The 42,383-nt window shown below is 63.8% G+C and carries 47 protein-coding genes; 19 read left to right on the top strand and 28 right to left on the bottom strand.

Going from position 1 to position 42,383, the window contains the following annotated elements; all coding sequences use genetic code 11:
• Both VIM95_RS21870 and VIM95_RS21865 read left to right on the top strand, forming a co-directional pair.
• Positions 1-354 (top strand): HlyD family secretion protein (locus tag VIM95_RS21870; protein WP_349258190.1); only part of this gene is annotated, 354 nt, incomplete at its 5' end.
• A gap of 11 nt (positions 355-365) precedes the next feature.
• On the top strand, positions 366-1,907 hold the full coding sequence (locus VIM95_RS21865) for a DHA2 family efflux MFS transporter permease subunit (RefSeq protein ID WP_331989985.1): 1,542 nt from the start codon (positions 366-368) through the stop codon (positions 1,905-1,907).
• A gap of 12 nt (positions 1,908-1,919) precedes the next feature.
• Here the strand turns inward: VIM95_RS21865 and VIM95_RS21860 are convergent, their stop codons facing one another.
• Positions 1,920-2,348: a Fur family transcriptional regulator gene (locus tag VIM95_RS21860; protein WP_331989983.1), complete on the bottom strand. Its 429-nt coding sequence runs from the start codon at positions 2,346-2,348 to the stop codon at positions 1,920-1,922.
• A gap of 118 nt (positions 2,349-2,466) precedes the next feature.
• On the opposite strand from VIM95_RS21860, the gene VIM95_RS21855 reads away from it, so the two are divergent.
• Positions 2,467-2,850, top strand: a complete 384-nt coding sequence (locus tag VIM95_RS21855; protein WP_331989981.1) for a DUF4406 domain-containing protein — start codon at positions 2,467-2,469, stop codon at positions 2,848-2,850.
• Positions 2,851-2,878: 28 nt separating this feature from the next.
• Here VIM95_RS21855 and VIM95_RS21850 read toward each other — a convergent pair whose 3' ends face one another.
• The 3 genes from VIM95_RS21850 to VIM95_RS21840 form a co-directional block, all read right to left on the bottom strand.
• Entirely contained in the window at positions 2,879-3,376 is a 498-nt protein-coding gene (locus tag VIM95_RS21850; protein ID WP_331989979.1) for a hypothetical protein, read from the bottom strand.
• 128 nt (positions 3,377-3,504) lie between these two features.
• Complete coding sequence (locus VIM95_RS21845; RefSeq protein WP_331989977.1) at positions 3,505-4,146, bottom strand: VTT domain-containing protein; 642 nt, start codon at positions 4,144-4,146, stop codon at positions 3,505-3,507.
• A gap of 233 nt (positions 4,147-4,379) precedes the next feature.
• On the bottom strand, positions 4,380-5,264 hold the full coding sequence (locus VIM95_RS21840; RefSeq protein WP_331989975.1) for a ChbG/HpnK family deacetylase: 885 nt from the start codon (positions 5,262-5,264) through the stop codon (positions 4,380-4,382).
• 14 nt (positions 5,265-5,278) lie between these two features.
• Here VIM95_RS21840 and VIM95_RS21835 point away from each other — a divergent pair, with 14 nt between their 5' ends.
• Complete coding sequence (locus tag VIM95_RS21835; RefSeq protein WP_331989973.1) at positions 5,279-6,961, top strand: phospholipid carrier-dependent glycosyltransferase; 1,683 nt, start codon at positions 5,279-5,281, stop codon at positions 6,959-6,961.
• Positions 6,962-7,043: 82 nt separating this feature from the next.
• Here VIM95_RS21835 and VIM95_RS21830 read toward each other — a convergent pair whose 3' ends face one another.
• Both VIM95_RS21830 and VIM95_RS21825 read right to left on the bottom strand, forming a co-directional pair.
• The gene (locus VIM95_RS21830; protein WP_331989971.1) at positions 7,044-7,439 is read right to left on the bottom strand and encodes a GtrA family protein; all 396 of its coding nucleotides are present in this window, start codon (positions 7,437-7,439) and stop codon (positions 7,044-7,046) included.
• On the bottom strand, positions 7,426-8,376 hold the full coding sequence (locus VIM95_RS21825; RefSeq protein ID WP_331989969.1) for a glycosyltransferase family 2 protein: 951 nt from the start codon (positions 8,374-8,376) through the stop codon (positions 7,426-7,428). Before VIM95_RS21825 ends, VIM95_RS21830 begins: the two co-directional genes overlap by 14 nt.
• A 298-nt stretch (positions 8,377-8,674) precedes the next feature.
• Between VIM95_RS21825 and VIM95_RS21820 the strand changes: the two genes are divergently transcribed.
• Positions 8,675-10,327: a VRR-NUC domain-containing protein gene (locus VIM95_RS21820; RefSeq protein WP_331989967.1), complete on the top strand. Its 1,653-nt coding sequence runs from the start codon at positions 8,675-8,677 to the stop codon at positions 10,325-10,327.
• Complete coding sequence (locus tag VIM95_RS21815; RefSeq protein ID WP_331989965.1) at positions 10,324-12,588, top strand: ATP-dependent DNA helicase; 2,265 nt, start codon at positions 10,324-10,326, stop codon at positions 12,586-12,588. The genes VIM95_RS21820 and VIM95_RS21815 overlap by 4 nt, the downstream gene beginning before the upstream one ends.
• Positions 12,589-12,605: 17 nt before the next feature.
• Here VIM95_RS21815 and VIM95_RS21810 read toward each other — a convergent pair whose 3' ends face one another.
• Positions 12,606-13,475 carry an NmrA family NAD(P)-binding protein gene (locus VIM95_RS21810; RefSeq protein WP_331989963.1) on the bottom strand — a complete coding sequence of 290 codons (870 nt, stop codon included), beginning with the start codon at positions 13,473-13,475 and terminating at the stop codon, positions 12,606-12,608.
• Between the two features lie 116 nt (positions 13,476-13,591).
• On the opposite strand from VIM95_RS21810, the gene VIM95_RS21805 reads away from it, so the two are divergent.
• Complete coding sequence (locus tag VIM95_RS21805) at positions 13,592-14,503, top strand: LysR family transcriptional regulator (RefSeq protein ID WP_331989961.1); 912 nt, start codon at positions 13,592-13,594, stop codon at positions 14,501-14,503.
• On the opposite strand, the gene VIM95_RS21800 is transcribed toward VIM95_RS21805, so the two are convergent.
• Positions 14,500-15,396 carry an aldo/keto reductase gene (locus VIM95_RS21800; protein WP_331989959.1) on the bottom strand — a complete coding sequence of 299 codons (897 nt, stop codon included), beginning with the start codon at positions 15,394-15,396 and terminating at the stop codon, positions 14,500-14,502. The two genes, VIM95_RS21805 and VIM95_RS21800, sit on opposite strands and share 4 nt — an antisense overlap.
• A gap of 102 nt (positions 15,397-15,498) precedes the next feature.
• Between VIM95_RS21800 and VIM95_RS21795 the strand changes: the two genes are divergently transcribed.
• Together VIM95_RS21795 and VIM95_RS21790 are read left to right on the top strand one after the other, a co-directional pair.
• Positions 15,499-15,963 carry a metallophosphoesterase family protein gene (locus VIM95_RS21795; RefSeq protein ID WP_331989957.1) on the top strand — a complete coding sequence of 155 codons (465 nt, stop codon included), beginning with the start codon at positions 15,499-15,501 and terminating at the stop codon, positions 15,961-15,963.
• Positions 15,964-16,050: 87 nt separating this feature from the next.
• On the top strand, positions 16,051-16,833 hold the full coding sequence (locus VIM95_RS21790) for a peptidylprolyl isomerase (protein ID WP_331989955.1): 783 nt from the start codon (positions 16,051-16,053) through the stop codon (positions 16,831-16,833).
• Between the two features lie 272 nt (positions 16,834-17,105).
• Here VIM95_RS21790 and VIM95_RS21785 read toward each other — a convergent pair whose 3' ends face one another.
• The 3 genes from VIM95_RS21785 to VIM95_RS21775 all read right to left on the bottom strand — a co-directional run bounded on the left by VIM95_RS21785 (position 17,106) and on the right by VIM95_RS21775 (position 18,778).
• Complete coding sequence (locus VIM95_RS21785) at positions 17,106-17,273, bottom strand: hypothetical protein (RefSeq protein WP_331989953.1); 168 nt, start codon at positions 17,271-17,273, stop codon at positions 17,106-17,108.
• Between the two features lie 99 nt (positions 17,274-17,372).
• Complete coding sequence (locus VIM95_RS21780; RefSeq protein WP_331989951.1) at positions 17,373-18,176, bottom strand: ABC transporter permease; 804 nt, start codon at positions 18,174-18,176, stop codon at positions 17,373-17,375.
• Positions 18,173-18,778, bottom strand: coding sequence for an ABC transporter ATP-binding protein (locus tag VIM95_RS21775; protein WP_331989949.1), 606 nt, complete (start codon positions 18,776-18,778; stop codon positions 18,173-18,175). The genes VIM95_RS21780 and VIM95_RS21775 overlap by 4 nt, the downstream gene beginning before the upstream one ends.
• Before the next feature lie 120 nt (positions 18,779-18,898).
• On the opposite strand from VIM95_RS21775, the gene VIM95_RS21770 reads away from it, so the two are divergent.
• Complete coding sequence (locus VIM95_RS21770) at positions 18,899-19,729, top strand: alpha/beta hydrolase (protein WP_331989947.1); 831 nt, start codon at positions 18,899-18,901, stop codon at positions 19,727-19,729.
• Positions 19,730-19,733: 4 nt separating this feature from the next.
• On the opposite strand, the gene VIM95_RS21765 is transcribed toward VIM95_RS21770, so the two are convergent.
• From VIM95_RS21765 to VIM95_RS21745, 5 genes are all read right to left on the bottom strand, one after another.
• Complete coding sequence (locus VIM95_RS21765) at positions 19,734-20,108, bottom strand: VOC family protein (protein WP_331989945.1); 375 nt, start codon at positions 20,106-20,108, stop codon at positions 19,734-19,736.
• Positions 20,109-20,172: 64 nt separating this feature from the next.
• Positions 20,173-21,531, bottom strand: coding sequence for a chromate efflux transporter (gene chrA / locus VIM95_RS21760; protein ID WP_331989943.1), 1,359 nt, complete (start codon positions 21,529-21,531; stop codon positions 20,173-20,175).
• A 241-nt stretch (positions 21,532-21,772) separates the two neighbouring features.
• Positions 21,773-22,030: a hypothetical protein gene (locus VIM95_RS21755; RefSeq protein ID WP_331989941.1), complete on the bottom strand. Its 258-nt coding sequence runs from the start codon at positions 22,028-22,030 to the stop codon at positions 21,773-21,775.
• A 140-nt stretch (positions 22,031-22,170) separates the two neighbouring features.
• Entirely contained in the window at positions 22,171-22,401 is a 231-nt protein-coding gene (locus VIM95_RS21750) for a hypothetical protein (RefSeq protein ID WP_331989939.1), read from the bottom strand.
• A gap of 89 nt (positions 22,402-22,490) precedes the next feature.
• On the bottom strand, positions 22,491-22,970 hold the full coding sequence (locus tag VIM95_RS21745; RefSeq protein ID WP_331989937.1) for a hypothetical protein: 480 nt from the start codon (positions 22,968-22,970) through the stop codon (positions 22,491-22,493).
• A gap of 154 nt (positions 22,971-23,124) precedes the next feature.
• Between VIM95_RS21745 and VIM95_RS21740 the strand changes: the two genes are divergently transcribed.
• The gene (locus VIM95_RS21740) at positions 23,125-23,613 is read left to right on the top strand and encodes a hypothetical protein (protein WP_331989935.1); all 489 of its coding nucleotides are present in this window, start codon (positions 23,125-23,127) and stop codon (positions 23,611-23,613) included.
• Positions 23,610-24,947, top strand: a complete 1,338-nt coding sequence (locus tag VIM95_RS21735) for a pyridoxamine 5'-phosphate oxidase family protein (RefSeq protein WP_331989933.1) — start codon at positions 23,610-23,612, stop codon at positions 24,945-24,947. The genes VIM95_RS21740 and VIM95_RS21735 overlap by 4 nt, the downstream gene beginning before the upstream one ends.
• 23 nt (positions 24,948-24,970) lie before the next feature.
• Here VIM95_RS21735 and VIM95_RS21730 read toward each other — a convergent pair whose 3' ends face one another.
• The 4 genes from VIM95_RS21730 to VIM95_RS21715 form a co-directional block, all read right to left on the bottom strand.
• Complete coding sequence (locus tag VIM95_RS21730; protein WP_331989931.1) at positions 24,971-25,342, bottom strand: hypothetical protein; 372 nt, start codon at positions 25,340-25,342, stop codon at positions 24,971-24,973.
• An 80-nt stretch (positions 25,343-25,422) separates the two neighbouring features.
• Positions 25,423-26,145 (bottom strand): hemerythrin domain-containing protein, encoded by a 723-nt coding sequence (locus VIM95_RS21725; RefSeq protein WP_331989929.1) that lies wholly within the window; start codon positions 26,143-26,145, stop codon positions 25,423-25,425.
• A 378-nt stretch (positions 26,146-26,523) separates the two neighbouring features.
• Positions 26,524-26,715, bottom strand: a complete 192-nt coding sequence (locus VIM95_RS21720) for a hypothetical protein (RefSeq protein WP_331989927.1) — start codon at positions 26,713-26,715, stop codon at positions 26,524-26,526.
• A gap of 486 nt (positions 26,716-27,201) precedes the next feature.
• Positions 27,202-28,701 (bottom strand): OmpP1/FadL family transporter, encoded by a 1,500-nt coding sequence (locus VIM95_RS21715; RefSeq protein WP_331989925.1) that lies wholly within the window; start codon positions 28,699-28,701, stop codon positions 27,202-27,204.
• A 281-nt stretch (positions 28,702-28,982) separates the two neighbouring features.
• Between VIM95_RS21715 and VIM95_RS21710 the strand changes: the two genes are divergently transcribed.
• Positions 28,983-31,442, top strand: coding sequence for a penicillin acylase family protein (locus VIM95_RS21710; RefSeq protein WP_331989923.1), 2,460 nt, complete (start codon positions 28,983-28,985; stop codon positions 31,440-31,442).
• A 59-nt stretch (positions 31,443-31,501) separates the two neighbouring features.
• On the opposite strand, the gene VIM95_RS21705 is transcribed toward VIM95_RS21710, so the two are convergent.
• From VIM95_RS21705 to VIM95_RS21695, 3 genes are all read right to left on the bottom strand, one after another.
• A complete protein-coding gene (locus VIM95_RS21705; RefSeq protein ID WP_331989921.1) occupies positions 31,502-31,978 on the bottom strand; it encodes a DUF1203 domain-containing protein in 477 nt (158 codons plus the stop codon).
• A 70-nt stretch (positions 31,979-32,048) separates the two neighbouring features.
• Positions 32,049-32,561, bottom strand: coding sequence for a hypothetical protein (locus VIM95_RS21700; RefSeq protein ID WP_331989919.1), 513 nt, complete (start codon positions 32,559-32,561; stop codon positions 32,049-32,051).
• 2 nt (positions 32,562-32,563) lie between these two features.
• Positions 32,564-33,154, bottom strand: coding sequence for an isoprenylcysteine carboxylmethyltransferase family protein (locus tag VIM95_RS21695; protein WP_331989917.1), 591 nt, complete (start codon positions 33,152-33,154; stop codon positions 32,564-32,566).
• Between the two features lie 278 nt (positions 33,155-33,432).
• On the opposite strand from VIM95_RS21695, the gene VIM95_RS21690 reads away from it, so the two are divergent.
• Positions 33,433-34,521, top strand: a complete 1,089-nt coding sequence (locus VIM95_RS21690; protein WP_331989914.1) for a S1C family serine protease — start codon at positions 33,433-33,435, stop codon at positions 34,519-34,521.
• 32 nt (positions 34,522-34,553) lie between these two features.
• Here the strand turns inward: VIM95_RS21690 and map are convergent, their stop codons facing one another.
• From map to VIM95_RS21665, 5 genes are all read right to left on the bottom strand, one after another.
• Positions 34,554-35,333: a type I methionyl aminopeptidase gene (gene map / locus VIM95_RS21685; RefSeq protein ID WP_331989912.1), complete on the bottom strand. Its 780-nt coding sequence runs from the start codon at positions 35,331-35,333 to the stop codon at positions 34,554-34,556.
• Between the two features lie 94 nt (positions 35,334-35,427).
• Positions 35,428-36,255: an aspartyl protease family protein gene (locus tag VIM95_RS21680; protein ID WP_331989910.1), complete on the bottom strand. Its 828-nt coding sequence runs from the start codon at positions 36,253-36,255 to the stop codon at positions 35,428-35,430.
• 199 nt (positions 36,256-36,454) lie between these two features.
• Complete coding sequence (locus VIM95_RS21675; protein WP_331989908.1) at positions 36,455-36,934, bottom strand: hypothetical protein; 480 nt, start codon at positions 36,932-36,934, stop codon at positions 36,455-36,457.
• 162 nt (positions 36,935-37,096) lie between these two features.
• Positions 37,097-37,543, bottom strand: coding sequence for a GNAT family N-acetyltransferase (locus VIM95_RS21670; RefSeq protein WP_331989906.1), 447 nt, complete (start codon positions 37,541-37,543; stop codon positions 37,097-37,099).
• 17 nt (positions 37,544-37,560) lie between these two features.
• Positions 37,561-38,004 carry a hypothetical protein gene (locus tag VIM95_RS21665; protein WP_331989904.1) on the bottom strand — a complete coding sequence of 148 codons (444 nt, stop codon included), beginning with the start codon at positions 38,002-38,004 and terminating at the stop codon, positions 37,561-37,563.
• Positions 38,005-38,226: 222 nt separating this feature from the next.
• Between VIM95_RS21665 and VIM95_RS21660 the strand changes: the two genes are divergently transcribed.
• From VIM95_RS21660 to VIM95_RS21640, 5 genes are all read left to right on the top strand, one after another.
• Positions 38,227-38,772 carry a PEP-CTERM sorting domain-containing protein gene (locus VIM95_RS21660; RefSeq protein ID WP_331989902.1) on the top strand — a complete coding sequence of 182 codons (546 nt, stop codon included), beginning with the start codon at positions 38,227-38,229 and terminating at the stop codon, positions 38,770-38,772.
• 211 nt (positions 38,773-38,983) lie between these two features.
• A complete protein-coding gene (locus VIM95_RS21655) occupies positions 38,984-40,546 on the top strand; it encodes a sensor histidine kinase (protein WP_331989900.1) in 1,563 nt (520 codons plus the stop codon).
• Between the two features lie 2 nt (positions 40,547-40,548).
• Positions 40,549-41,319: a LytTR family DNA-binding domain-containing protein gene (locus VIM95_RS21650; protein ID WP_331989898.1), complete on the top strand. Its 771-nt coding sequence runs from the start codon at positions 40,549-40,551 to the stop codon at positions 41,317-41,319.
• Between the two features lie 100 nt (positions 41,320-41,419).
• Positions 41,420-41,908 carry a type II toxin-antitoxin system Xre/ParS family antitoxin gene (parS, locus tag VIM95_RS21645; RefSeq protein ID WP_331989896.1) on the top strand — a complete coding sequence of 163 codons (489 nt, stop codon included), beginning with the start codon at positions 41,420-41,422 and terminating at the stop codon, positions 41,906-41,908.
• Positions 41,905-42,383: RES family NAD+ phosphorylase (locus VIM95_RS21640; RefSeq protein WP_331989894.1), on the top strand; the 479-nt coding region annotated here is incomplete at its 3' end. The genes parS and VIM95_RS21640, both read left to right, overlap by 4 nt.

The following is a 42,383-nucleotide window of genomic DNA, read 5'->3' as shown; positions in this document are numbered from 1 at the left end:
CTACTGTCCATCGTGCCGCTGGACCAGCTGTGGGTGGACGCCAATTTCAAGGAATCGGAACTGCGCAATATCCGCGTCGGTCAGCCGGCCAAGGTGGAAGCCGATATGTACGGCGACAAGGTGAGCTTCCACGGCAAGGTGATGGGCCTGTCGGCCGGCACTGGCAGCGCCTTCTCGCTGCTGCCCGCGCAGAACGCCAGCGGCAACTGGATCAAGGTGGTGCAGCGCCTGCCGGTGCGGATCGCGGTCAACCCGGATGAGCTGCGCGCCCGCCCGCTGCAGGTCGGCCTGTCGATGGAGGTGGAAGTCGATACCCGCACCGAACCGTTGCAACAGACCGCATCGTTGTACTGAGGCAGACCATCATGTCCGCGACGCCTTCCAACGACATTCCGCTACCTGCCCTCAAGGGGGCGCAGCTGGTGGGGGCCGGCCTCCTGCTGGCAGCCGCCAACTTTATCGCGGTGCTTGATACCACCATCGCCAATGTATCGGTCCCCACCATCTCCGGCGCACTGGGTGCCTCAACCAGCCAGGGCACTTATGTGATCACCTCCTATGCGGTGGCCGAGGCGATCACCGTACCGCTGACCGGCTGGCTGGCCGGCCGCTTTGGCGCGGTACGGGTGTTCGTGACCTCCATGCTCATGTTCGGTCTCTTTTCGGCACTGTGCGGCATGGCCAACTCGCTAGAGATGCTGGTGCTGTTCCGGGTGCTGCAGGGCTTGGCCGGTGGCCCGCTCATGCCCATGTCGCAAACCCTCTTGCTGCGCATCTTCCCCAAGGAGAAGGCGGCCGCCGCAACCGGGTTATGGGCCATGACCACACTGATCGCACCCATCATGGGGCCGATCCTGGGGGGCGTGATCTGCGACAACATGCACTGGTCGTTTATCTTCCTGATCAACGTACCTGTGGCCGTGCTGTGCGCATGGCGTGGCTGGAGCCTGCTCAAGCAATATGAAACCAAGCTCGCCAAAGTCAGCATCGACGTGGTTGGCCTGGTGCTCCTGATCGTCTGGGTGGCGGCGCTGCAGCTGATGCTGGACGAGGGCAAGGACAAGGACTGGTTCAATTCGCCGGAGATCGTGGGGCTGGCCATCGTGGCGGCCATCGGCTTTGCTGCCTTCATGATCTGGGAACTGACCGAGAAGCACCCGGTGGTGAACCTGCGGGTGTTCCGGCACCGCGGTTATTCGGCCAGCGTACTGACCATCTGCCTCGCCTTTGGCGCCTTCTTCGGCGCGACGGTACTGACCCCGCTATGGCTGCAGAGTTATATGGGCTACACCTCGACCTGGGCGGGCTATACCACGGCGGTGTCGGGCATCCTGGCCGTGTTGGCGGCACCCTTGGCCGCCAATATGAGCGCGCGTTTTGACCCACGGCCCTTGGTGTTCTTCGGTGTGCTGTGGCTAGGCATGGTGACCTTGTTCCGTACCCAGTCCAACCTCGATATGACCCAGTGGCAGATTGCGTTGCCGCTGCTGTTCCAGGGTCTGGGCATGCCCTTCTTCTTCGTCCCCTTGACTGGCCTTGCACTAGCCAGCGTGGACGAGGAGGAGACCGCCTCAGCCGCTGGCCTGATGAGCTTCTGCCGTACCGTGTCTGGGGCTTTTGCCACCTCGCTGGTGAATACCTCCTGGGAGAGCAAGACCACCTATAACCGGGCGGAGCTGGCCGGCCTGACCGACCGTACCGGCGAGGTGAGTACCTTGCTCAGCCAAAACGGCTACGGTCTGGAACAGGCGCGGGGCACCATAGACCAGATGGTGCAGGCGCAGAGCGTGATGCTGGCGACCAACCAGATTTTCCTCATTGCTGGTTGTGCCTTTGTGCTGGCAGCCATCGCGATCTGGCTGGCCCCCAAGCCCACACGGGTTGCCGATACCAGCGCTGCGCACTGAACCCAAGCCCGGTCATCCCGGGCTTTTTCCTGGCTGGTTGCGGCAGACCTGGCACAGGCCATCGAGTGTCAGCCGGCAGTGCTGCAGTTGGTAACCGTGGCGCTGGGCGACGGCCTGTTGTTGGGTGCTGATGGCGCTGTCGGTGAATTCCACGATGCTGCCGCACTGGCGGCAGCGCATCAGCGCCGTCGGGTCCGCCTGGCGCAAGGTATAGAGCGCCCGCTGGCGGCCGATCAGGTGCCGCTCCAGGAGACCGATGCGGCACAGTTCGGCAAAGGTGCGGTAGACGGTGGCGAGGCTGAGGTCCCGCTCCTCATGCGCCCAGCGGTGGTAGACCGCCTCGGGCGAGAGGTGAGCCTCCTGCTCCAGCATCTGCAGGATGCGCACGCGTGGCGAGGTGGGGCGCAGATGATGACTGGCGAGCAGGGCGTAGGCATCCATGGTGCCCAGCCTAGGCGTGCTCACTTATTTGAAAGTTAAGATCGGTGCAGTGAACGGCTGGTCGATGTGTTGGTCGCAGGCTATACCGTTCGTAGACCGATCAACTGGAGGAGGCCTTATGTCGTCGCAAACCCCGCAAGCTCAGATGATCCTGGTCGCCGGCCCTTACCGCTCGGGTACGGGTGACGACCCGGTCAAGATCCAGCGCAATGTGAACGCGATGCTGGATGCCTCGCTGGCGCTTTTTCGCGCCGGCCATCTGCCGGTGATGGGCGAGTGGTATGCCTTGCCCCTGATCGAGCATGCCGGCTCCGAGCGGGTGGGCGACCCGGTATTCGACGAGATATTCCACCCCATTGCCCGCCGGCTGGTGGTGAAGTGCGACGCCTGCCTGCGTATAGGCGGTCCATCGACAGGGGCGGATGAGATGGTGGCGCTGGCACAACAGGCCGGTAAGGCGATCTACCGGGGTTTGGCAGAGGTGCCGAATCTCGTGGACTAGGCTTGCGGGTGGCGGCTGGTCTGCCGCCTTAAAGCATATTGTGCAGCCGCACGGTACTGCCGTCTGGCAATGCCTGGATCTGCTTGAGCACATGGGCGGTGGCCTCGAAGTGCTCGGCGAGGCTCAGCAGCTTGAAATTGCCGACCTCGTACTTCCCCTCGGCAAACACCGGCAGCACCTTGTAGCTGTAGCACTGGCCGGCACCGGGCTTGAGGTCGGCGGCCTGCAGGTCGGCGATCAGTGCGGGCAGGAACCATTCGTCGATGGCGTCACCGCCCAGCAATGTCTGGAAGGCTTCGACGGTATCGGCCACCTGCGTGACTTCGCCCGTGCCGGTATTGAGCCAGTACACCCCGCCGGACTGCTTTTCAAAAAACATATCCCCCAGGCTGCTGAACAAGAGCGGCGCAAAGGGCTCGTCGAGCAGCCAGCCCCAGGCGGCCAGCAGATGCTGGATGGCGTCGTCGTCGGGTTGGCGGGTCAGGTCGGACCAGGTTAGTGGCATGGTATTGGGACGGGGCTGCATGAGGGCCGGCAGCATACCGGCAAAACCGGCCAGCGGGGTGGCCGTTCGGCGAGGCGTTGTGTGACCTTGGGGCCTTGGCGGTCGTCGGCTCCCTTTTTGCAGCATCGCCAAATGACGCTTGGCGGTGCTTAGACCCCTTGCGCCTTGCGCTCCGCCCGCCAGGCCTGCCAGCCATGCAGCAGCAGCGGTAGTACCGAGAGGGCGACGATGCCGAGGCAGATCAGCGAGATATTGGCGCGCACCCAGGCGAAACTGCCCAGCCAGTAGCCGGCCAGGATGAGCCCCGCGCACCAGGTGATGCCACCGGTGATGTTGAACAGCAGAAAGCGCCCGGCCGCCATGCCCGAGAGGCCGGCCAGGAAGGGCGCCAGCGTGCGCACGATGGGTACGAAGCGACCGACAAAGATGGTGAAGCCGCCGTAGCGCTCGAAGTAGTCGTGGGTCTTGGCAATGTATTGCGGCTTGACCCAGCCGCGTTTGAGCAACTGCTGCCCCAGGCGCGAGCGGCCGATGGCGTAGTTGCAGGCGTCGCCCGCGATGGCGGCAGCGGTGATCAGCAACATGGGCAGTACCGGCGAGCCGCCCACGACGCCCATGAGTGCACCGGCGGTGAACAGCAGCGAATCGCCCGGCAGAAAGGGCATGACCACCACGCCGGTCTCGACAAAGATCACCAGGGCGATCAACAGGGTGCCGAGCAGCCAGTTGTCTTGCAGCAGCTGCAGGAGTTGCTGCTCGTTGGTGAGCAGGTGCCAGAGTTCGATCAGCATGGCTTGTTTCCCGGCTGGCCTTGCGGGGCACAGTGGCTTGCTTGCGCCAGCAGCAGCGGGGGCTGCGGTGCTGCCAGGGCGGCAAGGTCGCTGCTCAAACGGTGGGTCAGGTAGGCCATGGCGATAATGGAAAGGGAGATTGTGAGCGGTAGCAACACGGATCGACGCATGGGCGGAGCCCTCTCCTGGTGGCAATCTTTCCCGGAGCTTGCAGTGGCAGACTTAAGCCAGTGTTAGTGGGCGACACGCAATTCGATCCGGGCAGGGGGTACCGGTTCGCCATCCGGGGCGTCGACCAGTATGGCGTGCGCGGCCTTGAGTGCAGCGGGCAGGGCTTCGCTCTTGAACCAGGCATATTCCACCGCCCGGGCTGGGCCGATCGCGTCGCCCGGCGCGGCCGCGGTAGCCGGATGGCACATGATCAGCCCCTGGTTGGCGGTTTGCCGCAACCAGCCGGGCATCTGCTCGGCAAAGCCCGCGGCCGGCTGCAAGGCATAGAGCCCACCAAAGCCATGGTTGTAGCGCCACCCCTCGGCATGCAGGCGGGCTTCGGTGCGGGTGGCGCCCATCAGCCACAGTGCGGCGGCCTTGTCGGCCGGGTAGGGGCGGGAGAGCGGGCTCAGTACCCGTATCCATGGGCGCTCGCTGTAGCGGCGGGCCAGCTCGTCCAGCAGCATATCCCGTAGACCGCTGAACACATGCACGTGCTGGTGGCCGTCGACAAAGGCTGGCGGCGTCTGCATCACGTCCTCGTAGTCATCCAGCTGGCGCTGCAAGGCCGCCAGCGCGATGCGGGCATCCATCAGGCCACTGCGGCAAAGCAGCATCAGGCGGCCCAGCGGCACGCTGATCGAACCGGGGAAGGGCTCGGTCAGATTGAAGTGCAAGCCGGCACGGCCGGCCATGCCGGCGGCGCGCAGGCGCTCCCCGTGGGCGGGCCACAAGGGCGATCCGGTCATGCAGGAGGTGACGCTAATTCTGCCGTAAGCCAAAAGGGTCAGAATGGCATCGCTGACTGGCTCGTTGAGTGCGTAGTCGTCGGCGCAAAGCACCAATCGCTTGGCCGGGCCTCGTTGGCGGGTGTCCTGGATGCGGGTGTAGATGTCCGAATCACTCATGGAAAAATTGACCAATGCTGGAAAGAAGCCAATCTCTGCGGCGCGACCTGTTGCTGCTCTTGGTACTGCTCTTACCCTGGTTCCTGCTGTTGACCGGGGTACGCCCCTTGAGCGTACCGGATGAGGGCCGCTACCCGGAGATCGCGCGCGAGATGCTGTTGAGCGGCGACTTTATCACTCCGCGCATCAATGGCGCGGTCTTCCTCGACAAACCGGCGTTGTACTACTGGCTGCAGGCAGTCAGCATGCAGTTCTTTGGCGTTAGCGCCACCAGCATACGGCTGATGCCGGCACTCTTTGGCGTGGCCGGCTGCCTGGCGGTATTCGCTGCCGGCTGGCGCTGGTTCGGCCGGCGTGCTGCCTGGCTTTCGGCGCTGGTGCTGGCCAGCTCGCCGCTCTATTTCATGGCCAGCCAGTACGCCAATCTCGACCTGGAGGTGGCGACCTGGATCGCGCTCTCCTTGCTCGCCTTCATGGTCGGCCGGCAAGCCACCGACCCGGCGCGGCGGCGGGCCTGGTTGTGGGCGGCCTATCTGGCTGGCGGCCTGGGGGCGTTGACCAAGGGGCTGATCGGCTTTGTGCTGCCGGCGCTGGTGATCTTTGCCTGGATGTTGTGGCGCCGTCGCTGGCGCGAGCTGCCGAGCTGGCAGCTCTATTGGCTGCCGCTCGCAGTGCTGCTGGTCTGCCTGCCCTGGTATGCGGCGGTGCAGTGGTACAACCCGCAGTTCCTGCACTTCTTCTTCGTCTACCAGCAGTTCCAGCGCTATACCGGCGGGGGCTTCAACAATGCCTTCCCGGCCTGGTTCTACCTTGCCGTGTTGGCCCTGACCCTGCTGCCCTGGAGTTTCTGGCTGCCTGGTGCGCTGCGGCATGGCTGGCAGAACCGGCACGTCGGCAATGAAACCTACGCGCTGCTGTTTGCCTGGCCGCTGGCCATCCTGCTGTTTTTCTCGCTGCCGGCCTCCAAGATCGTCAGCTATATCCTGCCGGTAACCTTCCCCTTGGCCCTGCTGCTCGGGGCCCGGCTGGACGCACGCTGGCGCGAGGGCAAGCCGGGAGGCTGGCTGGCGCTGGCCAGCGGCATACTGCTTGCCGCTTTGGGCGTGGCGGCGCTGGTGGCCGCCGGGATGCACAAGCCCAAGCTGCCGCCCGGTTGGCTGCTGGCTGGCATGGGCGCGACCCTGCTACTGGCCGCTGCGCTTTGCGCCTGGGGCTGGCGACGCGGCATGGCTGCCACGGTGCTCGGCCTGGCGCTCGGTGGTGCCGGCCTGGCCGGTTGGCTGCTGCCCGCCATCCCCTATATGGAGCGCAATTCAGCGCAGGCAGCGGCCGAAGTGCTCAAGCCCATGCTGGGGCCGGATGCGGTGTTGGTGAGCTACCGCAACTACTTCCAGGACCTGCCGCTCTACCTCAACCGGCGCGAGCTGATCCGGGTGGTGGACGACTGGCAGGACCCGGAGATCGTCAAGACCGACAACTGGCGGCGCGAGTTCTACTTCGCCCTGCGTGACCAGCCAGAGGCACGTGAATGGCTGCTTGATGCGGCCGCTTTCAAGGCCTTGCTGGCCGGGCCGCGCTCGGTGTACGTGATTGCCCGCCGCGACAACGAGGCCGAACTCATGCAGCTAGGCTTGCAGCGCTACTGGCAGGAAGGCGATCTGCAGATCTACGTCAGGCCGGACCATGCGCTGAAGTGAAAGGGCCGGGGCGTTGCTGCAACGCCCTCGCCGCCAAAGTCCTGGATAAGGCCCGTACCGCCAGACGGTGCGCGGCAGGTACTCAGCGGCGCACGAAGACCCAGCCGCGGCTGAGCAGAAAGGTCGCTACGGCAACCAGACCAAGCACCAGGGCCAGGGCAATGGCGGGTGGGAGCGGGGTATAACGCAGCAGCAGGTAGAAGAGTGCCTCATTACCGGCAAAGCCACTGCAGGCGAGCAGGAAGTAGCGGGGCAGGGTGTGGCGGTGCGCCAGGTGGCCGGCTGTGAAGGTCCAGTGGCGCTGCCCCAGATAGCTGACCACAAAGGCCACTCCAAAGCCGCCGACATTGGCCAGCAGCGGTGCCATCTGGCCCAGCATCAAGAGGTTGGCGGTGCCCCAATGCACGGCGGCAGCCAGGCTGCCGACCACGATAAAGCGAGGCAGGCGGCGCGCGCCGACCGGGTCAGTCTGCGTCATCAAAGCCGATCTGGTCGGCAACCAGATAGGTGGGGCGCTGTTTGACCTCGTTGAACACGCCGGCCAGGTATTCGCCCAGTACGCCGATGGAGATCAACTGCACGCCGCCCAGGAACATCAGGGCCACGGCGAGGGTCGCCCAGCCGGGTACCGTATTGCCGAACACCAGGGTGTCGAACACGATCCACAAGGCATTGAGCAGGGAGATGGCGGAGATCAAAAAACCGATCACACCCCAGACCCGCAAGGGTACGTCGGAGAAGGCCACGATGCCGGTCTGCGCCAGCCGCACCAGGGCCCTGAGGCCAAAGCTGGTATGCCCGCCATGACGCACCTGCACCGCAAAGGGCACCGAGACGCTGCGAAAGCCGACCCAGGCATAGAGTCCCTTCATAAAGCGACCGCGCTCGGGCATGGCCTTGAGGGCGTCGATTACCTTACGGTCCAGCAGGCGGAAGTCGCCGGCATCCATGGGGATCTCGATGCTGGAGAGCCGGTTCAGCAGCCGGTAGAACAGCTGCGCACCCAGCCGCTTGAGCGGGGATTCATCGGCGCGCGATTCGCGCACGCCGTAGACCATGTCATAGCCCTCGCGCCAGCGATCCAGAAAGATGGCGATCAATTCGATCGGATGCTGGAAGTCGGCGTCGATCAGGATGGCCACGTCACCGCGCACATGGTCCAGCCCGGCGGTGAGCGCGGCTTCCTTACCGAAATTGCGCGACAGGTTGATCAGCCGGATATGGGAGTGACCCTGGCAAAGCGAGGCGACCAGGCTGGAGGTCTGGTCGCGGCTACCGTCGTTGACCACGATGATCTCGTAGCGCGGGCTGAGCCAGGCCAATGCCTTGGCCAGGCAGGGCAGGAAGTCAGTGATGCAGCGTGCCTCGTTATAGGCCGGGACGACGCAGGAGATGTAGGGGGGCTCGACGCGCACGCCTGAATTCCCAATAAACAGAGCCTGCAGTGTAAGGAAGAAGCCTTAAAGCAAAATTAGTGTGCCTCCGCTACGGGCCAAGGGCCGATGCGAGCTCTGATGGGCTCGCTGCATTGAGGCATGTGGCAGAAGGCCTTGTCATCGCCAATATAGGTGAACGCCGGGGGGAATTGCCTAGCAGGGTTGGGGAGCTGCGGCGGCGCCATGCATTGCAAAGTGAACGATCGTTCACCATAATCGCAGCATTGGACCGGGCTGGCTGGTGCGCCATGCGCGCGAGGCTGGCGGAGTGGCCTTGGTGAACCGCACGCTGGACGACCCACACTACTATCTGCTGAATTTCCGCCGTGTGCTGGCCTGGATAGCCGAGCGCTATGGCGATCTGCTGATTGATACCGAGCAAGCCTTTCTGGCCGACTTCGCCGCCTTGCCACAAGCCGCGCAAGCGCTCCTGGTGCGCATGGTCATGCGCAAGGGCGAGCTGTTCCGCGCCAGCAAGCTGCGCTATGCCGAGATAGGCGATACCGCCTTGGCGGTGGCACCCTTGATCGAGCTGGGCTGGGTACGGCTGGATGCAACGCTGAACCTGGCGCAACTGTTTGGCCTCTGCACCAAGGCTGAATTGCAGCTGGCCTTGGCCGAACCACTGGCCGAGCGGCGGCTGAGTCAGGCCGGCAAGGCCGAGATGCTGGCGGCGTTGGTGGATACGCTGAACGAGACTCAGCCCTTGCAGGCCTGGTACCCGGCTTGTGAGGATGCGCTCTACTGGCTGACCGTGATGCCGGTGTGCGAGCGCTTCCGCTTGATGTTCTTCGGCAATCTGCATCAGGACTGGTCTGAGTTCGTGTTGGCCGACCTGGGTATCTACGACTACGAGCCGGTGGTGCTGGCACCCACGGCGCGGGGCTTTCAGCAACGGGCGGATGTGGATACCTATCTGCAGCTCGCTGAGTACCAGCGCTTATTGGCGGAAGGCGAGACCGAAGCGGCCCTGGCCGGTGTGCGCGAGGTGCCCTGCGCCAATCCCTGGCTGGAAGGGCGTCGCCGCCGGCTGTTGCACCGCTTTGGCCAGCACTATGAGCGCCTGGGGGAGCTGGAGACGGCGCTGGTGCTCTACCAGGGCAACGATTACCCCGGCGCACGGGCGCGCTGCATACGGGTGCTGGAGCGGCTGGCGCGCCACGAGGAGGCCCACGCGCTGGCGCTACAGGCCGAGTCTGCACCGGAGAGCGAGGAAGAGGCGCAGCAAGTGAGCCGCATGCTACCGCGCTTGCGCCGCCTCTTGGGCCTGCCCCCTTTGCCACGACAGGCGGCCTTGGTGCTTGAGGAACTGGCGCTCTGTCTGCCCCAGCCGAAGGACGGCAGTACGGTGGAGTTTGCAGTACGCGACCACCTCAACGCAGAGGAAGCGCCGGTCCATTACGTTGAGAACGGCCTGATCAATTCCTTGTTTGGCCTTCTTTGCTGGGAGGCGGTGTTTGCGCCTTTGCCCGGCGCTTTCTTCCATCCTTTTCATCGTGGTCCGGCCGACTTGGCCAGCCCGGACTTCGTGAGCCGCCGAGCCGACCTGTTTGCCGCCTGCCTGGCGCAGTTGGACGATGGCCGCTACCTGGACACCATACGTCGCCACTACCGCGAAAAATGGAACCGCCAGTCGCCCTTTGTGTTCTGGGGCCTGATCGATGAGACCTTGCTGGAGCAGGCCCTCACCTGCCTGCCGGCCGCGCATCTGCGCCTATGGTTCCAGCGCTTGCTGGCCGATGTCAGTACCAACCGTTCCGGCCTGCCCGACTTGGTACAGTTCTGGCCGACGCAGGGGCGCTACCGTCTGATCGAGGTCAAGGGGCCGGGCGATCGATTGCAGGACAACCAGCTGCGCTGGCTGGACTACTGCCTGGCGCACGATATGCCGGTCTGCGTCTGCTATGTGCAGTGGGTGGGTGTGGCATGAGCTATGTGGTAGCGGTGCGGGCGCTGTGCGAGTTCGCTGCCAAGCGGGGCGACCTGGATCTGCGCTTTACCCCGGCGCCGACCGCGCTGGAGGGCATGGCCGGCCACCAGACGGTGGTGCAGCGCCGTTCGGCTGGCTATATCAGCGAGCTCAGCCTCAGCGGCGAGTTCGAGGACCTGACGGTACGGGGTCGGGCCGACGGTTACGACAGTACGCGCAACCAGCTGGAGGAGATCAAGACCTACCGCGGCGACCTCAAGCGCATGCCGGACAACCACCGTCAATTGCACTGGGCGCAGGCACGGGTCTATGGCCACCTCTTGTGCCAGACGCGAGGCCTCGCCACCACCACGGTGGCCCTGGTCTACTACAACGTGGTCAGCCAGAAGGAGACGGTACTCAGCGAGGAGTACAGCGCCGAGGCGCTGGCAGACTTCTTTGCGCGGTTATGCCATGTGTTCATGGCCTGGGCCGAGCAGGAACTGGCGCACCGGGCGGTGCGCAATGAGGCGCTCTCTGCACTGACTTTTCCGCACGCGGACTTCCGGCCCGGCCAGCGGGAGCTGGCGGAGGCGGTCTACAAGACCGCCAGCCTGGGCCGCTGCCTGATGGCCGAGGCGCCCACTGGCATAGGCAAGACCGTGGGTACGCTGTTTCCCTTGCTCAAGGCCTTGCCGACACAGCAATTGGACAAGGTGTTCTTTCTAGCCGCCAAGACCCCTGGTCGGCGGCTGGCACTGGATGCCCTGGGCTTGATACGCCGGCCGCAACCCACGCCACCGCTACGTGTGCTGGAGCTGGTGGCGCGGGACAAGGCCTGCGAACACCCGGACAAAGAGTGCCATGGCGAATCCTGCCCGCTGGCGCAGGGCTTTTACGACCGTCTGCCCATGGCGCGGCTGGCTGCGGTCGAGGTGGGGGGCATGCTGGACCAGGCGACCTTGCGAGAAGTGGCTTTGGCGCACCAGGTCTGCCCCTACTACCTGAGCCAGGAACTGGCGCGCTGGGCCGATGTGGTGGTGGGCGACTACAACTATTACTTCGATATCGGCGGTCTGCTCTACGGGCTGAGCCAGCTCAACCAATGGCGGGTCTGCGTGCTGGTGGACGAAGCCCACAACCTGGTGGAGCGGGCACGCAAGATGTACAGCGCCGAGCTGGATCTGCCGGCCCTCAAGGCGGCGCAGAAGGTGGCGCCGCCCAAGGTAAAGCGCGCCTTGGGCAAGGCCAGGCGGGCCTGGGAGCGGCTGGACCGCGACCAGGAGGTGCGCTACCAGGTCTACCCTGCCGTGCCGGAGGACCTGCTGCAGACCTTGCAGCAGGCCGGCAGCGCGATCACCGACCACCTGACCGAGCACCCCACCGGCATGGACCCGGTGCTGCAGCGCTTCTACTTCGATGCGCTGCACTTCTGCAGCCTGGCCGAACTATTGGACGTGCATTCGCTGTTCGACGCCAGCCAGATCGTGGCATCGGGCCGCGGCCAGCCGGGTTCGGTGCTGTGTTGCCGCAATGTGGTGCCGGCGCCGTTTCTGCGCCAGCGCTTCGAGGACGCACATGCCGCGGTGCTGTTCTCGGCTACCCTTAGCCCCTGGCACTACTACGCCGACCTTTTGGGGCTGCCCGAGGGCGTAGGCTGGATGGAAGCCACCTCGCCGTTCCGGCCCGAGCAGCTGCAAGTGCACCTGGCACGGCATATCTCCACCCGCTATGCAGATCGTTCAAGTTCGCTTGAGCCTATAGTCGAACTGATGGCGGCGCAGTACGCCAAGCAGCCCGGCAACTATCTGGCCTTCTTCAGCAGCTACGACTACCTGCAGCAGGTACTGTCGGTGTTCCGCGCCCGCCACCCAGCCGTGCCGGTACGTGAGCAAGCCAGGCAGATGGACGAGGCTGCGCGCGAGCAGTTCCTGGCCCACTTCGAGGTGGGGCGGCAGGGCATCGCCTTTGCGGTGCTGGGGGGGGCCTTCGGCGAGGGCATAGACCTGCCCGGCGAGCGGTTGATCGGCGCCTTTGTCGCCACCCTGGGCCTGCCACAGCTCAACCCGGTCAATGAGCAGATACGCCAGCGCATGCAGCAGTGCTTTGGTGCCGGCTACGACTACGCCTACCTCTACCCCGGCCTGCAGAAAGTCGTGCAGGCAGCAGGCCGGGTGATACGCACTACCGAGGACAGCGGTGTGGTCCATTTGATCGATGACCGCTTTACCCGACCCGAGGTCCAGGCCCTGCTGCCGCATTGGTGGCCGCCCGCGCGGTGAGCGGCCACCTAGTAAGCTCACACGGCTTGTGCGATCAATTGTCTAAGGACGGTGTCCAGCCCGGTCACCCCTTTGCGTGAGCGGCTGGCGCCGCCATCGAAGTCTATCCAGCCAGCATTGAAGCCATCCAACATCTGCATGCGCGGTAGCGGGTTCTGCATGCCCTGGGCACGGAACTGCGTTTCCCATTGCTCCCGCGGCACGGCCTCTGCCTTGACCTCACGGCCCAGGAGGCGGGCCAAAGCGGCGGCCAACTCGAGTGGCGAAATGCGCTGCTCCGCTTCCAATTCAACGATGCGCTGGCCTACCCAGCTTGTCAGCAGCAGCTCTGCTGCAACCTTGCCGACGTCGGCGGTCGCGACCATGGGTATAGGCCGGGCCAGGGGTTGCAAATAGCTGCGCAACACGCCCTCGTCGCGTGCGGCAGCCACATCCCAGGCGGCGTTCTCCATAAACCAGGCTGCCCGCAAAAAGGCAATGGGCATGGGTAGGGTGCCGAGCTGCTGTTCCATGATCTGCAGCTGGGTCAGCAGGTTGGGTTGGGTTGCCTGAGCGCCGACGGTGGAGAGGCAGACCACCTTGGCTGGCCGCGCCTGCAACAGTGCTTCGTACAATGCCGCGACATTGCGACGGGTCTCGGCAAAATCAGGCGAGGGGTCGAAGTGCGGCGGCAACAGTACGAATACGCCCTCGGCTCCATCAAAAGCATGGCTTAGCGCTTCGGCGTCGGCCATCTCTGCGATGGCAAGCTCGCAACCTTGTTGCAGCCAGGGGACCCCCTTGGCGGCACTACGTACCACGGCTCGCACGGGCTTCCCTGCCGCCAAGAGCTTGCGCGCCACCACGCCGCCCACCTGTCCGGTAATGCCGGTAATCGCATACATCATCGTTCTCCTTGTCTATCGAGGGCAGCCCCTGCTGCCTTGGGACGGATTCTGGGCAAGGCAGGGGTATTCCGCGATAACATGAATGTCATTTTATTGGTGACTAGGAAGCATGAATCATGGCATTCGATGAGCGTCTGATCGGTGGTGTGGGCGTGCTGGCGGCCATCGTGGAAAGCGGCAGCTTTGCTCGCGCGGGCGAGGTGCTGAACATGTCCCAGTCCGGGGTCAGCCGGGCGGTGGCGCGGCTGGAGGCGAGGCTGGGTACGCGGCTCTTTGATCGCACCACCCGTTCAGTTACTTTGACCGAGGAGGGAAGGCGATTCTATGAGCAGGTCGTACCGCTGATGGCGGGTCTGGAAGAAGCTGCCAGCTCAGCCGCCATGGGGGCAAAGGCGGTACGGGGTCGCCTGCGCATCAACGTCGATCCCTTCTTCTCGCGTTTGATCCTGGGGCCGCGATTGGGGGCTTTCCTGGCACTGCATCCTGACCTGCAACTCGATCTGGTGACCCGCGATCAGTTGGGCGACATGATTGCCGAGGGTTTTGATCTGGCGGTACGTTTTGGTTACCCGCAGTCGTCCAGCCTTGTGGCGCGCCGGCTCTTGGAGACGCGCATCCTGACGGTGGCGGCCCCCAGCTATTTGGCTCGGCATGGCTGGCCCAGCACGCCGGATGAACTGGTAGGCCACACCTGCATCCAGTTCCGAGAGGCGGACACTGGCCGGCCCTACGCCTGGGAGTTTCATCGCGGCGGCGAGCGCAAGGTGGTAGCCACGCGCGGCCAGCTGATGGTGAACGAGGCAGGCACCCTGCTCGGCGCCAGCCTCGCCGGTTACGGCATCAGCCAGATCATGGCCTGGGGCAGCGAGGAGCTGTTGGCGACTGGCCAGTTGATGGAGCTGTTCCCAGACTGGCCGGATGAGCGCTTCCCACTCTACGCACTGCACCCCTCGCGCCATTACCAACCGGCCAAGACACGGGCCTTTCTGGACTTTCTGGTCGGGTTGGCGGAGGAGGGGACGGCCTAGGCCTGATCCCAGACTGGGCCAAAGGCCGGGCTGACCAGTCGCAGATTCTTGGGCAAGGCGGCGATCTGGCTGCGGTCCTCGTCGCTCAACTGCAGCTTCAGCGCGTCAAGGTTGGCCTGCTGGCTCTCCCGTCGGCCGGCCTTGGGGATGGCGGCCACGCCGTCCTGATCCAGCAGCCAGCGCAGCGCCACCTGGGCCGGGGTGGCGTCATGCCGTGCGGCGATTTGCGCCAGTACCGGATGCTCGGCCAGCCTGCCCTGGGCCAGTGGACAGTAGGCGACGACCGGCACGCCATGCTGGGCAAGGTAACGCCTGACCGGCGTCTGATCGAGCAGCAGGTGGTACTCGATCTGGTTGCAGGCGATGGCCGCACCGATCTCCTCTATGCTTTGGCGCAGCAGCGGCACAGTGAAATTACATACGCCATAAGCGCGGATACGGCCGTCCTCGCGCATGCGTTCCAGCGTAGCGAAGATGGCGGGCAGGTCCATGCCGGGGCTGGGCCAGTGCACCAGATAGAGATCGACCTGTGCCAACCGCAGCTTGCGGAGGCTGGTCTCCAGCGCACGTTCCATATCGGCAGGCTTCAACTGGTCATGCCAGACTTTGGTGGTGATATGCAGGCTGTCACGCGGCAACGCGGCCTGCGCCAGGGCGGCACCGATCTCGGCCTCGTTCTCATACATCGTGGCGGTATCGATATGCCGATAGCCCAGTGCGAGGGCACTCTCTACGCCCGGTTGGCAGGCAGCACCCTCCATGCGGAAGGTACCGAGCCCGAGCTTGGGCAGGCGGATGCCTTGGGTGTGCAGGTAGTCAATATCATGCTCCTGTTCGCGCCACCGTGGCGGCTGTTGGGGGGGAGGCCCGGCCGGGCTTGGCGGGGCCGACAACCCGGTGGATCATAGACGTCCCCGGACGGCACCAGAAGCGACCCCAGCGCATGGGTCCCATGACGGCCCGGCATGGTTCCCCCGCCATCTCAAAGGACGCTGATGCAACGTATAGGCTTGATCTCGGATACCCATGGATTGCTGCGCCCCGAGGCATTGGCCGCCTTGCGCGGCTGTGATCATCTGATCCATGCCGGCGATATCGGCAAGCCGGAAATCCTGACCGAGCTGGCACGGCTTGCACCGCTGACGGCGGTACGCGGCAACAATGACACGGCACCCTGGGTGGCCGAGCTGCCGGAGCAGACCTGGCTGGAGCTGGATGGCGTACGCATCTATGTGCTGCATGACCTGGCTGAGCTGACACCGGATGGTCCGGCCGGTGCGGCGCGGGTGGTGGTCAGTGGCCATTCGCACCGGCCGCAGGTGGTATTGCGCGATGGCTTGCTGCTGGTGAACCCCGGCAGCGCCGGGCCCCGCCGCTTCAAGCTGCCGGTGAGCGTGGGCGAGCTTTGGTTGGCTGCGGGTGGGGTGAGTGCTCATATCCGTCCGCTGCTGCTGGCTTAGCAGCGCCGCCATGCGCTCGTGTCTATCGCCCGGCATGGGCATAATCGCCGAACACTGGCATGCCGCCTGATAATAAGAGGAGACAAGATGTCTAAGCGCCATGGACTAGCCTGGCTCGGGGCCGTATTGCTGTGCCTGATCTGTGTTACTGGCCCAGCCCAGGCGGCCGAACCCGGCCCGCAGGCCGCTCGCGAGTACCGTTTACGCCATATCGTGGCCAAAAGCCAGGGAGAGGCCCAGGCCATCATCGTGGCGCTCGAAGCCGGCAACGGCCCCTTTGCCACCTGGGCCAGCAAGCTCTCGCGCGACGCCAGCACGGCAAAAGAAGGAGGCGAGCTAGGCTGGCTGCAATTGGCCTTTCTGCCGCCGGCCATCTCGACCGCGCTCTTGACGCACACGGCGCCTGGTCTCTTGCCCGAACCGGTGGAAACGCCGCTGGGTTGGCATGTGATCGAGATCGAGGCGATCCGCGACGCAGCAGCGGACTGTGACTTCGATTGCACGGTACAGCGCCACCTGGCCGCCATCGACGCCCGTGACTGGCCGGCCTACGAGGCAACGCTGGCGCATGGCGAAACGCTCAGCCTGGTCATGCCCAACGGCCGCTTCAGCAGCGCTGGCGCCGCCTTCCGCAAACAGATGCAGGCCTGGTTCGCCGACAGCGACTGGCGCTGGCAACATGCCCCCCTCCACCGCCAGTTGGGCAAGGACTGGGGCATGGTGCTGCTGAAGGTGGCCTACGAAGACAAGGACGAACAAGGCAAACCCTACCAGCTGGACTACCTGCTGCAGCTCCTGTTCGAGCGCCAGCCGGATGGCTGGAAGCTGGTGCACGACCAGAACACGATGATGCCCCGGGCCGACAAATAGACGGACCGTAGGTTGACGCTTCGCTCAAGCAAAAGGGTAGGGTTGCGGCCCCGCCTAAAGTATCGCTGACCAAAATTCAGTAAGGCGCAACGCCAATTCCGTGCGCGCGAGCGCAGCGAGGTTCCCCCGCCGGCGGGCTGGGGCGGAGAGGGTAGGGATGCGATTAAGAGTGTGCCGCAGTGTCGGGGCGCACGAATGTTAAGCGCCCGGGTTTCCCGGGCGCCTGCGCCATATTTAGTTGCTGACATGCTGCGCGTAAGCCCAAATAGGCACTACGCGAAGGTGTCGATATTATTGCCCTTGCCCGGCTCCTTGACCGTTTGCCGCGCGGCTTGCTGCTGCTCCTCACGCTTGGGTGGCTCGGGTTGCACCTGGCGCTGTTGTTGGGCATTGCTGGCCTGCAGGGCCTGCCTGCTGGAATCGACGCTGCCGACATTCATGGTGGGCTCCTGTCTGCTTGTGGATGATAGGCAGTTTGGCACCTCACCCTAGGCCCGACGCTGAATCGGACAAGTTTGCCGATAAGCGGTCGCCTGCTTTCAATTGGCCGCCAGCAGCCTATCCAGGCGCAAGCGATCGCGCTCGTCGGTCAGCCGCCAGACTGCCAGATAGGCTGTACCGCAGGCCGCCAGAAAGCCGCCACCGGCCAAGAGGCAAAGCAGCAGGATCTGGTAGCGCGCGGCGGCGATCGGGTCCATGCCTGCCAGGATCTGGCCGGTCATGATGCCGGGCAGGGTGATGATGCCTGCGGCAGCCATCTGGTTGAGCAGGGGCAGGATGCCGGCGCGTACCGAGCGCCTTAGCAGGTCGTGGCAGGCCTGGTAGCGGTTGGCGCCGAGCGTGAGCCGGGCCTCGATGGCCTGCCGCTCGCGGCTGACTGTGCCATAGACATGGTTGAGCGTGACGCTGGCCGAATTCATGACCGTACCGAGCACGATGCCCACCAGCGGGATCAGGTGCCGTGCGTCGTACCAGGGCTGCGGCTTGAGCGAGGAGGTCAGCGCGAACAGGGTGATGCCCAGCGTCGCCAGGGTCACCGGCAGACCGCCCACCCCGTAGTGCCAGGCCTGTTTGAGCCGCCGCTCCTGGCGCGAGGCGACCTCATGGCAGGCCGCCAGCAGCATGACCGCGACCACCCCGGCGCTGAGCCAGCCGGACGACCAGGCGAACAGCTGGCGCAGGAATAGGCCGACCAGCAGCAGCTGTACCACCATACGGGTGGCTGCCAGCAGAAAGGTGCGCTGCAATCCCAGTACCAACAACAGCGATAGCAGCGCCGCCAGCAATACCAGCGTACCGCCTGCGGCCAGCTCCAGGCTACCCAGTTCGACGGGGCCGTTCATGCTGCCTCCAGCCCATGCTGCTGTACGCGCCAGTGCTGGCCGCCGAGCCGTTGCGCCTGGGCGGTGCTGTGGGTGACCAGCAAGAGGCCCTTGCCCTCCCGCCGGAGCTGTTCGAGTACCGCCTCCACGCGCAGGGTATTGGCTTCGTCCAACGCCGAGGTCGGCTCGTCCAGGAGCAGAAAGTCCGGCTGCTGCAGGATGGCCCGCACTAGCGCCAAGCGCTGCCGCTCGCCGCTGGAGAGTTGCGTCAGGGGTGCATCCAGCAGCCGCTCGGGCAGGCCCAGGGCGGCGAGCAAGGCCTGGGTCTGGTCGCTGTCTGGCAGATGCTCGCGCACCGTATCTGCCCACCAGCCCGCCTCTGCCGGCAGGTAGCAGACCTTGCGGCGCCACTGCGGTGCCGACATGGCGCGGCAGGCCGTAGCGCCCAGCCTGACTTCGCCGTTGCAGGGGTCGAGGTCGGCCACCATGCGTAACAAACGGCTCTTGCCCACGCCCGAGGGGCCGCTCAGGCTGACGCACTCGCCCGCCGCAACGGTCAAGGCATAAGGGCCATGATCGCCGCTACGCAGGTCGACGATGTGCAGGGAAGGGCGGTCGTGCATACGGGCTCCTCAAACTGGCCATTCATAGCCAGAAACAATTATGGCCAACGGAGACTTATATTGGACTGAAGACGCGCTGACTTTTAGCATCGGCGGCCTGCCTTTGTTTCCATGCCCATCATGCCCAGCCCCGCCGCCTCTCTGCCCAAACCCAAGGTCAAGCTCCTGCCTGAGCTACCTGCCATGGCCTATGTGGCCCAAGGCAAGGGCCCGCCGGTGGTGCTGGTGCACGGTTCGCTCTGCGATTACCGCTACTGGACGCCGCAGCTCAAGACGCTGCCGACCCGCTATCACTGCCACGCGCCCAGCCTGGCGCACTACTACCCGCCGCTGGCTTCGGCCCAGGGCACGGTCTTTTCCTGGCAGGCGCATGTGACCCAGCTGTCGGCGTTTATTGAGGCACTGGGGCTGGGGCCGGTGCACCTGGTGGGCCATTCGCGCGGCGGTGGCATTGCCTACCAACTGGCGCTGGCGCACCCGCACCTCTTGCGCAGCCTGGTGCTGCTGGACCCGGGTGGGCCGGTAGGCGAGGCGCAAGGGCTGGCCGAGGACCAGGCCGAGCTGCGCGCCGAGGCCGCCAGGCTGGTGACGGAGGGTGACGCCGACGCTGGCTTGCGGATCTTTATTGATGCGGTCAGCCGGCCGGGCTTCTGGGACAAGAGCGATGCGGACTTCCGTCGTATGACGCGCGACAACGCGGCCACCCTGCCACTGCAGCTGCAGGACCCCATGCCCGCCTATGAAGCCGAGACTGCCTGCACCCTGCGCTGCCCGACCTTGCTGGTCGACGGCGAGCTCAGCCCCGCATCTTTCCGTGAGACGGTGGCCTCGCTGGCTGAGTGGCTACCCATGGCTGAACAGATCACCATCGCCGGTGCTTCGCACGGTATGAGCCTGACCCATGCTGGCGCGGTGAACCGGGCGCTGATGGCCTTCTGGCAGAACGTCTGAACGCTTAGGCCGACGTTGCGCGCGCCTCGAACAGCTCAACCGGATTGCCCGAGGGGTCATCTACCAACACTTGCCGACCTCCTGGGCCGTGTACCGGCTCGCTACGCAATCGGGCACCGTGGGCCTTCAGCTTGGCGATGGCAGCATCCAGTTCGTCGACCTCAATCACCAGCCGGTTCCAGCCGCCGCTCTCGGGCACTTGGCCGTTGGCCAGCGGCTTACTGGCTGAACTACCTGGGCCGCTCAACCACAGCGCCAGCCCATCCCGCGTCAGAATGGCGAAAGGGGGCCCCCAGCGATCCGACAGCTCGAAGCCCAGTGACTGGTAGAACGGCAGAGCGATATCTACGTCATGCACCAGGTAGCGTATGGTTGCCATGCATCCCCTCCCAGCAATCGGGTTGATCTGCCGGTACTCTAGTACAGCCGCTCAGGGCGCGCCGCTAACTTAAAACTTGCAACAGACCGCCCGCCAGGGCACAGGCCAGGATCACCGGGATTACCCCGACCTTGAAGCGAAATAGCGCCAGCAATGTCGCTGCACAGAGGGCCATGGCAACAAGATCCGGCTCACCCCGCCAGCCCTGTGGCCAGACGGTATGCAGGCCAAAAAAGAGCGCCAGGTTGAGGATCACCCCGACCACCGCAGCGCCAATGCCCGCCAGTGGCGCGGCCAAGGCCAGCTGGCGCTGGCCGGATTCGACCAGCGGTCCGCCGATGAGGATGAACAGGAAGGACGGCAGAAAGGTGAACCAGGTGACCACGCACGCAGCCAGCGCGCCGGCCCAGAAAGGGCTGCCGCCAGCCAGGGTGGGTTGAGCGTGACCGCCGACGAAGCCCACAAACGCAACCACCATGATCAACGGTCCGGGCGTGGTCTCGCCCAGCGCCAGGCCATCCATCATCTGCCCGGCGGAGAGCCAGCCATAGTGGCCGACCGCACCCTGGAATACGTAGGGCAGCACGGCGTAGGCACCACCAAAGGTCAGCAGCGCCGCCTTGCTGAAGAACCAGCCCATCTGCGGCAGTGTGCCTTGCCAGCCTTCACGCAGGCAGAGCAGGGCCATGGGCAGTGCCCACAACAGGGCGCCCAGCAGCAACAGGACCGCGGTGCGTCGTGGCCTGTAGCGGGTATGTACGGGTGGTGGGCTGTCGTCGTCCAACCAGGCTTTGGGGTGAGGCGCATCGGGTTTGGTGGCGCTCGGCGGTACGCTGAAGGTGCCGGGCCGCCAGCGCTCGGCCAGATAGCCCGCTGCTGCCGCCAGTAGCACGATCAAGGGGAAGGGCAGCTGCCAGGCGGCAATAGCGACAAAGGCGAGGCCGGCCAGCCACCATTGCATGGGTCGGCGCAATACCCGGCCGCCTATGCGCCAGCCGGCGTGCAGCACGATGGCGGTTACCGCCGGCTTGATGCCATGGAATACGCCGGCTACCCAGGGCAACTGACCAAATTGCAGATAGGCCCAGGACAGACCGATCAAGAGCAGCAGCGAGGGCAACACGAACAGGCCACCGGCGATCAGCCCACCCCAGCTGCGGTGCATCAGCCAGCCTATGTAGGTTGCCAGCTGTTGTGCTTCAGGCCCCGGCAGCAGCATGCAATAGTTGAGGGCATGCAGAAAACGCCGTTCCGACAGCCAGCGGCGGCGTTCGACCAGCTCGCTGTGCATGATGGCGATCTGCCCGGCCGGGCCGCCAAAGCTGATCAGCCCGAGTTTGAGCCAGAAGCGCCAAGCCTCGGCAAGGCTGATGGGCGCGACAGGCGAGTTCAGGGACCGATCTGTTTCCAGGCTGGGCGGCATGATGATGTTGGGCCAGGTGATTTGCTATTGGTAGGCATGGAGCTTAACCGCAAGCCGTGACATGGCCGTGATTCGGACATAGGCGCTGCCCGATCACGTGGCAATTGCGACACGATGACCACGCCCACAGAGCGCAGGCGAGGGCTGCTTCCCAGGTCTGGCCAACTGCCGGTGCCGCGTGACTGACGACGAAAGAAAAACGCCCCAGGCGGGGCGTTTTTCTTGCGCGCAGCCGGTCGGCTCAGTAGCGCTTGAGCTTGGCCGTGACCTTGACGTAACCCAGCTCCAGTTCCAGCAGATAGTGGTCCTTGTTGACCTGCATGCTCAGTACGTCGGCCGAGCTACTGAACATGGAACGCACATAGGCTTTGAGGTCTTCCTTGCTGGCATGCGCCAGGCCGTTCTCGCGGCTTTGCAGGAATTTGTCGACATGGGTCAGTGCAGCCGCCAGTTCTTTGCGGGCGTCGTCGGCGGGGGCGATTTCAAAATCCAGGATCATGCGGGTATCGGCTTGCGAAAAGTGGCGAGACACCGTGGCCCAGGGGCCGCCGGTAAAACCGGTATTTTGCCAAGCTTGCCTGGCGCTGCCTATGGCCGGCGCACAGCGGCCCTCTCCGACCGACGTACGGCTGGGCGGTGCTACTGGTTCAGGCCGGCAACCAATGCCTTGAGCAGTTGTTCGCCCGCCTCATAGGCGGCCTCTTTGCTGGGGTAGCTGTTGTCCTCGTCGCGTACCGGCGGGATCAGCTGGGTGTCCTGCTTATAAAGGCTGACCTCGATCAGGTAACGGCCCTGATAGCCGGTCCTGCACGCGATCTCGCCCCGGAAAGGGCCGAGCTCTATGGTCTTGCCGAACTTGCTGCTGTCCATGACTACCCTCGCCCTCAGTTGTCGTCTCTGTGCAGTGATGACGCGGCGGCCACCGTTTTTCAGAGCCTAACTCATGCGTGCCGGCCTTGTCAGCCCTGGCGGATCTTGTTGATGCGCCAGCCGCCATGCACCTTGCGCAGAAAGAAGGTGGCGGTGTTGATGTTCCGGCTGCAGGGACCGCTGCTGGCTTCGACAAAGGCCGAGCTGGCGTCCATCAGCTCGACCTGGCTCAGCTCCAGCCTGAGCTCCGGCAGGTGGTTGGCCGGGTTGTAGTAGCACTGCTGCTTGTTGGCGGGCTTGGCCCCCTTGTTGCGTACCGGCAGAAAGGGCGGGTAGGTCTTGCGTACCGCCTGGAAGATGCTTTCGGCCTTGCTGGAGCGATAGGCCAGGTACAGGCCCTGCGGTGACTTCTGGAATTCGGCCTGGGTGGGCGGCGGGAACACCTGCAGCGTGACCGCGCGCAGGATGGCGATCTCGTCGTCCAGGGGCAGCCGGAGGGTGGGGGCTGGGTCTGCCGCCAGGGCAGACAGGCTGGCCAGCAGGCCAGCGGCGTAAACAAGGCGCCGCATGAGTCTCTCAAGAAGCCGGTATCGGCGCCTAGGCTAAACCAAAACGGCGATCTATGGGGCGCGCTGCATGCCGCTATGCAACAAGCCGAGGCAGGAACTGGCACATCCGTACCAGAGGGCTTGCCGTCTGCGGTGCAAGGTTTATGCTTCGAGCATGTCTGATCTCAGCCCGCTCACCGATGAACTGGTGGCTTTTCTCGAAGGAGGCCGTTCCCTGACCGTGGCGTCCCGCGATGCGGCCTTGCGCCCTACCTTGGCCAAGGCGGTGGCGGCTTGCGTGGCGGCCGACAGGAGCAGCATCACGGTGCTGCTGCCACGCAGCCAGTCCTTGCAGCTCTTGCGGGATGTGGCGGCCAGCGGCCAGATCGCGGCAGTATTCTCCCAACCCGGCAGCCACCGTACGGTACAGCTCAAGGGCAACGATGCACGCGAGGTCGCTGCCAGTGTCGAGGATAGGTTGCAGCTTGAGCGCCAGCGCGGCCAACTGGTGGAGGAACTGACCGCCTTCGGCTACCCGGTGGCCATGCTGGAGGCCTTTCTCGACTGCCGAGCGGATGATCTGGCGGCCATACGCTTTACGCCACAGGCGGCCTACAACCAGACACCCGGCCCCAAGGCCGGCACCAGGCTGGGTGAAGCATGAGGCTGGAGCAGCTACGCAACTGCTTTGAGGGCGGGGCGCCCTCCATGCTGGCCACTTGTGCGCAGGACGGCACACCCAATGTAACCTATGTCTCGCAAGTCCATTTTGTCGATTGCCGGCATGTGGCGCTGTCCTTCCAATTCTTCAGCAAGACCCGCGAGAACATCCTGGCTCACCCCCATGCCAGCCTGCTGGTACTGGACCCGGCCACCGCCGCCCGTTACCGCCTGACCCTGGTCTATGTACGGACCGAGTCCGATGGCCCACTGTTCCAGTCCATGAAGGCCAAGCTCGCGAGCATTGCCTCGCATACCGGCATGGCCGGCGTGTTCCGTTTGCTGGGAGCTGACGTGTACGAGGTCAGCCAGATCGAGAACGTGCCCGGTACCGTATTGCCCCCTCCCGAGATTAGCTACAACCGCCTGAGTGCCGTGCGCCTGCTGGCGCAAAGGCTCTCGACTGTGGACGATCTGGCTGTGGCCTTTGATCTGGTGCTGGCGGGCCTCTCTGAGTTGCTGGATATACAGCACGCGCTGGTGCTGTGCGTGGATGAGTCGGGCTTCTGGCTTTATACCGTGGCCAGCCTTGGCTATACGGAATCCGGCCTCGGTTCCGAGGTGGCCATAGGCGATGGCGTGGTTGGCATTGCCGCCCAATACCGCACCCCTATCCGGCTGGGTTGGCCGGCCGCTGAGTATGCCTACGGCCGCGCGGTGCGTGCCGAGGCGGTACGGGATGGGATGGTGGCACTCAATACCGAGATCCCCTTTCCTGCCAGTGACACGCCGCACAGCCAGTTGGCGGTACCGATAGAGGCCGGTGGCTGGCTGGCCGGCGTGTTGTATGTGGAGAGCCCGTTCGAGCGCCGCTTCAGCTACGAGGATGAGGACGCGCTGGTGGCGGTGGCCCAGTTGTTGGGACAAACCATGCGCTGGCTGACCCGCCCCCCCGAGTTGCCCATGCCGCCCCTCCCCGCGGAGCAGCCTGTCCCGCTGGCCGGTAAGGCGGTGGCGGTGCGCTATTTTGCTACCACGCAGAGCGTATTCCTGGGCGAGGACTATCTGATCAAAGGGGTAGCGGGTGCGGTGCTGTGGCTCTTGCTGAGCGACTACCTGGCCGAGGGGCGGACCGAGTGGAGCAACCGTGCCCTCAGGCTTGATCCGCGGCTACGCCTGCCTGAACTCGACGACAACCTCGAGACTCGGCTGCTGCTCCTGCAGCGGCGCCTGGGTGAGCGTTGTGACTGGCTGGCGCTGCACAAGGTCGGGCGTGGCCGGCTGCGGCTGGCCATCGCCCGACCAATCCAGTTGCTGGACGTAGAAGCGGCCCAGTAGCAACAGGGTGGTGAACAGCGTCTTCATGCCCGGTGGCTGTAGATATTGATCACGAACAGGGCCACCGCACTGAGCGTCATCAGGCTGCCGACCACGATACCGGGCTCGGCCCCGGCGTGGCCCTGCATCAGCAGCAGAAGGGCGACCAGCATGGTTGGCATGCCGACGTTGTAGAGCCAGAAGTGGGTACGTGCGAGCTTGCTCTGCCCCGCCTTGGGAAAGAAGTGGTACATGACGGCGGTCAGGGTCAGCGACACCCAACCCAGGAGGTTGAGATGGGCATGTACCGAGCGCAGCGTGTGATCGTGGCTGGCACCCATATAGACGCCCAGCGAGACGGCGCAGATGAAATAGATGAGGGCGATGTAGGCCCAGGGTTTGGCATGTGCTTGCATGGTGTTCTGTCTGTCTGGATTTTCTGTCTGGAGAGGGGCCGGGCAGGGGCGGGCGGCGTTATGCCCGGCCGTTGTGACGGTCAGGCCGGCATGGCCTGCGGATGGATGGGCTGGGCTTCGCCGGCACGCCGGCTCAGCAAGGAGCGGGTGAGCTTGTCCATGTCCTGGCTGCGCAAAGTGCCTTGCAACATGCTCATCACCGCGTTGAAGGCGCCGGGCGGGGCGGCATCCAGCATGCCGCCCAGCAGCTCGGTACGTTGCTGGGCGTTGCTGTAGGGCACCATCCAGCGCAGTGTTTCCATCATCTGGGCCGGCGGGATGCTGCCGACCAGCTCGCCATGGATGCGGTGGATCTCGGCGTCGGAATAGGCCATCCACAGCAGACGGTTGTGCTCACGCTCCTCGAAGGCCATGTGCTCGAAGTTGTCGGCCACGAACAGCGCCAGCTCGCGGTACAGCCGCTCGCCGGTCTGGCGGCGCAGGCTGGGAGTGGCGCGTTCTACCACCTCGGCGAGGTCGTACAGTGTTTCCATGGCGCCCAGGTGGCGGCCGTGGTCGCTGTCAGCCAGGCGGCGGCCGCCGGGCTCGGCGGCGTCGATGGCCGGGTGCAGATAGGTGTCTTCGTGTTCGAGATGGCCGTGGCACATACCTAGCAACTGGCGCACTGCGGAGAGGGCGGCGTCGCGCTCGCTGGCATCGTCCCAGTCGGTACGACCGGCTTCCAGCAGCACATGGCTCATCTGGGCGCGCAGCGCCTTGTGGATCAAAGCGTAGATATCAAAACGTTGGTTCGGGTCTTGCATGGACTTGCTCCTGCGGTTGGCGTCCCGCCAGCCACATGCCGTGCGGAATCAGGAGCGGAGTCTAGGGAGGAGCGCGCCGAGGCTTGTCTAAATCGGGCTTAAGTTGACCCTAAGAATCTCCTAAGCGCCGCTTGGGGGTGAATAGGCGTTAGTTAGGATTGGGACGGTTGCGATGCGCCCGGGGGACCCGGGCGTTTGAGAGCAAAGCGGACTGTGGTGGCGGCGCTTCCTTGATCTAATCCACTCCCCCCGCCCTCGCCGCCGCGAGGGAGCCTCGCTGACGCTCGTTCGCTTATCGATGGACCAATGCGATGCGGACGCTGGGGGTATGTACTACCAGGACTTGCTCGGCCCGGATCAATTACAGGCCCCGCTTTTTTAAGAGTTGGGCTGCTTGGTAGAACGAGAGGGTGTTCCGGCTGAGGCTGGCTCGTCGGCGGTCGTGCTGCTAAGCATATCGGCTTCGTCGCCGAGGTCAGCTTCGATAAGGCGGTCGGCCTTGACGTCTTCCGGGTGGGGGACGAATACATTGGCCGTCCTGGCGGAGGCCGGCTGTTTGGGCTGTGACATGGTGTTGTCTTCCTTGTGGCGCCGACCTGGGCGATAGCCCGGTCGATCTGCGGCCAGTATAGGCCGCTATCTTGCTATGACTGCCGCCATGCGACGGAGTGCCCGCCACTTGTGGCGGCGGAAAGACAAAGCTCGCTGGTTGCCCGAAACGGTAGCGATCCGCCGAGTTGAGCTTATCGGGTGTCTTTCAACACGCTGACGAGCGTCAGCGAGGCTCCCTCGCGGCGGCGAGGGCGGGGGGAGTGGGCTCAATCACGGAAGAGGGCCATCCTTTTCAGCCTTCACAAACGACTAGCGCCCGGGTTTCCCGGGCGCCTGCGCTAACGTCATTGACTCACTGAAGCCCTTTCAAGCAAGCCCTCGGCGTCAGCGAGGTGGGCTCTATTTAGGGAGCTTCGCTGGTTCAGCCTTCACCAAAGGAAAGCGCCCGGGTCCCCCGGGCGCCAGCGCTGCACTCAGCTAAACCACTGAAGCCAAATTAACCCCCTAGAAGCGATAGTTGTACTGCATCCCGAGCAACCAGGAGCTGATGTCGTAACGACCGCGCAAGGTGGCGCAGCTGGAGGTATTGCCGGCCTGGTTGCAGATGGGCGAACCTGCAGCGTTGGTCTGGCCGCCGTTGTCGTACATATCGATCTGGCTCTTGGGCAGGTAGATATAGCTCAGGGCAAGGTCCAGTGAGCCTTGCTTGGTGACTTGCCAGTTCAGGCCGCCCGAGACCCAGTGGCGCTTGTTGTCCGGGATCGAGGGGGTACGGTTGCCGGAATCGACTGGGGATTCATCGATGGCAATGCCGCCCCGCAGCTTGAGGGTGTCGCTCCAGGGGTATTCAACGCCGACCGCATAGCGGGTGGTGTCTTCCCAGTGTTCCAGGGTCAAGGAGTCGGCCAGATTGTTGGCAAAGTCCACGCGCAGCTCCTGGAAGCGGGAGTGGCGGGTGCGGGTGATGTCGGCCATCAGGGCGACCTTGTCGAACTGCTTGAAGAAGGAGACCGAGAGCGATTCCGGCGTGGTGACCTTGAGGGTGGCCGGGCTGTCGGTGTAGGCCGCCAAGAGGTTGGCGCGTACCAGCGAGCCCGCGCCAGGGATGGCGGCGTTGAGCAGGTTGGCCAGGTTGTCGGCTGGGCGCTGCACGTCCCACTTGGCGTCGCCTTCCAGGGTGTGCTTGATCTTGGAGCGGTAGGCGAGGCCCACGCGGGTACGTTGGTCGATGTCGAACATCAGGCCGAGATTGTAGCCAAAGCCCCAGTCGTCCCCCTTCACGTCCACGCGGCCGGAGTAGGTGGGGTTGCCACTGACAGTCTTGATGATGCCGTTCAACTGGTTGACCACGGCAGCGCGGACGATGGCTTCCGGCACGCCAGGGATGGCATTGGCCTTGACCTGGGCTTCGACCAGCGAATTCATGGCGCCCGAGCCGAAGTCGGCACCCTTGGCGAGCTTGCCGTCGATGTACTGGGCGGTGATGCCGGCGCCGATGCGCAGCCGGTCGCTGACCTTGAGTGCGAAGGAGGGATTGATCGCCACCGTCTTCAGCTCGGTGCCGATGATGTTGTAGCGGCCCACCCAGTCGGCGTTGTAGTCGGTCTTGGAGCCGAAGGGCACGAAGATGCCGATGCCGGCGCTGAGGCTGTCGTTGTAGCGGTGGGTCAGGTAGGCATGCGGGACGACCGTGTTGTTGACGAAGTCGCCACCGTTGCTGCCGCCGGTGGGGCGGCCCCACAAGGTGACGCTGCCACGGTCTTCGAACTTGGTGCTGGGGATCACCAGGTCCAGCACGCCGGAGGCCTGCGTGCCTTCCAGATAGCTCATGCCTGCCGGGTTATAGAACAGCACCGAAGGGTCGGCTGCCTGGGCGGTACCGGCGTTGGCCGTGCCCTGGGTCGAGGCTGATTGCGACCCGAAGTGGTAGCCCGAGGCCAGCGCCGGTGTGGCGGCAAGTGCCTGGAGCACGGTCAGACAGATCACGGTACGGCGAAGGCGCATGGCAAGTCTCCTGATTTTTTATGTATGCGTTGGGGCATGTCGGGCCGGCCGACAGGTCGCTTCATCATAGCCCCGTCGGCTTCCAGGCCAAGCAACGGCTTGGTGGAGTGATGTGTAAATGTTGCACTAGCGTGCGGTAATAGAGCTTTTGCGCAAATATTCGCAACGCCGTCCCTAGCTCGGTGAAGGATTTCGCTATGCTGAATCGACGTGCGTCCTGGGCAAGCGCTTGCCTGGGCCAAGCACCACCAAGAAGACCACAAGGATCAGGAGACTTCCCCATGCCCGACACCTCGCGCCAGGCTCTGTCGCCGCGCCAATTGCTGCTGGGGCTGCCATTCGCGGCGGCCGCCCTGCTTTCGGCCTGCGGTGGCAGTGATAGCGACCCGACTCGCCCCAGTACGCCTACCCAGCCGACCTATTCGGCCGAAATCCGCTACACCTCCTACGGTGTGCCGCATATCAAGGCCGCCGACTTCAAGGGTGCGGGCTATGGCTATGGCTACGCTTTTGCGACCGACCATGTCTGCCTGTTCGCCGAGGAAGTGGTGACCATGCATGGTGAGCGCTCGCGCTACTTTGGTGATGTGGATGCCAAGGGTGTGCCCGTCACCTATCTGGGGCAGTTTGGCGACTTCACGCCCAACCTGGCGTCCGATTTCTTCTACAAGCTCTACCTGACCCCGGCCGTGGCTGATGCCATGAAGGCGGCTGCAAGCCAGGACGTGCGCGACATTGTCTCGGGCTTTACCGCCGGTTATAACCGTTACCTGCGGGAGGTGGGCGTCAACGGCCTGCCGGCCGATTGCAAGAACGCCGCCTGGGTCAAACCCATCACCGAAGCCGATGTTTACTATCGCTTCAACCAGGCTGCCATGGCCGGCAGCTCCATGCAGTTCATTCCCTCCATTGGTGGCGCCCAGCCGCCTGCAGCTGCCAGTGCCCAGGTGGCCATGCGCAAGGCCAATCTCGACAAGGTGGCGCTGCTCAAGTCGCCGCTGATCCAAGGTACTCGCTGGCTCAGCGAGCATGTGATCGGCTCCAACGGTTATGGCTTGGGCAAGGGTGTGACGCAGAGCGGTACCGGCATGGTGCTCGGCAATCCGCATTTCCCGTGGTGGGGCGCGCTACGTCTGCACCAGCTGCATATCACCGTGCCGGGCAAGTACGACGTCTATGGTGCCACTCTCTTGGGGGCGCCACTGCCGCTGATCGGTTTCAACAAGGATGTGGCCTGGACCCATACCTTCACCACCGACAATCGCTTCACTCTATTTGGCCTGCAGCTCGACCCGAGCGATCCGACCCGTTACATGATCGACGGCGTCAGCAAGCCCATGACCACCACCAAGCTGACGGTAGATGCCCTGCAGCCGGATGGCAGCATCGCCCAGCGTACCCGTACCATGTACGGTACCGACTTCGGTCCGGTGTTGGCCGACAATGCCAACTTCAAGTGGAGCAAGGCCAGCGCCTTTGCCATCCGCGACGCCAACTACACCAACTACAAGCTGTTCGACCAGGTGCTGCTGAACGGCCAGGCGAGCAGCGCCGAAGGGCTGCAGAAGGCGCTGGCCACCTATAGCGCCATGCCCTGGGTCAACACCATGGCGGCCGACAAGAATGGCAAGGCCATGTACGCCAACTACTCGGTGGCGGCTAATGTCAGCGATGCCCAGCTGGCGGCCTGCGTGAATAACCCGACCGCGCAGTTCCTGCTGGCGAGCCAGGGTCTGGTGCTGATGGATGGCACCAAGAGCAGCTGTAATTGGAATGGCGCCATCCCCAGCGCACAGCGCCCCTATGTGCTGCGGGACGACTACATCATGAATGCCAACGACAGCCACTGGCTGCCCAACGACCAGGTGCGCTTGGCGGGTTACCCCAAGATCATCGCCACCGGCCCGGTGGCCGAGGGTCTGCCACAAGGGGAACGTACCCGCGCCGGCATTGCGCAGATCCTGGATCGGGTGAAGGGGACCGATGGTCTGCCGGGTACCGGCTTTACCCTGGCGAACCTGCAGCAGGTCTATATGCGCGGTCGTTTCTTCAAGCCGGAGATGTGGCTGGATGAATTCCTGGCCGCAACCTGCGTGGGTGCTGCACCGACTGCCAACGACAGTACCGGCAAGGCCACCGACCTGACCCAGGCCTGCGCTGTGCTCAAGGGCTGGAAAAAGACCGAAAGCCCGGCTGACCCTGGCTCGCTGTTGTTCCGCAAGCTGTATGAGCTGTCGGGCGAGCTGAAGGATGCCAGCTACTGGCGGGTGCCGTTTGATCCGGTCAACCCGGTCTACACCCCGAGCGGCTTCAATACCGCCAACACCAAGGCGGCAACCAACTTTGCCGATGCGGTGCAGTGGTTTGCGACCAACAAGTTTGCGCTGGGCGAGATCAATGCCCGTAAGCAGGTGGTGGTGCGCAACGGCACGCCCATCCCTATCCCAGGCGGCCGCTACACCTTCAACAACTGGCGTGGCAACCTGACCAGCGGCGTGTATACCGACCCAGGCTACGGCAACAGCTATATGCAGTTCGTCACCTTCGATGCCAATGGCCCGGTAGCTGAAGGCATGCTGACCTACTCGCAGTCGTCTGCACTGGCCTCGTCGCACTACTCGGACCTGACCCAGCTCTACTCGGATATCTACTTCAAGGGCGCCAAGTGGATGAAGCTGCGCTACAGCGAAGCCGACATCACCAGTGATCCGGCCTACACCACCCGCAGCATCGCTGAATAAACGAAAACCAGTGTGTGCAAGCTAGGCCCCGCCAACCGGCGGGGCTTTTTTTATCTGTTTCAAGGGTTAGGGTGGCGGTCTATGCGGCCAGCAAAGCAGCCTCGCCGCGCATAGTGGGCGTGCAGATATTCGACCGTCGGGTCTGCCAGCAGGCGCTGGATCTGCCCTTCCGCCACCTCGCCCTCGCAGACCTCGGCGGCCACGATATGGTGGCGGGCGTCATAGGCGCGCAGCGACAAGAGGCGCCGGCGAAACTGCGTGGGTAGTTCGTCGATCCAGACGCCGCTCTCGTGGCTGTACTCGCGCACATAGATGGCGTGGCTGGCACGGTAAGGACCGGGTGCTGGCTGATGCAGATGATTCAGCAACAGCACGGTGCTGCCCGGCGGTGCATCCTGCAGCGTCACCCGGCAGGGGTAGGCGTCTGCGGCGTCGACGATGTGCCGCTCGACCTGCAAGTCGGCAAGCTCGGCCTCAGACAGACCATAGAGATGATTGAACAGGCTGGGGGCCAGGCCCCGGATGGCATAGTGCATGGTCACGCTCCTTGATGGAGCCACCACCTTATGGGCCTCGGACCCATGCCGCTATCCGCTTCTTGCGGTCCTACTGCCCCCTAGGCGGCTGCCGGCCAAAACGCCACAGCACCAAGAGCAGCCAGACTACGAGGCCGCCGACAAAGAGCAGCATGCCGATTTCAAAACGCCCCTCGGCCAGCCGCGGCGGGTGTAGGCGGTTGGCCTCGACGATCAGGGTATGCACATAACCCAGCAAGAGCAGCTGCCAGACCGCCAGCCAGCGCAGCCCGGTGGCGAGGAAAGCCAAAGTGGCCTCGTAGTGCGGCGGCGCGAGCCAGTAGTCCCGGTTAGGTAGCCTTATACGCTCGCCGCTGAGGCGTAGCAGGGCCGGCAGCAGCAGGCCGAACAGACCCGGTAAGGCAATGACCAGGGCCTGCATCAGGTGGATGTAGCTCACCTTCGCGGCATAGCCGTTGGCCAGCCCGCCGGCCACGAAGTGATCGGCTACCAGCTCGGGCAGGCTGGCCGCGCTACGGTCGATCTGCAGGCTGACGAGCAGGATCAGCCCCAGCAGGAACAGATTGGCGAGCCAGGCGCGCATAGCTAGTAAAGGCCGGGTAGGAAGCGTTGGGTACGCTCACAGTATGCGGCATAGACTTGGCCAAAGGCAGCATGCAACAGGGTTTCCTCAGACCGTGCCCGCAGGTCGCTGCCGATGACCATCAGGGCGAAGCCCAGCCAGCAGGCGGGCGTCGGCACCCAGATGGCGGTACCGAGCGCGACCAGGTTCAGGGCCATATAGATGGGGTGGCGGAACAGCCGGAACGGGCCTCCGGTAGCCAGTTGATGACCGGCGTCGAGCTGGGCGCGAAAGCGCCAGGAACGAAAGTGCAGCAGCGACCAGCAGGCCAGCATGCCTGCCAGGACGATCAGGGTGCCGCCGACCAAGCGCTGGCCGGGGAACCAATCGGGCACGGCATGACGGAAGAGGGCGTAGTGCATGCCACCATACATGGCAGCGAAGGCCAGCGTATGCACGCCGACCAAGTGGCGCGACCAGGGGGCGGTACGCTGGATCGTGTTGCCGGGCTCGCTTGGTGCTGGCGCGCTGAGCGCGACGTGGCGGCGGGTAGCTGCAAAAGCGATCCAGAGCGCGATATGCAGCAGGTTCAGAGTTTGATCAAGATCGAGCATAACGGTGTTCCTGGTCTGATGGTCGTTATACCGGGCCGTCGGGCCGGGGTACGGTTGCACGGTTCAGACTACGGCCCTGGCTTGCAGGCTGGGGTGGTCTTGCGATGAAACGACAGCCAGGTGACGCGAACCGTACCCGCCGTGCTTGAAAATACCGATTTAGGGACCTATCTCGTTTTCGAATTGTCCGGCCGCATTGGCGGAACATTGGGACCGCCCGCCGGTCAAGGTGCTGCCTGATAGGAGTAAAAACGATGATTCGATGGAGGTCTGGCCGCTTGGCGCTGCTTTGCCTTGTGGTCTTGTCGCTCTTTGCTTTGACGAGTTGGTCGCTACGGGCTGCAGAAAGCGAAAGAGTGGAGGCCAAGCCGAGGGCTGTAACCCCGCGGGGTGAGCTGGCTGCCGACGAGCGCAATAATATTGATGTCTTCAAACTGGCCTCAGCGTCGGTGGTGCACATTACAACCTTGCAGCGCGAAGGAGGCTTCTTCTCGCTCGATGTGCGGGAGGTGCCGAGCGGTTCCGGCACGGGCTTTGTTTGGGACAAGGATGGCGACATTGTCACCAACTACCATGTGATCCGCGACGGGGAAGCCGCGCGCGTCACTTTGGCGGACCAGAGTACTTACAAAGCCATCCTCGTCGGCGCCTTTCCTGACCGGGATCTGGCCGTGCTGCGCATCAAGGCGCCAGCCGAAAAACTTCGTCCCATTGTGCTAGGTCGCAGTGCCGATCTGCAGGTGGGGCAAAAGGTCTATGCCATCGGAAATCCCTTTGGCCTGGACCAGACATTGACCACCGGCATCGTCAGCGCCTTGGGTAGGGAGATTGAGTCGGTGACGCGCCGACCGATCCGTGGCGTGATCCAGACCGATGCCGCCATCAATCCTGGCAACTCCGGCGGCCCACTGCTTGATTCATCCGGTCGGTTGATTGGCGTGAACACCATGATCTATAGCCCGAGTGGAGCCAGTGCCGGCATCGGGTTTGCGATACCGGTCGACGAAGTCAATCGTGTGGTGCCGAGGTTGATTCGCGATGGTGGCTATTTGCGGCCATCCCTGGGCATCTCAGCGGCACCGCCTGAATTTAATCGGGCGCTTGGGCTGCCGCCAGGGGTTGCGGTTATTGGTGCGGTACGGGGCGGCCCTGCAAACAAAGCCGGCGTGCGACCATTCATGCGCGATGGCCTGGGCAATATAGTGCTGGGTGACGTGATCGTTGCCGTGAATGGCAAGACGATAGGCAGTTATGACCAGCTGCTTGAGGTACTTGAGAGCTTCAAGGTAGGGGAGGCCGTCAACCTCAGGGTATGGCGCAACCGCAGTTTCGTGTTGCTTAGCGCTACCCTGAAGGAAGAAATGTAGCCGTTATCGGCGCCCAGGCATTGACCAGATGGTTAGGGCCTATCTGTACGTAAGCTTGGCCATTGGGTCAGGATCTCGGCGCCGTCGTCGGTCACCGCGATCATATGCTCCCACTGGGCCGAGAGTGAGCCATCGGCGGTGATCACGGTCCAGCCGTCGGAGAGCTGGCGTACGGCATAGCCGCCGGCATTGATCATGGGCTCGATGGTGAAGGTCATGCCCTTCTTGAGCAGCAGGCCGGTGTTGGGCTGGCCGTAGTGCCGCACTTCCGGTGCCTCGTGGTAGACCTTACCAATGCCGTGACCGCAGTAGTCACGCACTACCGAGTAGCCTGCGGCTTCGGCAATGCGCTGGATGGCGTGGCCCACGTCGCCCAGCCGGGCACCAGGGCGAACTACGGCGATGCCGGCCAGCATGCATTCCAGGGTGGTATCGACCAGCCGCTTGGCTTCGGGGCTGGGCGTGCCGGCGTAGAACATGCGGCTGGTGTCGCCGTGCCAGCCGTCCTTGATCACGGTGACGTCGATATTGACGATGTCGCCGTCCTTGAGCACATCGCGCGGGTTGGGTATGCCGTGGCAGACCACGCCATTGATCGAGGTGCACAAGGTCTTGGGGAAGCCGTGGTAGCCCACATTGGCCGGTGTGGCCTTCTGCTGCTTGCGGATGTATTCGTTGCAGCGCGCATCCAGCTCCTCGGTGCTGATACCGGGCACAACGTGCTCGCTGATCATCTCCAGCACTTCGGCGGCCAGTCGGCCGGCGATGCGCATCTGGGCTATCTGCTTGTCATTCTTGATCGATACGGCCATGGTTACTCGCTTGCTAGGCACTCTGCTGTTGGCGGAGCGCAGAATTCTTGTACAGGCGACATTGTAAGGCCGACCGGGCCGACTTGCGCAGCTGCTAAGGACTCCGGGTCGCGATATAGGCCGTGGTGGCTTCCATATCGAGGCAGACCGTCTTGTCCTTGAAGAACTCGTAACCTAGAAAGCCCTGGATGCTGCCCATCTGGCTTTGCAGCACGTAGAACTTGCCGGGCCGATAGGGTTGGTCGGTGAGGATGAAGGTATCAAAGGCATAGCGTCGCTGCGGGTCGATGCGGCTGGCTGCCGCACCTTGAAGGGCAGTCTGGTTGATCACGTTCATATTGGCGCCGGTATCGAGCGCCAGTTTGAGCGGACCGAGTTCGGTCTCCGCAGTCAGGTAGAGCAGGTCACCTTGCCGACCCAGGGGGAGCACCTTGCCCTGGCAGGCGGCCTCGAAGGCAGGTTTCTCGGTCGGTGGAAACAAGGTCATCCGCAACTGGGGATAGTCGATCTTGATCCGGTAGTGCTTGAAATAGCCCATGCCGATCAGACCGTCATAGCGGCTCTCGCGCGGGAATTCGGTGGCAGCCAGCTGGCCCAGCTCGCGGCCGGCCAGGGTGACCGGCAAGGGAGGGTAAAGGCGGTTGGGTAGGGCGTTGCCGGCGTGGTCGCTGAGCGTAGTGACGGCCTCGCCGGGCTGGATGCCGAGCTGCTGGATCAGGTGCGAGGTCAGCATCATCTCGCCATGGGCGCCCAGGTCCAGCATCAACCTGGCCTTGGTTGAGCCTACCTGGGCCTCGATCACCGGTTGTTGGTTCAGGAGGTAGAAGGGCAGTTCCTGGATGCCACCGGGTGCCATGTCGACAGCCGCCTGGGCCAGCGGAACGATCAGCAAGGAAGCAAAGGCGAGGCGAGTCAGACGCATGGCTGTCCTGGATGGGGCAGATGGTTGGGCAGACGACTTGCCTTCAGCTTAGCTCGGCCCGGCTGCCACGGCACCTGCGCCGTGGCAGGCTGTTGCGCCGAACCCGCCGGCTGCGGATAGCGTGCAACAGGCGCCAGGCAAGCGCCGCAAAAATATCGGAGCCATGGCGGCTTGACGAGCGGCGTGTGGCGTTGCGTCCCTAGAGCCGCAGCCAATCATCGCCGACGATGGTGTTGATTTCCTTACCGGCCGGCAGGTGGCCGGTGCGGTTGAAGTGATGCAGATCGAGCTTTTCCAGCCTCCGCCGCATACCCAGCCGGCGGTAGAAGATGCTGGTGGTCTGGCTCAGGCAGTAGCGCAGGCAATAGAGGTCGTCGGTAGCCGGCTCATAGCCGCGCAGAATGGCGGAGAAGTCGAACAGCAGCCGCGCCATCATCCAGCGGTCGCGCTCGGGTACCGGGCGGTTGGCCATAAAGGTCTGCAGCAGGTTCCAGCGCGAACGGTTGCGGGCCTCGGCCTGCAAGAGCAGCACGGCCAGGTCATCAGGTTGCGGGCGTGGCTTGTAGAACTGGCGCAGGCCTTGCCAGTCGCCATGGGTACGGTCGATCGAGAGTTCGATCTGGCGAGCATAGAGCGCCAGGCCGATCAGGAATTTGCGGGGGGCGGAGGCGTACGGCATGGCTATCGGTGAGGCGAAGCGGCGCAGTGTCGGCACGAGGGAAGACCCCTCTTGTTTATAGCCGGCACCGGACTGGGCACAAGGATGGGCGTGCCTGGATTGTCGCTGCAAGTGCGGCGGCTCGCCGCGCTTTTACATTTGCTGACAAAGCCGGCGGCGCATTCAGCGTCGGGTGGGTAACCGCCGGTAATAGATGTCCCACTCGGCTTCGTCGACTTGGACAAAGCCGTGCCGCTGGTAGAAGTGGTTGGCGGTGCTGCCGCGCAAGGCGCCTACCCGCAAGGGCAGGCCCAACCGGTCTGCTTCGGCAAATATCCGCTGCAATACCTCGCTGCCCAAGCTACGCCCCTGTTGCGCGGGATGCAGGTAGAGATGGTCCAGCAGCAGCCCGTCGCCTTCGGGTTTGACGGCATAGAAGCCGATGGTCCGATTATCCAGCAGGATATGGTGGGTACAGGCCGGGACAAAGCTTTGCCGAAAGCGTGCCCTGGCCCGCTCGGGGTCGTAGCGACCAAGGGCTTCCAGGCTGGGACGCATGGCGGCGATGCGCAAGGCCAGCAGGGCTTCGAAGTCGTCTTCGCAGGCAGGTAGATAGTGCAGGCGGGGCATACCGCGATGGTAGCAGCTCAGTGTGTCGATTCGAGCACGCGTATACGTGGTGCCTCGGTGGAGGCGATATTGATCACATGGTCCACGCAAAACAGCCCCCAGTGCTGCAAGGGGCCAGGGTAGTCGGTCGTGGCGAAGCTGGCGGCCGCCATGTAGTCCATATAGTGCGAGCGCTGGTAGCGTACCAACAGCCGCCCTTCGAAGCACTCGTAGCGGTCGGCAGAGACGTATTCCTCATTGAGCACGCTGTAGCCGATATAGCTGGGCCAGAGCAGTTCGAACACTTGCTGCGCGCCATCCTGGGCCGGCACTGCGTGGCCGGGCCGGTGTAACAGACCGGTATCGCCCGGTACGGTTGTGGTGACGACAAGCCGCAGGCGGTTCTCGCTCGGTTCGTTGAGTGAGATCAGTGCCAGGGCGGGGCAGCTACGCAGGCTGTCTAGGTGGGGTAGGGTGGGCATGGTTTGGGCTCACTACATGGCCCAGCTTAGTCAAGCCGTGCATTGGATGCCAACCTTGCCTGCCACCTGGAAAGTGTCGGGAAATTTTACAATCGATGGGAAATTGACTGCATGACATTTAAGTAATTGGTTATAGATCAACATGTTGTTTTTCTTGGCTTAGAGTTTGCTTATTCAATGATGTACTGGTCTTCAATCACCCCTTTCACCTGCAAGGTCGTCATGAAAAAAGCACTCTTTGCCGCCGTGTTATCGGGCCTCTTGGGCCTGGTTTCCCTGCCCGCGGCAGCCTCTTTCGTCAATTTCTACAATGTCTCGGGTTGGACTCAGAGCCTCGGTGGCGGCAGCATCTCGGTGAACGGTGCCCCCAACACCATCCGGCTCACCAGCAGTAACGATGGAGATGGCCCGGACTACACCGATATGACCATCAAGGCTATCGCTGCCGGTACCGTTTCCTTTAACTGGAGCTATGTCACCAGTGACCGTGACGGTCCGAGCTACGATCCCTTTGGTTGGCTGCTCAACACCGTGTTCAGTCAGCTCAGCAGTGATGCTGGCGCGCGTAACCAGAGCGGTAAGGTGTCGTTCAATGTCAAGGCCGGCGATGTTTTCGGCTTCCGCATCTTCGCCACCGACTCCTCCTTCGGCAGCGCAACTGCGACCGTCAGCAACTTCGCTGCCCCGAACAAGGTGCCTGAGCCGGCCAGCCTGGCACTGATCGGTCTGGCACTCGCCGCTGCTGGCCTGGTGCGCCGTCGCCGCTAGATCACGCAAAGTTGCAATAGAAGCGGCAGCCCCAGGGGGCTGCCGTTTTTGTTTGTTCCTAGCTACGCAATTCACCCCGATTTTCTGCGACTTACCCCGCAATTCACCAAATCGGTCGCTTAGGTTTGGCGCCGGGTTGCCGGCCGTTGATAAGCTGCAGTCGTGATGTCGGGCTATCTTGGCCTGGCGCAAGGCAAAAGAGATAAGCGTTATGTTCAAGGCGCTCGGCAATCTGCTCTACAAACTGCCCTGGTGGGCCTTCTTCCTGATCAGCGGCTTATTGCTGGCCTTGCTGGTGATCTTCGCTGTGCCACGGCACGTGATCAGCCTGTCCTCTGCCGGTAACACGCCTGCCGAGAGCCGGGCGATCAAGGGTGAGGTGCACATGGCCATCAAGGATGGCGCGCTGGACTTTGCCCAGGATGTGGTCCGCGCCATGCAGGAGCGCACTCAGGACCCAGACCGGCAGCGCGAGCTGGCGCAGGCCCAGGAAGAGATCAAGCGCGCCCGCAAGACCCTGGCTGAGGTACAGGATTCGGTCAGCGAGCAGGCGCAGAGTGTGCGCGAGAATACATTGGAAGCGCTGCGCGACAGCGCCGAGGAAGCGCTGCAGAGTGCCCAAGCCGATCTGGAGCGGCTGCAGCAGGACAAGGAGGAAGAAACCGAGAAGCTGAAGGAAGAGGCGCATCTGCCGGCCGATTCCCGTAGCGAGATCCTGGGACGGCTGGACAAGTCAATCGAGGCGGCGCGCAGCAAGGAGCGCAATGCGCGTGAGACGTTGGAGGCCATCGACCGCCTGGTGAAGCAATTGTCCCTCGCTGGCGAGGGCAAACCGCCAAAGATTGAACCGGTAGCACCGATTGCCCCCGTTGCGCCGGTCGCCCCTGTGGCACCCGTCGCACCTGCTGTGCCCGCGGTGGGCGACCATTTCACCTTGCCCCTGCCACAGCGCGAGATCATCCGCAGCCAGGTGGCTGACGATCTCTGGAAAGCCGGAGTAGGCTCGGCCCTGGTATTCGCCTTCCTGCTGGTCTTTGTGCTGCTCTTGATCGCCAAGTTCTACATTGGCCGCTCACGCCGGGCCTTGGCCTTTGCCGAGCAAAAGAAGAAGGAGGCCGAGATCAGCGACGTGCGCCGGCAGGTGACTGAGGCGCGGCTACAGGCCTTGCAGGCTCAGGTGGAACCGCACTTCCTCTACAACACGTTGGCCAATGTGCAGGCACTGACCGAGGTGGACCCGCCCAGCGCCTACCAGATGGTCGGGCATCTGATCCAGTATCTGCGGGCAGCCTTGCCCAAGATGCGGGAGACGACCTCCACCGTGGGTCAGGAGATTGACCTCGTCAGTGCCTATCTGAATATCCTCAAGATGCGCATGGGCGAGCGGCTGGATTTCACCATCGACCTGCCTGATGCCCTGCGTGCCTGCCCCATGCCACCCATGATGCTGCCCTCCCTGGTGGAGAATGCCATCAAGCATGGTCTGGAGCCGGTGCGCGAGGGTGGGCGTATCGACGTAACGGTGAGCCGTTGCAGCACGCCGCAGGGTGAGCGGCTGCGGTTGGTGGTGAGCGATACCGGCCGGGGGCTGACCGGCAGCACGCCGCAGATGGGTAGCGGGGTGGGGTTGGAAAACCTGCGCGAGCGCTTGCGGGCATTGTTCGGCGAGCAGGCGCACTTTACGCTGGAGGCTGGCGAGCCCCGCGGCGTGGTGGCGACGCTGGATCTACCGACTGACTGGCCGGCTCCGAGCGCCGGGGAAGGAAATACATAGCGATGGCGATCACCGCGATCATTGCCGAGGATGAACCGATACTGCGTGCCCAGCTCAAGGCCAAGCTCGCCAAGTTGTGGCCGGAACTGGAGATATTGGCCGATGTGGGCGATGGCGAAACAGCCTTGGAGGTGATCAGCGAGCTGCAACCGCAGCTGGCCTTTCTGGATATCCAGATGCCAGAGCTGACCGGCGTGGAAGTGGCGCGCAGCCTGGCCAGCAACCGTGAGCTGCGTTGCCATATCGTGTTTGTGACTGCTTTTGACCAGTACGCTGTGGAGGCCTTCGAGAACGGCGCGCTCGACTACCTGCTCAAGCCCTATAGCGATGACCGCCTGGCCGCGGCGGTGGGCCGACTGAAGGAGCGCCTGGGCCAGCCTTCGGCGCCGCCGCAGCAACTCGATGCGCTGCTGGCCCAACTGGCGGCCAAGCTCAAGCCTGAAAGCAGCCGTCTCAAATGGATCAAGGCCAGCGCCGGCAATCATCTGCGGCTGATTCCTATCTCTGACGTGCTGTTCTTCCAGGCCGGCGACAAGTACACCCTGGTGGCCACCAACGAGTTCGACGCGCTGATCCGTACCCCGCTCAAGGAACTAGTCGACGGCTTGGACCCGGACGAATTCTGGCAGGTGCACCGCTCGACCATTGTGCGGGCGATCAGCATAGAGACGGTGAGCCGCGACCTACGCGGGCAGGTGACGCTCAAGGTCAAGGGGCGCAAGGAAACACTGGTGGTCAGCCGGCCTTTTGCCCATCTTTTCAAGCACATGTAGAGCCGTAGCCTTCTTCGGTTCTCGCTCTTTCAGTTGCCGCGCTTGGGTATGATCGGCTATTATTGGCTGGTAAATAAGCCAGAAATAGCCGGAGGTCGCCATGACCGCAGTCCTCAAGCGTCGTGCCCCTGCTGCGCGCCAGAGCGCCAAGCCGCTGTTGGTGCAGCCTGCCGCCGTCACGGCTTTTGCCAATACCCCGCTGTCTTTTGTCAACGAAGGCGCGGCCTCACAGATAGCGCATATACGGCGCGGCATCTCGCCCGCGGCGGTGACGGTACTCGCCGACCATCTGGACATGAGCCGTGATGCCCTGGTCAAGGCCGTGGGCCTGGCCAGCAGTACGGTCAAGGCACGCCGTACTGCCGACAAGCCGCTCAGCACGGTGGAGACGGAGCGCCTGGCACGGGTAGCCCGGGTGGTGATACGTGCGGCGCAGGTCTTCGAGGACAACGCTGCGGCACTGGCCTGGGTCAAGCGGCCCAATCGTAGCCTGGGCGGCGAGATGCCCTTGGCCCTGCTTGATACCGATGCCGGCATAGAACTGGTGCTGGACACGCTGGGGCGGATAGAGAACGGGATCACCGCGTGACGTCGGCCGTGCTGCTTTGGCGCATTGCCAAGGCGACGCCTGATTTTGCGGCGGATGATCTCTCCGGCGGCGGTGCCCGCAAGTTCGGTGGCCGCTGGAACCGCAAGGGCACGGCCATGGTATATGCCAGCCAGAGCATCGCTTTGGCTTGCCTCGAGACCCTGGCTCATATTGGTGATGGCATCGCCGCCCGCAATCGTTTCCTGGTCGAGATCAGCGTTCCGGCCCGCGTCTGGACTGAGCGGCGGGTACTGACGACCGACAAGCTGCCCCCAAGCTGGCTGGCTGAACCGCCAGCGGCAGATTCGATGGCGCTGGGCTCCGCCTGGGTGGAGGAAGGTGCAAGTGCCCTCTTGCAAGTGCCCTCGGTGCTGGTGCATGAGGAGGCCAATATCCTGATCAACCCGGCCCACCCGGATGCGCGCCATATCAGTGCCCGGGTGGTCAGACAGTTTATTTATGACCCCCGCTGGTA

The organism is Chitinimonas sp., assembly GCF_036568685.1.
GTDB lineage: Bacteria > Pseudomonadota > Gammaproteobacteria > Burkholderiales > Chitinimonadaceae > Chitinimonas.
Note: the sequence above shows the minus strand (reverse complement) of the source record. Positions and strands in the feature narration are given on the sequence as shown.

What these genes read in the sequence shown, in the direction of transcription:
- VIM95_RS21845 (WP_331989977.1), bottom strand. Translation starts at nt 4,146, where the DNA reads ATGCTGATCGAACTCTGGCACCTGCTCACCAACGAGCAGCAACTCCTG.
- VIM95_RS21770 (WP_331989947.1), top strand. Translation starts at nt 18,899, where the DNA reads ATGCCCAGCCCCGCCGCCTCTCTGCCCAAACCCAAGGTCAAGCTCCTG.
- VIM95_RS21835 (WP_331989973.1), top strand. Translation starts at nt 5,279, where the DNA reads ATGCTGGAAAGAAGCCAATCTCTGCGGCGCGACCTGTTGCTGCTCTTG.
- VIM95_RS21865 (WP_331989985.1), top strand. Translation starts at nt 366, where the DNA reads ATGTCCGCGACGCCTTCCAACGACATTCCGCTACCTGCCCTCAAGGGG.
- VIM95_RS21700 (WP_331989919.1), bottom strand. Translation starts at nt 32,561, where the DNA reads ATGCGCGCCTGGCTCGCCAATCTGTTCCTGCTGGGGCTGATCCTGCTC.
- VIM95_RS21790 (WP_331989955.1), top strand. Translation starts at nt 16,051, where the DNA reads ATGTCTAAGCGCCATGGACTAGCCTGGCTCGGGGCCGTATTGCTGTGC.
- VIM95_RS21725 (WP_331989929.1), bottom strand. Translation starts at nt 26,145, where the DNA reads ATGCAAGACCCGAACCAACGTTTTGATATCTACGCTTTGATCCACAAG.
- VIM95_RS21850 (WP_331989979.1), bottom strand. Translation starts at nt 3,376, where the DNA reads ATGCAGCCCCGTCCCAATACCATGCCACTAACCTGGTCCGACCTGACC.
- VIM95_RS21745 (WP_331989937.1), bottom strand. Translation starts at nt 22,970, where the DNA reads ATGCGGCGCCTTGTTTACGCCGCTGGCCTGCTGGCCAGCCTGTCTGCC.
- VIM95_RS21665 (WP_331989904.1), bottom strand. Translation starts at nt 38,004, where the DNA reads ATGCCCACCCTACCCCACCTAGACAGCCTGCGTAGCTGCCCCGCCCTG.
- VIM95_RS21765 (WP_331989945.1), bottom strand. Translation starts at nt 20,108, where the DNA reads ATGGCAACCATACGCTACCTGGTGCATGACGTAGATATCGCTCTGCCG.
- parS (WP_331989896.1), top strand. Translation starts at nt 41,420, where the DNA reads ATGACCGCAGTCCTCAAGCGTCGTGCCCCTGCTGCGCGCCAGAGCGCC.
- VIM95_RS21730 (WP_331989931.1), bottom strand. Translation starts at nt 25,342, where the DNA reads ATGCAAGCACATGCCAAACCCTGGGCCTACATCGCCCTCATCTATTTC.
- VIM95_RS21655 (WP_331989900.1), top strand. Translation starts at nt 38,984, where the DNA reads ATGTTCAAGGCGCTCGGCAATCTGCTCTACAAACTGCCCTGGTGGGCC.
- VIM95_RS21860 (WP_331989983.1), bottom strand. Translation starts at nt 2,348, where the DNA reads ATGGATGCCTACGCCCTGCTCGCCAGTCATCATCTGCGCCCCACCTCG.
- VIM95_RS21705 (WP_331989921.1), bottom strand. Translation starts at nt 31,978, where the DNA reads ATGCACTATGCCATCCGGGGCCTGGCCCCCAGCCTGTTCAATCATCTC.
- VIM95_RS21695 (WP_331989917.1), bottom strand. Translation starts at nt 33,154, where the DNA reads ATGCTCGATCTTGATCAAACTCTGAACCTGCTGCATATCGCGCTCTGG.
- VIM95_RS21735 (WP_331989933.1), top strand. Translation starts at nt 23,610, where the DNA reads ATGAGGCTGGAGCAGCTACGCAACTGCTTTGAGGGCGGGGCGCCCTCC.
- VIM95_RS21720 (WP_331989927.1), bottom strand. Translation starts at nt 26,715, where the DNA reads ATGTCACAGCCCAAACAGCCGGCCTCCGCCAGGACGGCCAATGTATTC.
- VIM95_RS21710 (WP_331989923.1), top strand. Translation starts at nt 28,983, where the DNA reads ATGCCCGACACCTCGCGCCAGGCTCTGTCGCCGCGCCAATTGCTGCTG.
- VIM95_RS21855 (WP_331989981.1), top strand. Translation starts at nt 2,467, where the DNA reads ATGTCGTCGCAAACCCCGCAAGCTCAGATGATCCTGGTCGCCGGCCCT.
- VIM95_RS21680 (WP_331989910.1), bottom strand. Translation starts at nt 36,255, where the DNA reads ATGCGTCTGACTCGCCTCGCCTTTGCTTCCTTGCTGATCGTTCCGCTG.
- VIM95_RS21750 (WP_331989939.1), bottom strand. Translation starts at nt 22,401, where the DNA reads ATGGACAGCAGCAAGTTCGGCAAGACCATAGAGCTCGGCCCTTTCCGG.
- VIM95_RS21780 (WP_331989951.1), bottom strand. Translation starts at nt 18,176, where the DNA reads ATGAACGGCCCCGTCGAACTGGGTAGCCTGGAGCTGGCCGCAGGCGGT.
- VIM95_RS21830 (WP_331989971.1), bottom strand. Translation starts at nt 7,439, where the DNA reads ATGACGCAGACTGACCCGGTCGGCGCGCGCCGCCTGCCTCGCTTTATC.
- VIM95_RS21755 (WP_331989941.1), bottom strand. Translation starts at nt 22,030, where the DNA reads ATGATCCTGGATTTTGAAATCGCCCCCGCCGACGACGCCCGCAAAGAA.
- VIM95_RS21795 (WP_331989957.1), top strand. Translation starts at nt 15,499, where the DNA reads ATGCAACGTATAGGCTTGATCTCGGATACCCATGGATTGCTGCGCCCC.
- VIM95_RS21815 (WP_331989965.1), top strand. Translation starts at nt 10,324, where the DNA reads ATGAGCTATGTGGTAGCGGTGCGGGCGCTGTGCGAGTTCGCTGCCAAG.
- VIM95_RS21670 (WP_331989906.1), bottom strand. Translation starts at nt 37,543, where the DNA reads ATGCCCCGCCTGCACTATCTACCTGCCTGCGAAGACGACTTCGAAGCC.
- VIM95_RS21660 (WP_331989902.1), top strand. Translation starts at nt 38,227, where the DNA reads ATGAAAAAAGCACTCTTTGCCGCCGTGTTATCGGGCCTCTTGGGCCTG.
- chrA (WP_331989943.1), bottom strand. Translation starts at nt 21,531, where the DNA reads ATGCCGCCCAGCCTGGAAACAGATCGGTCCCTGAACTCGCCTGTCGCG.
- VIM95_RS21810 (WP_331989963.1), bottom strand. Translation starts at nt 13,475, where the DNA reads ATGATGTATGCGATTACCGGCATTACCGGACAGGTGGGCGGCGTGGTG.
- VIM95_RS21840 (WP_331989975.1), bottom strand. Translation starts at nt 5,264, where the DNA reads ATGAGTGATTCGGACATCTACACCCGCATCCAGGACACCCGCCAACGA.
- VIM95_RS21785 (WP_331989953.1), bottom strand. Translation starts at nt 17,273, where the DNA reads ATGAATGTCGGCAGCGTCGATTCCAGCAGGCAGGCCCTGCAGGCCAGC.
- VIM95_RS21675 (WP_331989908.1), bottom strand. Translation starts at nt 36,934, where the DNA reads ATGCCGTACGCCTCCGCCCCCCGCAAATTCCTGATCGGCCTGGCGCTC.
- VIM95_RS21740 (WP_331989935.1), top strand. Translation starts at nt 23,125, where the DNA reads ATGTCTGATCTCAGCCCGCTCACCGATGAACTGGTGGCTTTTCTCGAA.
- map (WP_331989912.1), bottom strand. Translation starts at nt 35,333, where the DNA reads ATGGCCGTATCGATCAAGAATGACAAGCAGATAGCCCAGATGCGCATC.
- VIM95_RS21715 (WP_331989925.1), bottom strand. Translation starts at nt 28,701, where the DNA reads ATGCGCCTTCGCCGTACCGTGATCTGTCTGACCGTGCTCCAGGCACTT.
- VIM95_RS21805 (WP_331989961.1), top strand. Translation starts at nt 13,592, where the DNA reads ATGGCATTCGATGAGCGTCTGATCGGTGGTGTGGGCGTGCTGGCGGCC.
- VIM95_RS21650 (WP_331989898.1), top strand. Translation starts at nt 40,549, where the DNA reads ATGGCGATCACCGCGATCATTGCCGAGGATGAACCGATACTGCGTGCC.
- VIM95_RS21775 (WP_331989949.1), bottom strand. Translation starts at nt 18,778, where the DNA reads ATGCACGACCGCCCTTCCCTGCACATCGTCGACCTGCGTAGCGGCGAT.